Here is a 57,671-nt window from a genome sequence, read left to right as displayed (position 1 = left end):
TTGATATCAGGCCGTCCCTTGCCACTGCAAAGTATTTTAGTCGCGTTGTCCGCCAAAAGCGATATGAATACCTCACGCTGGATGCCGTGCTTCAATAGGTCACCTTTGAAACCCAGCGCTTTCAGCGCGCTGCGCAACGTTCTGATTCTCCAATTCGGCCCTTGTCCGAAAGCATGCATATCCGGTGACGCATCACCGGAATGGCGCAGGTAGTCGCGCATATCGGCAAAAAGGGAGTCCGGAACGTGGAAATGCCCCCAACCACCGCTGAAACCGACGCTCTGAAAGTACGTTACGCCGTCCAGCTTCAGGCGGTTGTATATCGAGGAGCGCCCCATAGACGACGACGTTGTCACTGCGAGGAGGCGGGCGCCCTTCTGTTCGCCAGAAATGATGCCTTTTGCATTTCCGTAATTGTTTTGAAAGTCGCTATAGACGTCTGTGCTGCGGATGAGGCAGGCAATCATCTTGCCGCCAAGCAACATGTTATATGGCGGCACGGCGCCGAGGACGTATGCGTCCATCAAATTGACGAGCCTCGCGGCCCGGTCATCTCCCGACCACCCGATGCAGTTGTCCCGGACAGATAGGTTGAAGACCGGGTCTCCAATCGCGAAGATACCTATTAGCTTGTCATTCGAGTCGTCCCAAACGAGATAGCGCAGGCGGCGCCCAAATCCGTTTGACACCGGCACTGACCACGTCAGGGTCGCGAGTCTGAATAGGTCGCCCTGCCACGTGCGGCTATCTACGCGTTCAATCCTTACGCGAATTCCCGCGGGGTCAACTTGAGTGCCGGACGCGAAGTGCTGCTGTAACGACGGCATCTTTAAGGAGATAAATTCGCGCTGAGAATTCAAGATGGCCGCGCGCTGAGGCGCATGGAGCTGCCTAACGGTCTCTTTCCCGACATCCTGCAAGACGAGATTGCCGTTCTGCGAGCGCGTGTATCCGAGAGATGACAGGTGTCGGCGCAACCTGCGTTTGAGTTGTGCCTCTCTTAAATTCAACTCGAGCAATTTAGTCATTGTGCTGTCGGCAGGAATCTATCAGCGGTTTTCGTGGGCGAGCTGACCGGCGCTAACACATTGGCATCTGGCAATGCGCGCGCCCGGTGCCCTTGCCTCCAGGCGAAGGCCGAGAAATCTCGCTATTGTAATAGTCGGCGCCAACGAACAACCCACGCACCGTCAAAAGAAGCCAAGGCGGGGCAGCAGCTCATCGAGGTCGTCTCAAACCAGAAGTGCGCGTTTTGACGGGGGCGGGGACACCGGACACCGGTCGAACCGCCGGCAAATCCGAAGGCAGCACTACCTTGTCGCTAGATGTTTCAGCAAGGCAAGGGTTCGAATCCTAGCACCCGGAAGAAACGTGTGCCAAAGCCCTTCGACGTCATTGTCGGCTTCATTTAGCACCGACAGCTCGCGCGCAACCAGGACGGCATTCTGAAAGTCGGCCAGATTAACCTTGCCGGCAAGCGTGGCTTGAATCTGCACGCAACGGGGCTCGTCCGGCGTATTTGCCGACTCTACAATGATATCATGCATTTGGCCCCAAATCGGCTCTGCCGATTTTGCTCTCTCGATTCTGATTTTGCTGCCGACCACCCAGATTCAAACGGCCGAACAGGCCAACAAATCGCCGGCTAGTTGCCGGCTATCCCGGCGGCCCTGATTCTGGTGAGCACACCGCGCGACGGAAATACCGGCCAAATCTTCCCAATATCGGCGTGGGTTCCAGCGGCTCTGCCCTAGACCATCGCGAAGAGCCTGTTCTTAGTCCCACCACTCTTCCGACGGTGCAAGCGTGTGCGGGTTCTACCACTGCAGACGAACCTCCGCCCCGAACGTGGGTGAGCCAACTGCTACGGCCGGAGTTAGCTAGTTTGCGTTTTCCGGTCGCGGTGTCAAAATGCACCGCACTACGTTCGTGCAGTACGGGTTATTAAATATATCTGCGGGGTTGGAATGAGCGGGCAGTCATCGACAGGCAACATCGACAGCGGCAAGGTCATTTTGCGAGAGGTTTTTGAAAAGTTCTGGTTCACCGTCCCGGACTATCAGCGGGCCTATGTTTGGGGCAAAGACGAAGTCGACGAACTGGTCGACGACATTGCATACGCCGCAGACCACAATGAAAGCGGCCAATATTTCCTTGGCTCGATGGTCCTTCAGCGTAAGTCCGAGACGTTCGATTTTCAAGGAACGAAGGTTACGTTCGACAATTCTTACGACCTCCTTGATGGTCAGCAGCGCCTGACCACGCTGTTCCTCCTACTTGCAGTTATCCGAGACAAGACAACCGAAGACGACATTAAGAGCACGTGCCAGAGCATGCTCGCCCAAAAAGAGAGCAAGGCAAGGAAGACTCCAGGACGCACCCGCCTGCTCTACAAGATTCGCGACGACGTCGAGGACTTCATTCGCGACTACGTGGCGGTCCCGAACGGTACGTTAGAGGTCGAGGCATTGCGAGAGCGTTGCAAAAGCGACGTCTTGTCCTTGTCCAGTATGGCCAAGAACCTCGGAACGCTTGACGAAAAATTGTCTACCTGGAGCCACGGACAACTTGACCAGTTCGCAATATATCTAATGAACCAGGTTGTCATGATTTACGTCGCCTCCGACGACCTCGATGATGCGTTCCGGTTGTTCACCATCCTGAATGACCGAGGCATACCTCTAAGCAATAGCGACATCCTGAAGGCACAGAACCTCGGTGCAATTCGAGATGGGAAGGAGAAGGCGAAATATGCACGGTTCTGGGAGCAGACAGAAGGCGAGTTTGGGCGGGATGAATTCGACCGTTTCTTATCTTTCATTCGCACGGTCCTTGTTCAAGACAAGGCGCGAGAGGGGCTGCTCAAGGAGTTTGACGAGCGAATCTACAAGGCCGACCCGCCCCTCCTGACGCGAGGAGTCGAAACAATGGAGCTTGTTCGTGACTACAAGAACGCATACAACTCGTTGATTTTGTTCAATCCGTTGCCGGAGGACTTGGGCATTGAGTTCCGCAACCGCATTACGGTAATGTTGTCCGGTCTTCCGAGCACGGACTGGGTACCGCCTGTTTTACAGTGGTATCGGAAATTCGGGACAAACGGTCTCAATGAGTTCCTGCTCTTGCTTGAGAATAAGTTTTCCGCCGATTGGGTTCTGCAACTGACGCCAACCTTTCGCATTCAGAATATGAGCGAGATACTCAGAGCGACAACGAGTGCGAAATCGGTCGAGGAGGTCTTGCGACATCCGACAATCTTTTCCTATCAGAAGAGCGAGCTTCAACGGCTGGTCCAGGAAGACGTGTATTCACGTCGCTACGCAAAGTACCTGCTACTGCGACTCGAGCTGCTGAAGCACGACCATTCTGCTATCTTCAACGGATTTGACTATATAAGCATCGAGCATGTCTGCCCCCAGAATCCAGGCGTTGGAAGCAAATGGAGAGATATGTTCCCGGGGGACATCCACGCGAATTGGGTCGACAAGCTCGGCAACCTAGTGCTTTTGAGCAGACGGAAGAATTCTTCTCTGAGTAACCTGGAATTCTTGGAGAAGAAGAAGCGCTACTTCGAAGGAAGTCTAGTGTCGTTTCCCAACTCGCTTAGGGTGATGCTGCTGTCCGAATTCGATGTACAAGCGGTGTCGCACCGGCACACAGAGGTCACGTCGGCTCTTCTGGCATCGTACTAACCGTGCCGGAATAGCAACGCGAGCGATGTGGCGCACTTCGGCCACACACAGCCCACCAAACCGGGACACTTCCCGCCGCCCGAAATCTGCGGGAAGCACGCCGATACCCAATTCTATTCGCGAATCAATGAGCCTGAATTTCCACGCAAACGTAATTGCAGACCTGCAAATTGTCGGGCTGTCGGGCGAACGCGGTCTTGGCATCAACTCTCTCAAATTTAGCTGTCTCCTGACCGTGGCCAACAGTGTACAGGGCGAACCGCACATTTACATCGATTCGCTTCGTGCAACCGTTGCAGTACGCATTCCGAATGGCACGATTCGATATGTGGGAACAGCTGAATTCGAATTTCCGCTCATCCTGCGTCGCCTGCCATATGCGGGTCGCACAACATCCCTTCTGCGGCTCGACCTCAGCGAATCTCAGTTACTTGCGCTGGACGAGATACGCGGCGCTGGCGGACTCACGTTTGAGGTAAAGATTGTAGGGGTCGCACACTCGCCGCAAGATAACCACGTAACGCAGGACACAATAGGGTATGCCGTCAACGTAGCTCAATGGACAGACTTGATGAGTCAGCTTGAATTCTCAGACGCGTTTGCCGTTGGAGTTGAGCTCCCGGTGAATGCGTCGAGCTACTTTGCCCCGTCGGTGAACTTGTTGCGAGTTGCTCGGCGCCACCTAGCGGCCGGCGAATACGATAGCGCGGTCAGCGCTTGTCGGCAGGCTTTGGACAGTCTCGGCGCCTCGGTAGAACCTCGCGAGACAGTAGTCTCGTCGCGCGCTGCCAACGTGGGCCGGCCACGAGATAAATCGAAGCTCCAAAGAGCTCTCGCCATCTTCGATTCCGTGCGACATTACACAAACCTTGCTCATCACGTCGACGAACAAGGACGACCGGAAGTGTACAGCCGTCGGGATGCGGCAATGATTTTGACGACGGCGTGTTCCTTGGTAGCATCTGCGATGGAATGGTAACCGTCTGGCATGTTTGCGCTATTTGAACCTCGGAGCAACTTCAGTCTCGTGGAACAGGCGACTTTATCGTAGCAACAGGTTGCCGGCCATCCTTCGCCCAGGAGACTCCGGGTCCGTACGCGTTTCACCCGTTGGGACAGCGTCGCTCAGCGTACGTCGGGACGTTGCTGGAGCAGGAAGGCAAGTCCTACTCAGAGCACAGGCTTGTACGCGTCGAACGCCTGACACCGCTATCAGGCATCGGTGGCTACGTGTCGGGCACCGCCAAGCCCGAGAATCCTCTCAAACCAGACCCGCCCTGTCTGACATGCCGATATCCGAGAGCCTTCAGGCTCTGGACCATCGCCTTCATCGAAGCCGGCTCCGGAATGTCTTGTGGGCGGGAGAGGAGCCAATACTGATGTAATCGGCTGCTTGACGTGAATCTTACGTTTGACTCTTCAAGCGAGCGAACCCAATTGAAAAAATAGTCGCAAGATGCGACGACAATATGCTCAGTATCGCGGGCCGTCGCTGCTGCGCTGGCACCTCTCTCGAATGAAATTTTCGGGCCGGCAACATGTTGAATAGCTGCCACGGCTTCGCCGACATCGCACCGAAAGAACTCTCTCTCCACCTGACACCAAGATAGTCGTCTGTGGACGGTTGTCTCGAAGCGCGTGTGGTCGAACGTCAACGCCTCGTATGCGACATCGAACTTTCCGATTACTCCAGTCGTTGAAAGCTGTGCGGCGCGGACCGCGGGAAGGAGCTGCGTGCGCCCCACTTTTACGACAGCAGGAAAGGCAGGGTTGTGCATCACGTACAGCCACCCTTCATCGTCTCGCAGCATAGCCTCAGGCTTCATCGCGGCGCCCCCTTTCAGATATTGGAACGATAGTGACTGTATGGCGTGCGGAGTATCCGCAATTTCATGCGTTAACAGCGCCGGTCTTTATTGGCATCATGAGATGAGATGCGAGTCGACTGTCAAGGTGTCCTAGGACACCTTGACAGTGGCTGAGGCTGAAATTTTTGGACCGCAGGGGGCGACCTATGGACCACGGCTCTTTGACCCGTACGACCGAACTCGAATCGCCATGGCGCCAAGCTTCAGCGTGGCTATGCAGAGGTTCAGTCGGTTTCCTAGGATGACGGTAAAAAAGGCGTAATATTTCGGCCGAACCTAGCGAATGCACAAAAAAGAGATTTCCACGCAATTCGCATTTGCAAGAAGAGAATAAACTCCTTGCGAAAGAATCAAAGGTAATAGCGCAATCAATATCATGGTTCAACCTGGACGACGTCGCCCACAGTAATGGCGCTTCGGTTGAACCCAGTACGAATAATGAGGAACGGGGTGATGACGCAGGGACAGGCAGACGACGCTGAGGATTTGACGACCGACACCGACGTGAAGCTACCGAGCGTTCAGGTTATTGCCGACCTGACGATAGGGTATGCGGCGATTCAGAACAACGTTCCGGTCATCCGTGAAATTTTGGTCACGAACGATGGGGAGTCGACACTCTCCGATGTCGAACTGCTCGTCAAATGTGTGCCGGCTTTTGCCGAGAGCGCACGTTTCCGTTTCGAGGCACTGGCGCCTGGCGAGAGCCGCCGTCTGGCACCTGTCGACCTGCGTCCTGACCACCAGTATTTCAGCCAGCTCGATGAGTCTGAGCGTGCCGTTATCACGGCATCGTTGCGTATTCAGGAAACTGAACTCGTAACGGCATTGCACAACATTGATGTTCTAGCCTACGACCAGTGGGCCGGCGCGCGGTCTTTACCCGAACTGCTGGCCGCGTTTTGCATGCCGAACTCGCGGGTCGTAGACAAGCTTCTCGCTCGAGCCTCCGGGTTGCTGCGCCAGACGTCGACCGACCTGTCCATGGACGGATATCAGTCCAAGAATCGCGAGAAGGTCTGGAAGCAGGCATCGGCTATCTACAGCACGATAGTTGCCGAGGACATCCAATACTCCAATCCGCCGGCATCGTTCGGAAATGACGGCCAGAAAATCCGGACGCCAGAACGCATCCTGGATGGCAAGCTTGCGACCTGCCTGGACCTCGCCATGCTGTTCGCGTCTTGCCTGGAGCAGGCCGGTCTGCACCCTGTTGTGTTGTTCAAGGAAGGCCATGCCTGGGTTGGCGTTTGGCTGATAGAGACCAGCTTTCCGACTGCATTGGTGGACGATGTTCAGGCAGTTCGTAAGCGGGTGAAATCCGGCGAGTTCATGGTCTTCGAGACCACCGGCGTGGCGGGCGGTCAGAAACCGTCCCTTCGCTGGGCCTGCACTCGTGGCGAGGAACACCTGAACGACGAAGCCGGGTTCGCGTATGCCGTAGATGTCCGGCGCGCACGCGAAGTCCAGATTCGCCCCCTCCCATCCCGTTCGTCGCAGGTCGATGAGCAGAATGTCCCGATTGCCAAGGCCGAAACACCCGTCATCGAGGACGTGCCGCAGCTGCCGCCGCTGGACCCGGTCGTCATACCGCTGCGTGACGATGTAACACCTGAAACACCAGAAGGACGCCTGGCGAAATGGAAGAGCAAGCTGCTCGACTTGACGCTCCGAAACAAGCTCCTGAATTTCAAGCCGACCAAATCCACGCTGCGCGTCATTTGCCCTGACCCGGGTGCGCTGGAAGACCGGCTTGCGGATGGAAACGAATTCCGCGTCCGTGCGAAGCCGAAGATGATGTCCGGCTCGGATGGTCGCGATGCCAATGTGTACGCCGGCCGAAACGGTACGGCGGCAATGGATGACTTGGCGACCGACGCGCTTGGCCGGAACGAAATCGTCACGGACATCGAGGAGGAAGCTCTGGAAGGCAGGCTTCTCGAGATATTCCGAGCGGCCAGCACGGGAATGGAGGAAGGCGGCGCCAATACGCTGTTTCTGGCTTTTGGGATGCTGGAATGGCGGGAGAGCAAGGATGCCGAATCCAGCCATCTGGCTCCGATTCTGCTTATCCCCGTTACGCTGTCCCGCCAGTCCGTCCGGAGTGGTTTCCGCCTGGTTCGTCACGATGACGACGCACTCGTGAACCCGACGCTGCTGCAAAAGCTGCAGCAGGATTTCAGCCTGAAGCCGCCGTCGTTCGACGTTTTGCCAACCGATGACCGTGGCATCGACGTCAACCGGATTCTGCAGACCTTCCGGCTGCATGTCGGCGAGCTGAAGGGATGGGAAGTCAAGGAGCAGGTCCATCTGGGTATCTTCTCGTTCACGAAGTACCTGATGTGGAAGGACCTCCAGGACCGTCAGAAGCAGCTCCAGGAAAACAGTGTCGTTGCCCATCTGATTAACAATCCCGGTAAGGCATTTGCTGACAGCGCGACGGGCTTCGAGCCCAGCACCCTGGACGAGAAGTTCCGGCCTCAAGACCTGTTCACGCCGTTGCTGTCGGACTCGTCACAGTTGCGTGCCGTATGCGTCGCCGCTGAAGGCAAGAATCTTGTCATCGAAGGCCCACCTGGGACGGGTAAGAGCCAGACTATCTCGAACCTGATTGCCCATATGTTGGCCACCGGGAAGACAGTGTTATTCGTCTCGGAGAAGATGGCTGCGCTGGAGGTGGTGCATCGCCGGCTTAGCAGTCTTGGCCTGGGGCCATTTTGTCTCGAGCTGCATTCGTCCAAGGCAAAGAAAGCGGATGTCCTGAAACAGCTAGGCGTAGCACTTGATGCCGCCGGTGCACGCACGGTGAAGGACTGGGAGAGAGAGTCCGAACGACTCCTGACGCTCCGCACTGACCTCAATGGGGTCGCGCGTGCGCTGCATCGCACCTATCCAAATGACCTGACCGTTTACGAGGCCATCGGAACCAGCCTGCAGCATGCGGAAATGCGGCCTGGCGCGATGCCGTGGGCCGATGCAGATGTACATAACCGCGCCCAGCTCGAGGCACTGCGTGAGACCTCCCGCCAGATGGGCGCTCTGGCCGGCCAGTTAACCGGTTTGCAGAACCATCCTCTGGCAGTCGTCCACAAAACCGAATGGATGCCGTCCTGGCAGCAAGAGTTTCTCGACGCGGTTTCGGCGTTTGAAGCCCAAATCAAAAAGCTGGATGAGGCTGCATCGAACCTGCTAAACCAGCTGGGCCTTCCCAAAGTTGCTTTCTCCCTGAATGGGCTGGGCAAATTCGATGTACTAGCCGACGTGCTTTCCGCCGCGCCCACCGTTCCGGTCGAGGTTGCCCGGTCGGCGCATGACGAGTCCGCTCGCAACCGACTTGCCAACCTTCGGCAGCATGGTCTTGCGCGCAATCAGGCATGGGAGCCGCTGAGCAAACACTACGTGGACGACGTCGCGACCCTGAATGCGTCTGAGCTGAAGCTACAGTGGGCGGCGGCAACCGATACCTGGTGGCCGAAGAGCCTGTTTGCTCAACGCGCGGTTACCGGACGATTGCGTCTGTATCGACAGGACCAGCGTCGCCCACAAGGTGGGGATGTTCCGGCCGTCATTACGGCATTGACCGCCGTCAATGCCGAGGACAAGGTCATCGAGTCTATGTCTCATGATGCGTCGCAACTGCTGCATGAAGCGTTCGCTGCGTCGAAGACGGACTGGAGCACCGTCGAGTCGGTCGAGCGGTGGGCGACTTCGTTCGCGGACGCGGTAACGGCAATTGCGGGCAACGACATCGAGTTGGCCCAGACGCTCCGCGCAAAGCTGCAGCCATTTGTTTCCGACAATCGGAGGATGCTGAAGGCTGACATGCCTCTTGGCTCCAGTTTGTTGTCGTACCGCGATTGCTATCGGGACGTCATGAATCAACTCCGCCGGGTCATTGAGCTTGGACACTGTCAAGCTGACCTCGGACTTGACCCGACTGCCGCCAGCGTGATTCCTCGGCTGTTGAGCTTGCTTCAAGGATGGCAATCTGCTTCGCGACAGCTGCAGCCGTGGTGCCTGTGGCGGAAATCCCGAGCCAATGCAATCAGCAGCGGGTTGCAGGGTATTGTGGATGCACTGGAGGTCGGCGAGGCGCCATTGTCCACTGTGGCGACCTTCTTTGAATACAGCTACCAGAGCTGGTGGCTGCGGAAGGCGATTGACCGGGAGCCGGTGCTCTGCAACTTCTCGAGTGCCGAGCATGACCGCAAGATTGCTGAGTTCAAGGAGGCCGACGAGCGTTTTCAGAAGCTGACCCAGCAATATATTGCGGCCAAACTGGCGGGCCAGATTCCGGCGAGCGTCGAGGTTGTGCCTGGTGCTGATTCTGAACTGGGGAAGCTGCGGCGCGAATTGCAGAAGCAGCGCAAGCACATGCCGATTCGGCAGTTGGTGCAAAGCCTGCCGAGCCTAATGACCCGGCTGAAGCCATGCCTGCTGATGTCACCTTTGTCGGTCGCCCAGTATCTGGACGCGTCGCACGCCCAGTTCGATGTGGTCATCTTCGACGAGGCTTCCCAGATTCCGGTGTGGGACGCCGTGGGCGCCATCGCTCGCGGCAAGCAACTTATCTGCGTCGGCGACCCGAAGCAACTGCCGCCGACCAGCTTCTTCTCTCGGTCGGATGACTCGGAAGATGGAGTGGATAGCGACGACGTTCAGGACCTGGAGAGTATCCTGGACGAATGTCTCAGTATCGGCCTGCCTGAACTGCGCTTGAACTGGCACTACCGAAGCAAGCATGAAGGGCTGATTACCTTCAGCAATGTCACGTACTACGACAACGCATTGGTCACGTTCCCGTCGCCGGTGACAGACGACCAGAGCGTGCGTTTTGAACGCGTACAGGGTGTCTACGACCGCGGCGGCTCGCGTACCAATCGGGCGGAAGCCGATGCCATCGTCAAGGCGATTGAGCGGCACTATCTGGACTCGGCGAAGCGGAATCTGACGCTCGGTGTAGTGACCTTCAATCAGGCGCAGCAAAGCCTGATTGAGCGGATGCTGGATGAACGCCGCCGGGTATCTCAGCAGCTGGACCAGGCTATTGCGCAGGCGGCGCAGGAGCCGCTGTTCATCAAGAACCTGGAAAACGTCCAGGGGGATGAGCGGGACATCATCTTCTTCTCCATAACATATGGCCCGGATGCATCGGGCAAGGTCAGTCTCAACTTCGGGCCGTTGAACCTGGAAGGTGGCCATCGGCGTCTCAACGTGGCCGTATCGCGTGCCCGTGTCGGCGTCGTGATTTTTAGCACGCTGTTGCCCGAGCAGATTGACCTGTCGCGTGTCAGGGCAGCCGGCGTGCGAGACCTCAAGAATTATCTGGAGTTTGCTATTCGCGGTCCGCGGGCCTTGGTTGAGCAAAGCATGCCGACTGGGCGGGAGCCCGATAGCCCGTTCGAGCGGCAGGTGATTTCAGCCCTTCGTGAGAAAGGTTGGACGGTTCACCCTCAGGTCGGCGTGTCCGGGTACCGGATTGATGTTGGCGTGGTCGACCCACGTGCGCCGGGCCGCTATCTGCTCGGCGTCGAATGCGATGGTGCCATGTATCACTCCGGCGCGACGGCGCGCGACCGTGACCGACTCCGTCAGCATGTCCTCGAAGGGCTGGGCTGGGAGCTGTATCGCATCTGGTCCACTGACTGGTGGCTGAATCCAGAAGAGCCAATGCGAAAGCTTGTCGCGCGGCTGGAGAAATTGGTAGAGACGGTGCCAACGGAGGATGAGCCGGTTGTTGAGTTGCCAGAAGAGACTGCACACGAGGAAGAGTCGCATGCCTTGTATGCTGAAGCCGAATCGGTCGTCGAGTCGATTGCGCCTGCCATTCAGTTGCCCGAATACCAACTGACCAGCTTGGACAAAGGCAACCCAGACCTCTTCTACGAGAGCCGCTCAATGTCGACTTTGGCCGGTCAGTTGCTCAAGGTAATCGAAACGGAAGGACCGGTATCGCAGGCGATAACGCTCAAGCGCGTGACGCGGGCTTGGGGGTTGTCCAGAGTTGGTAGTCGCATCGAGGCTCATTTGAGTGCATTGTTGCCCCGGCAGGCGACCCGTACGACGGACAACGACATCACTTTTTATTGGCCAGAGCATGCAAACCCGAGCACTTGGGAAGGTACACGGGTGCCAGGAAGTGACCCCGAAACGCGCCGCAGTATCGACGAGATTAGCCTCGAAGAATTAGGCAATGCGGCCGTGTACATCCTGATGCAACAAGGTGGCACGTCGCAAGATGGACTGACAAAAGCGGTTTGCCGACTACTCGGTGTGGCTAGGACAACTGCGGAAGCCGGCATACGGATTTCTCGGGCGCTGACCCACGGACGAGTCCAAGCGACAGTGGCTGTAGAGGACGGTTCAGTTCGTTTGCGGAAATGAGCTAGCGCAGGTTCATGGAACCAAAAATCCAAGAATGCTTTGCATGTTCTGCAATGTGGCTGCCAAGACGACCGCTCTGGCACTTGGGTCGCAGCGATTTCAAGATGGCATCAAGGTGTGTCGCTCGGGCCGGTGCAGCTATATGAGGCGCGACGTGAGCGACATAGCGTGCGGGGCAGCCACTATCCCGATGGTGGCCGCAACTTAGCCGAATTAGCGATACGTATGGATATACGAGTTAATGTCACCCCAATTTTCGTGGCGGATGGATAATAGCGCCTAACGCTGGTGCACGCGTACACGCGGCGTCGGTTCCCTCGCGGGCATCGACCATGGCCATCCCCGCTTGGGGAGCGACCGTCAACGCCATCTGGTGTCACCAGCTTCGCATCGTCACCAGGCTATCCAAGAGCTTGCAAACAACCCCGAAATAACTGCGCTCTGATGACATTCCAGCAGCCCAAGCTACTTCCTGACGAACCAGCGGTTGCAGATTCGTTCGGTGCACACGAAAGAATTGCCAATGCACTCGCCACGCTGATTGATACCTCCGAAGGAGGCAAAAGTATTCGCCTTGACGGCGACTGGGGAGCCGGAAAGTCGACGGTCATACAAATTCTTAGGAAGCGTTTATCCGGCAGTCAGCAACCACAGCGCGAGAAGAATCCTAGCACTCGGACGTTTGTCTACGACGCATGGGTTCACTCCGGTGATGGCTTGCGGCGTGCATTCTTCGAGAGCCTCGTGAAGGACCTCCGCGCGTGCGAATGGATTTCCCCGAAGTCCGACGCCGATAAAATGTGGGACAAGAAGCTCTCCACTATGGCCGGCAAGAGGAAACACGTGGAGAAGTTGGTTAGGCCAGAATTTTCACAGCGCACTCGGGTGGCAATAGCGCTCAGCATTGCTGGAGCCCTATGTTACCCCGCTGTTCATGCCTTAATATCAAAAGCCGTTCAACACTTGCCAGCTTGGCTATTGTGGGTATGGACCGCATGTGCCGCAGTCATCGTTTTCGGTTTTGCGCTAGAAATTAGTGCGCTGGACCTTCGCGTTCTACTGACTAAATCCACATCGGATGAGACGACAGAGACGTTGACAGACCCGGAGCCAACGTCTATCGAATTTCAGGAAGAGTTTGAACGTCTGATGGAGGACGTTCTGAATCCCCGCTACTACCCAACGCGCAAGCTTGTCATCGTTATCGACAATCTTGACCGCATAGGGTTTGATGAAGCCAAGCAGGTTTGGACGTTGCTTCGGTCCTTTCTTGACAATCCGGCCTTTCGTGAGAGCGAGTGGTTTAACCGGCTATGGCTACTCGTTCCCATTGCGAGTGAGAGCCGCCTCTCAAACGACACTGACCTTTCCCACAGCAACGGAAACACTCTCGAAAAAGTCTTCCAGGTTCGCATGTCTTTGCCGCTCCCGATGCTGCGCCCTTGGAAGGACTTTCTCGCCAAGAAGCTCGAACACTGCTTCGGCCCTGACGCAGATGGAAGCTACGAGGTCATAGCACGCTTGCTGCAAGCCACCACCGCAGGTGCAGCACCAACGCCTAGACAGATTGTCGTCTTCTTAAACGAGCTCGTCGCGCTCTATACAGAGCGGCAAGGCGATATGCAATTGTCGACGCTTGCCGCGTATATTCTATCCCGGGATAGGGCGAGAGCACAGCCGTGGCAGGTCCCGTTCGAAATATCCAAGGTTCTCTACTCCTCGACCATGGAGCAGGATTTTGCGACTCTCTACCTCCATGCAGCGAAGTCACCGGAGTCACTTTACCTATTGATTTTACCGAATCTGCAAAGGGCATTGGAGATGGGCGAACCCAATGAACTTTACAAGATTCTTGGTAGCAGCTCTGCTGCCCTAGATATCTTGGACAATCATCTAATCGAAAGCTTCTCCCGAATGTCTGCGTCTGCTGCAGAAGCACAGAAGGAGCAGGCCCTCTTCTTTGCCTTCCTGCGCGCATTGGTCATGTTCGCCGACCAGACGCTCGCTGGCCAATTTTCGACAGGCTTCTTGGCACATATTCGCCCGAGAATTGACCAGGTAATGAGGCTCACGAGTTCTCTCGAGCTATCTAACCCGAACGTCACAGACGGAGTCGATGCCTATCTCAAGCTAACCTTCGACCACGCATTCGCCGGAGCAAAGGTAAGTAATCTTCTGCACGCGATTTCTGGAATTCCTGAGACGAACAGTCCCATCGCTCCTGGTGCTTGGGACAATTGGACAAGGTCCTTGATTGAACTACTCTCCAATGAAAAGGTACGGACCGCTGCAAATATTTCAGCCGGTCAACGTATTTCCCTGCCCGTCCCAATCGAGCGATGGGCAAGTATCTGTGCAGAACTAGAGGCAGAGACGGACCCAAATCGACGTTTCGTCTTAGAGACGCTTGATATCTCGGCAGACAGCGAGAAAGTCGCGGACTGGATTGTGACCGAACTACTGCCGATGAACGTGGACAACCGCGCAGCGAGGGTTCTCCTCCAGGGATTGCGTGCAAGAGGGTCAGAATTTTTCAATCTTGTCACTGACAAGATTGTGCAAGTCTTTCGCGCACGTCCAGACCTGCCCCGTTCTGAAATACTAGCGTGCCTGACTTGCCTCGTGGAAGTATCGAACCAACACGCGAAACCCTTCCTGAAGCAGTTGGCGGGCGAAGGTTGGTTCCTTGTCTGGGCTAGAAGCAGTCCAAATTCATTTACGCTTGATGAACCTTTCATTCGCTTTGCGACATTCCGCATCTGGGCACAAGACGGTCTCGCGGACAAACCCACTGACCACGCTGCTGTGGCATTAATCAGCAGTATTCGAAACGCATTCGGAGCGGCAATCTCAAGTTCTAACCTCGTTGCAACGGTTAGTACTGGACTCATTTTGCGAACGAAAATTTACGATGTACTACCAATCATCGCATCGATTGCTGCGGGGAAAAACGGTATCCTTAAACAAATTCTAGTCGCGCTATGCAACGACGCAGAGTTTCTTGACGTTGCACGAAACGAGTTACGCGAAGACTGGGACGCATCAGAAGGCCGATTACTGGTCGGGCAAAGCTCAGACGTTGTTCGCAATTTGCTTATTGAAGTTATGAACGACGTCGCGAAATCTCCGGCACTGTCCGCCGAGCAAGATGTAGTCCCGACTTCTGTAGGATAGGCAGAGCAAGCATTTGCAAAGCACCTCGCTCCACACTGGACGCGACGCTCAACCTTGCGTAGCGCGGCTGCGTTATAGTCGTAAGCAACAAATGCCGAGTATGCCCTTTGCTCGCCGATGGCGAGGGTGCGTATGAGACCGCCCTAAGAGCACATCGAGACAATCCGGCAGAGGCCCAAATCAGCATGCAGCGATTGTACGGCATGCACGCCGTACAATCGCTACGCCGTTCGCAATAAAATCGTCCAACCCATCTCTTTCTGACAACAACGTGGAACTTTATCAAGTCGACATCCCGCCTCCTCGAGACTGGCAGGAACTCCAACGCATTGCGACGGATTTCTACATCCACAAATATCCTGATTGCATCGTCACATCCTATGGCAGACCGGGGCAGAAGCAGTACGGCGTGGACACGTATATTTACACTGATAGCATTCACATTGGCGTTCAATGCAAACGCGTCGTCGAATTCAGCGTCGATGACCTAGAAGATGAAGTGGAGAAAACGAAGGCCTTTCCACAAAATCTTGATAGGTATGTTGTTATTCCCACGGTTCCGAATGATACACATCTCATAAATGCCGCCGCACGGCTTAGCAAGGAACGGGGATTTCTAATCGAGGTTTATTTTTGGGACGAGTTCTCTCAGGCTGTGGCTGCGGTGGAGGAGCTCGCCGCCAAGCACTTCAAGTTTGCGTACAAGGTATTCGTTGAAGCAGACGCATCCTCAGCGCTAATCGAACTAAATAGCCGGTTCAGTTGTGTCAGGTTCGTCGTAACTAAGATGGTGGCGCTAGACAAACGCGGCGACAACAAAAACTTGCTGCTCGTTACCAGTCTGCAGGCAGCAATGAAAGCAACGTTCCACACGCTTGGCGGTGGCTCTTGGACCGACTTCAACGGCGTGACGGGTGCCGGGGCTATCGATGCCTACGCGACTTGGCGATGGATTTCCAAGTTCAAGTCATTCGAATCAATAATGTGCGCGTCGGGAGAAAAATCAGAAATCTTTATCTCCGAGGAAGAGCGAGACGAATTCTTGGAAAGCTTGGGTAGCGACTACTGGACCTAGCCATAGACGTTCGTTCATGGGAACGCCCGTCGAATCGAGCACAAGCGGCACGATAGGCGTTCTACAAATCGTTGCATCAACTGAGTTCATGGCTTCAGCACCCCCCAAGAGGTCCCGAGCGCACCGCGCCCATACCGAGGAGCCTCGCTTATCTCCACTCTGCGAGTGCAGCATGTCTCTAGGCAACTCCGAAATGGACGTCATGAACTACGTCGGAATCATAGGCCCGTTTGACCCTGTCGACCGTCGTCGTGTTTCTGCGCATTCACTCGAAGCACTTGGTCCAGAGACTGCCCGATGTAGCTGAGCCCCAAGCCGTCGGGGGTATGCGGTGACTGGACGAACGCAATCGGCCGGTTGCCTGCAGCGCTAAGCGCTGGGCGTAACAGTCGGAGTTCGCCAACACCGGCCTGCTGGACAAGAAGGTCAACCAGCGCTCCGACAGGCCAGCCGCCACCGGGCACTTCCGCCGATAGTGCTGGATACCCAGTCTCGACAACCCTTCCACGGCTACGGGCGAGCTGCGACGCCCGTAGCCGTGGAAGGGTGTATCTCCTCAACAGTGACAGTAGCAGTGGACATTGGCGGTGGAAAAACCTGTATATTTATACAGTATCGTACACGCAAATCGACCACAGCGAACTGACACTTTTTAACGAATGCCGAACCACTCGCGTGTTCGGCAGCAGCCCGTCCGATGTCAGAGGTGCTTTCACGTCCTGCGTGGTGCCGGAGCCAAACGACCGTTCACCAACCCCAACTATTCGCGCATCTTCTGCGTCTACCCCCAACTCGTGGCGAGCTGTCAGATGGCATGTCGGCGAGCACGGTTTACTGCGAGGGGAAACGTCTCAAAGTATCTCTAAGCACCGATTGCTCCACAGTTCTTGAAAAGAGCTTCCGGCATGGCAGAGACACTTCGCCTTCGTAGCCGCTTTTTTGATTAACCGAGCGCTTTGCGGGCGACTCGGCACGCTGCCAGGTCCCATGCCGCGCATCCGACACTCTTGAAGAAAACCGGTGCATCCACGCTCAGTTGACCTTGAATCGCTTGCGCCAAAGAGCCAGCCCTGCTCCACTCGAAGTTGGCCTGGATAAGGTCGCCTGCTTCATGCTTCGCGCCAACCGGGTCGTCGACGACCACGAAACTGCCATCAACGACCAGCTTGCTGATTTCAGCAGCGTCCGGAGTAAATGCACCTACGCCAATAACTAGGCGACCAACGCGCGCCGCTTCGTCGTAAACAGGCTTCCTGCTCGTCGTCACGGTAACGACCACGTCGACGGATTCGGGAATCTCGCCTTGCAATGCTTCGAGGTTCGGAGCGACCGCCTTCTGGCGTTCGACAAAGCTTCGCGTGTCGTCATCGGAGATGCCCTTCGACAGGATGCGCGCATCGGGGAAGAGTGTGGCGAACGCTTCGACGTGGTTGGATGCCTGCTTGCCAGTACCGATGACCAGAATTTTCTTGAGCAAACCATTCGAAAGCGTCATTGCGCCCAGCGCCGAGACAGCGGCAGTCCGTCGGCCAGTCACAGTCGGGCCGTCCAGAATGAACATCATCTCGCCAGTAATCGAGTCACACGCGATGACTTGCCCGTTGATGGTCGGCAGATTTCGCGCGATGTTGCCGGGGCAGACGTTCACGAGCTTGTGGATTGCAATGTCTTCAGCACTCGACGGCATGGAGAGCATCAGGCCGCCTTGCTGCAACGGAATGGCAAGGCGCTCGGGGCTCGCGATGCGTCCGGCTCCATACTCGACAATCGTCTCCCGCAGGACGTTCACGAGCGTGGCGTATTCGAGAAGCGAAGCTGTCGTCTTGGCATCAAAGGTGGTCTTGTCTGTGTTCATGCTTTTCTCACGCAGAGGTTGAAAATTCACGGTGAACGCGCAGAGTTCGCACCGAAAATCTATGGACCGAATTTGGGGTCGGCGTTGGCGTTTTCATTTATTCCGAATAGAGTCTCAAAACGCGGGAATCTTGGGACTGGCGCATCCCCTCCACACGTCGTCACCTGATTGGAGCGGTCGACCGGTTCATCCGTAGTGGCTCGACGAGACGCCGACCTTCAAGCACACGGCCAAGTCCAACACGCCGCTGCACGAATTGATTCGCGAGTACCCTCATCTGACAGAGTCGTGACGCCGACACTCCTATTTGGGTTCATCGGGAGCGAGAGCTCAAACCTCGAACATGCTCCCGATTGACCTGGTTAGAACTTATGACGGATAGCGACTCGCGCGACCACCTGATTTTGGGTGGAGGAGACGTTATCGGCACCTGGCACGAAGGCAAAGTCGAGGACGGTACCTGTACGGTCGCCACCTACGTGCTGGTAAGCGCCTTGTAGGTAGACGTCAGTGCGTTTTGAGAGGTTGTAGTCGGCCATCAACCCAACCATCTGATAGCTTGGATTGAGCTTCCCCTCGGTACTGTTGAAGTCGGTACGGGTGTATGTGTACATTGCACCCACATAGAACGCCGGCGTGAACTGGTACTTGCCGTTAATCTCAAAGTTCTGGAATCGTAGGTTCGACAGCGTACCTGTGGGCAGCGTGATGTCTCCGACGTATCCGGAAGTGGTCGGGTTTGCGACGTACGTATTCGTGTATGAGACGCCCACGTTCGCCGACCCGAACGTATAGCTAGCTCCCGCGCCGAAAATTCGCAGCTTGCTTCCCACGAAATTCTCGTCACCTCCGTTATTGATAGCGCCGCCTGCTGTCGCCGATGGATTATTGGCCTGCAGGTACGCCGCTGCGAGAAGCAGGCCACCGTTGGAGTACTGCGCGCCAGCGCTGTACTGGCGATTGTTGGCGAAGTTAGTGTCGTTACTGAAGCTATACGTTCCGCCAAACTGCAGCCCGGCAATTTCGGGACTCGTGTACTTCACCGTGTTATTGACGCGGAACGAGTTGTCCGTGTTGTCGTTGTCATACGGGTGGGAAAACAGATAGCCCGCCCAGTTGCCGTTTGCCGTGGTCTGCGCCAGATAGTCTACGACGGAGTCGTACTGTCGACCCAACGTAACCGAGCCCCACTGGCTTGACGAGATACCAACGTACGCCTGACGGCCAAACATGAGGCCACCCTGCCCAAGTTTTCCATTGTTGACATTGAAGCCATTCTCCAACTGGAACACGGCTTTCAGGCCACCACCAAGGTCCTCGGCCCCTTTAAGGCCAAATCGGCTACCTTGGGCGAAGCCACTCTGGAGTTCATACACCTTGCCGCCTGCGACGTTATTGGTGTAATCAAAGCCTTCGTCAATCAACCCGTAAAGCGTCACGCTGTTTTGGGCGAAAGCGGGGGCCGTAAAAGTGGAAATAATAAGTCCCGCAAGAATGCTCTTTTTCATAAGTTCTCCAAACTACTTTATTTTAAATAACTACTTGCAACCTTTTTATTTGTCTGCGTGGGTAAAGCGGGTAAGACTGGTCCACCAGGAATGCTTGCAGTCACGCTACGAACACCAGCCAGCAAAAAGTGTGTCCAAGGGTCGGCCGCAAAACGTACTTCGAGATTACGGCCGTTTTAGCGGCGAAGTTTGTCTATTTCGCTGATAGCTTGTACCTGCCATCGGCAATTCCAGAGTCCGTCCATCACTGCATGCATTTGACACGTCTATTCTGCGAGGAGAGTCTCACGCGTTAGAGCGAGGAGTCATCCGTCTCTTTGGCAACGTTCAGCAAATCGAAGATTGCGTCCGCGCCGGATATCGAGGCAAGTGGCACCGCGACGACTGCCGCCTGAGTCGCGTCTGCCCCACCCAACGCGCGAGGTGGTGCTGCTCATCACTCTGCAACGTGCGCGGCTTACTTGAGACTGCCAGACAGAAACTGCTTCAATCGGTCGCTACGCGGGGTGCTCAGCACTTCGTCTGGCAAGCCTTCTTCTTCAGTGCGCCCTTGGTGCAAGAACATCACACGATTGGACACATTGCGCGCGAAACCCATCTCGTGCGTGACCACAATCATCGTCCGACCTTCTTCGGCAAGCTTTTGCATCACTCTCAGAACTTCGCCAACCAGCTCAGGGTCGAGCGCTGAAGTAGGTTCATCGAAAAGCATGACGTCGGGATTCATCGCGAGGGCGCGCGCTATTGCCACCCGCTGCTGTTGACCACCCGACAAATGCGACGGGTACTGCTTCTCAACGCGCGCAGGGAGACCAACTTTCTCGAGGAATGCGCGCGCGCGTTCCTCCGCTTCGCTACGCGACAGTCCAAGAACATGAATCGGTGCCTCGATAACGTTCTCGAGCACGTTCATGTGCGCCCACAGGTTGAAGTGCTGGAACACCATTGCGAGCTTGGTTCGCATGCGTTGCAGCTGCTTGCGGTCCGCGACATCGAGGTTCCCAATCTTGTCGACCTCAGTCTTTACCTCCACGCCGTCGACAACAATTCGGCCAGCGTTCGGCCTTTCGAGGAAGTTTATACAGCGCAAGAAGGTGCTTTTACCCGAGCCACTCGCGCCGATGATGCTGATGACGTCGCCTTTGTTGGCGTTGAGGGATATGCCTTTCAGCACTTCGTTGTCACCGAAGCGTTTGTGGATGTCGTGAACCGCCAGCTTGCGGGCTTCGCTTTGAGTCGTATGGGGCAACATGGTGTTCCTTTGACAATACTTTTAAATCTCCAGATGGTGTGGGCTCCATCCGGTGCAATATCATGAAGTTCGCTCAACACGAGCGTACTTGAACCCGTGCCACACATTGCCCTTGAGGCGCGCGACTGGCGGGAAGGGTAATGGCAGATACGGCGCAGAATTAGTGTCCGGCAATGAAGCGTCCGCGGTGCCGTGAGAAGGCAACGCCTACATGCGCGGACGCTGTGACCACTTGAGGGCAGGAGACTAATTCAAACGGTCAGCTTCAAACCCTCTGAAGTGGTCAAACGGCGCCTGCTAACCAATTGATGCACCCTTGATTCGACCTTTTGTTTCCCGGGAGTCGTCTGACCTGCGCCGCAAATGAGGAGTCAGCCGTCTCTCGAAGTATTGCAGCATTCGCGTCACGATAAAATTTATGAGCAAGTAAATGCCGCCAGCACAGACAAACACCGGTACAGCGTTGTAGGTCTCCGAAATTATCTTGTAAGCGATGCCAGTGACCTCCATCAGCGTGATAACGCTCGCTAACGAAGTCGACTTAACCATTAAAATAATCTCGTTACTGTAGGCGGGGAGAGCCTGTCGCAATGCGACGGGAAAAATTATCCGTCGAAAGGTTTTAAATCCCGACATGCCGCATGCCCAAGCAGCTTCAACTTGACCGTACGGAACAGACAAGATACCGCCGCGAATGATTTCAGCTCCGTAAGCTGCAGTGTTGAGGGCCAGTGCGAGCACTGCACACCAGAAAGGCTCTCGCAAGTACACCCACAAGAAGCTGTGTCGAACGGCCGAAAGTTGGCCTAAGCCGTAATAAATCAGGAATATCTGCACCAAAAGCGGTGTTCCACGAAACGCGAAGACATAGCCCCTTACTAGCGTCCTGACTGGCCACGGCCCATAGAGCCGTAAGCAAGCCAGGATGACTGCCAGGACCGCGCCTACTGATATCGAAATAGCGGCAAGCTGCAGTGTCTTTGGAACTCCGGAGAGCAAGCTGAGAACAGTGTCAGCGACAAATTGAAAGTCCATCATGCCCTCCGCACTCCGCGGAACGCGCGCGCCTCGACGCGTCTGAATCCCCAGCCCGTCACAGACGATATCGCGAGGAAGAGCAACGTCGCTGTCACATAGAAATAAAAGGGTTGATGCGTTGAGCCGCTTCCGATGGCCGACTGACGCATCAACTCAACCAACCCAATGACGGAGATGAGTGCCGACTCCTTAAGCACCAACTGCCACACATTTTCCATTCCTGGTAACGCGTACCGCACGAGTTGCGGAACGATAATTCGGCGCAAGAGCAGCATTGTTTTCATGCCGTAGGCCCTGCCTGCTTCGAGCTGACCAGTTTGAATTGACAGAAATGCACCTCGGAGCACTTCCGATTGGTACGCCCCCGATACACAGCCAATGGCGAGAGCACCCGTCGCGAAGGTAGGTGCTGAAACGAACCCGCTGCTGCCAAACAACGCTGCAACGCGGCCCAAAAGAGCGCTTCCTCCAAAATACAAGAGGTAGATGACCAAGAGGTCAGGAACACCGCGTAAAACGGTGGCGTAGGCGTCGGCCAAGGAGCGAGCTGTCGCACTCTGTGAGAGACGCGCCCAGCATACGAGAGAGCCAAAAACCATTCCGATGAGAAATCCGCTGCCGGCGACGGCAACGCTCATCAACGCCGCTCTGAGCATTAGCCCACCCCAGCCTTCCGGGCCGAAGCCCATCACGCTAAAAAAGTCAGTTCCAGACACGGCCGTCTCTCCATCCAATCTCAGCAGTTGACGCAGCCATCCTTCTCTGAATCAATGCGTTGGTATCCATGCAACACACCGGCGCCAAAAGACGCGGAGTGAGCGATGAGTTCATTCTCATGTCAATCATGCAACTTCTCACCCTAGTGCAAATTTCCGACTGCCGCGACGGTCTCGGACGAAAACCGAGTGGGACTAAACGCCTCTAACGAGAAGTCAGATTTTCCGTCGACAATCAAATCGGCGAGCACAGAACCGACAATCGGAGCGAGTTGAAATCCATGTCCGGAGAAGCCGAACGCGTGCCAGATACCCGATGCTCCTTCGCTGGGCCCAATTATTGGAATAATGTCCGGGGTGAGGGCTTCAAGGCCTCCCCAAGTCCGCACGACAGGTGCGTTGCGCAGATACGGAAAGAAATCGAGCACTGTGCTCGCGCTTTCCACCATGCGGTCCGCGACCGTCTCGGATGTCTCGTTAGCCATATCAACGATAGCTGGAACCCCGCCACCAATCACAACAGTCCCTGACTCGGTTTGCTTGAACGAGAGCGTCCGGTCAATTCCGACTACAACCGTATCGATAAATCTCGGCAGGCGCGCCGTCACCATTAACGTGTATCCAACGGTTTCGCACGGAATCTCGTCACCCGCCAGGCGTGCGAATTGCGCAGCCCAAGCACCACCACAGTTCACAACGACCTGTGCGCTTCGTGTGCCCGCCGATGTCTCGACCACCCAGCGATTACCCGATTGCTGCAGCCCTGTCACCCGGACGCCCTCCTCGAATACGGCCCCGAACTGTTCAGCGCGCAAGCGAAAAGCCTGCGTCGAACGCGCCGGATTCGCATGACCGTCGCGACGCGACATGATTCCGCCAACTGCCTGGTCCGATACGTTCGGCAAAAGCGTTCTAAGCTGCTCGCGGTCTAACAACTCTTCAAACTCGTAGCCACGGCTGCGCATTTCGCGGACGCGTTTTTCGCACCATGCCATTTCTCCAGAATCGCCAGCGACGCCTATCTGACCGACGTTTCCAATGAAGTGACAGGTGGGCGCGAGCTCCGGCCCGAGAAGAGACTCAAGGTGAAACCATTGCTCCATCGCCGCCATGGACAGCGGGATTTCAGCGAAATCGCGAAGGAGTTGCCGTACACCGCCGGCGTTGACTCCTGACGCGTGACGACCGACCGTATTTTTCTCGATGACCAGTACTGAAAGGCCCCTCTTTGCGAGATGCAGAGCAGTGCTACAGCCGTGGATACCACCGCCAACGACAATCGCGTCGTACGAAGCGCCGGACTTATGATTCTGTATGCTGGAATTCATAGTTACAGTTCACGTCGGGAAGGTTCGCCGGTATGTTGGGCTGCCGGGTCCTTAACAGCGTTACGCAGGGCCGCCCATGCTCCGAGCGTTACAGGCTTGACGGGTATGCGCGGGCGGTACAGGCCTACGTGCTCCACCGATTTCCCGAGTTCCTCGGCAATAATCCGACCGACTGTCGTCCCACACATACGTCCTTGGCACGGACCCATGCCGCAGCGAGTCAGCGACTTAATCTGATTCGTGTCCGTCAGCCCATCGCGAATGGTCTCTCGGAGAAATGAGGCAGAAATCTCCTCGCATCGGCAGACGATGGTGTTACCCGTAGGAAGCGGCTTGACCAACGAGGGAGGAAAAGCACGGTCGAGAAAGGGGCGAATCCGCATTAGTCGTTTCAGAAGCTTGCGATGCTCTTCCGCGCGAGCGTCGCGCTCCTCGACGCTAATCCGACCGAGGCGGCACGCTGCATCAAGCGCGGCCAGCCGTCCAAGGGGCTCCGCCGCTTTTGCGCCGAGTATGCGCTGCCCGTCTCCAGCGATGGAGATGCGCTCCTGGCTTGTCGCACCCCATTTATCAACCATGGGTCGCCAAGTGAGCTGGGCTTCGTCCCAAACGTGGCGGCAGCCTGCCGACCGGCTCAGTTGAACGTTCGGCACCACTCCATCATGCAAAAGAAGGACCGACGCCGGGATGCTCATGGAGTTACCCGAGGCAGTAAACGATACGAGCTCTAGCTTGACCGCCCCTTCGGCCACCACGTCAGAGACACCGTGATAGATAGCGACTCCAGCAGCACGCAAACGACGCATCCAAGACAGCCCTTTACGAATCTCGTTGAATTGCGTCAGCGCCCAAGGAAGCTGGTACAGGGCCTGAGCAGGCAACATCCTTGGAGTCGTTATGAGGACAGCCTTGAGGGGAACACCAGCCTCGAGCAACTGAGCAGCCACCAGCAAAGGCAACGGGCCACATCCGGCAATAACCGTGGCTTCTGATGGGACAATCCCCGAAGACTTCAGCAGCGTTTGTGCGGCGCCGGCGCCCATGACGCCAGGCAACGTCCACCCAGACACAGGGACTGGGCGCTCCATCGCACCGGTAGCGAGGATGACATGACGGCTGCGAAGCAACGATGCTTCGCCCTGTTGTGTAATTCCGACTGCGCCGTCTGGCGTGACCTGCCACACAGCTGAGCCAGGCGCATACGTCGCCCCACTTCGACGGAATGCTTTAACCAAATCCCATCCCGAGCGAAAGTCGGGACCAAGCAGCGGAGCTACGCGGTCACCGTGACTCGAACGACGTTCGACGGCTCGATAAATCTGGCCCCCCGGAGCCTCCTGCTCGTCCAGAATGACGGTGTCAATATTGAGTTCTGCCGCGAGTGTCGCAGCAGCCAAACCGGCAGGTCCTCCACCGACAACTACCAGCTCGCATTCAGCGCGGTCGGCAATTTTCATAGCAGCTCCATTTCGCCCGGGCCGTCCTGATGCGTCACGTTCATTCTCGGCTTTGCAGTAACTAAACATGCCTGGCAATTGGCCACGCCATCAATCTCGACCATGCAATCGAAACAGTTGCCAATCATGCAATGAGGTTGGCGCGGAGCGCCGGTGACAGGAGTAGTACGGAAACGTTCGACTCCATGGGCCAGAAGCGCGGCAGCGACCGTGTCTCCTTCAGCGGCGTTGACGAGTTCTCCATCGAACGTGAACTGAATTACTTTTGTTGGAGGCTCAAGCCTGGTGAACATTGCCATTTGAAATTCGAACCCGCAAAACTTTCGGTAAGACAGCGACGACTACAAGAGCCGTCGCTTCCCGTAAACGCAAAGCAATCAGTTCTGCGGCGACAAGTCCAGCCCGAACCACTTCTGCATCAACCGGCGATTCGTACCGTCGTCGTTCACCGATTTAATCGCCTGGTCAAACATCACTTTCAAATCAGCGTCATCTTTTCGCAAAGCGACATTCGTCGTGCCAACCCCAATTACGCCCCCGAGGAATCGAGGGCCTACTAGAGCTGCGTCTTTCATGTCTGGCTGGCTAGCTGCCTTGTTAAGGACGGTGATATTCGCCATGACCAAATCGACGCGACCAGCCTGAAGGTCGAGATTATGCTGTTCGATGGTCTTATACTCCCGAACCTCCATGAAGTCTTTCAGATATTTGTCGGCAAAATTGGCGGCCGTACTTGCGCTTTGAACACCCAGTATTTTCCCGGAAAGCAGAGGACGGAGCTTAGCGATTTCTTTTTTTGCAGCGCCTTCGTCCTTACTCAGGTTGAAAACTTTATTCAAATCAGGCATCACCGCCAATGGACTTGACTTCAACGTCATAAATCCATTCGGCGCTTGAGTGTATGGTATTGAAAATGCGACGACTTTTTCGCGCGCCGGGGTAACACCCATGGATGCCACGATTGCGTCGTATTTCCCCGCGTTCAGCCCAGGAATAATCCCATCCCAGTCCTGAGCGACGATATCGCATTTAACCTTCATGCGATTACACAGCTCGTGCGTCAAGTCAATTTCGTAGCCGCCCAATTTTCCGTCGGGACCCATGAAATTCCACGGAGCGTATGCGCCCTCAGTGGCGACTGTTATCTTCTCGTAGGTTTTTGGGGCCGCCAAGGCAGGCTGCACGAGCGCAATGCTGGTTAGCAGGACTGCAAGAATAGACAATCGCATGGCAATCGAACTCCGAAAAGGTGGGGCGACTTAAGCCCTTGATATTGACGGTAGAATACATATACCGAGCCTAATAAAGGCAGCGGTTAATTTGTTTAGCCAAAACTAAAAACAGCGCTTAAAAAGCAGACGCCCGAGCAGAGGCCGAAGACTGCTGCAAGTCGTTGCAGCTTAAACCCTCTGTTTAACAGGTTGAAAAGCGGTACGACGCGGATTGCGAGAGAATCGTTTTCTTGCTGTCCCCATGACTGAATGTTCTAAAACCAAATTTCTTGCGTCCAATACTTTGTTTTGTCCCGCCTATAGGATTCGACTATACTCAGGAAGTGCTACATACTGCTGGAGCATTCGTTGAACTATCGTCAGCTTGAGGCGTTCCGGGCTTTGATGGAGACCGGGACGGTTACTGCAGCAAGTCAGTTGCTATCCATTTCGCAGCCCTCGTTAAGTACGCACATCGCCAATCTCGAACACGAGTTGCAACTATCGCTTTTTCATCGGCGGGGAGGACGGCTCGTGCCCACCGCGGAAAGCCAACTGTTGCTGGCGGAGGTGGACCACGTGGTAAAAGGCATGGCGCGTTTACGCCGTCTGGCGACGGATGTCCGGAGTTTGCAATCGGGCCGTGTGTCGATAGCCGCATATCCAGCCGTAGCGGCCATGTTGCCAGGGTTCGCTGTGGAATTTGCAGCGCGACATGACCGCGCACTCCTCGACCTTCAGGTTCACGATTCGCTCCGGAACGCGGAGCTGGCAGCCACGAGGCAGGTAGACGTGGCACTCACTGCAATGCCAATAGGCGACTCAGCCGTCGTTTGCGAACTGCTGAGTCGCGTTAGTTCAGTGTGTATCTTGCCGAAGGGACACAGACTCGCCTCGGCCAATATCGTCACACCTCAGGACCTGCGTGATGAGCCTTTTATCGCGCTTGGTCGCGAAGATGGTTCTCGCCAAGCCGTTGAGCGAGTTCTTGGACAACACGGCATTGACCTCGACGTGCGTTTTGAAACAACTCGTTCCGAGACTGCATGCGGCCTTGTCGCGGCCGGTGGCGGTATCGCAATTATCGACCCTTTTTGCGCGAGCGCATGGGCAGACCGTGTTGATGTTCGTCCTTTCGAAGCAAACGTTCCTAGCGACGTTTACATAGTACGAAGCCGCCAAGAAGAACCGTCACTGCTATTGCAAGCTTTTGTCGAAGACCTCCGAGTCAGGCTTACATCGACTTAAGGAAAACGACGATTCTTGCCGACGCCGGGACAACAAGACCAATACGTCAGCGCGCCTAAGGGGCGAACACTTAGCATGATTGCTTGTGCTCCCGCACTTTTGAGGGAGCACCTATATCGGACGGCGACGGATGCTGACAAGTGCTCGCTCGAAGACATGCTCGCAAAGGGTACTGACAGCAACGCCGGCGGGGATGCGGTGCATGAGGCGATTGACTGGCTGCTTATGCTGTTGCGGAGCGTACGGGATGAACTGCGAGCCGGTGGCGAACTCGAACCTACAGTCGAGCAGTGCTGCGAGGCGATGGCTCGCAAAAGCGCGAGCTACAACGATGCCTTCGGTTGCCACATGCTGGTACGGGACAACGGACGTCGCCTGACCAACTGGGGTTACCAGATAACTACACAGTCGGGCTACTTTATTGAATACGTCGAGACAGACCTGACGTCGCTGCTCGAAGCGGTGGCGTCTGCGGACGGCGCACCAGACTGGTGGGATGACAGCTGGACGTGCTACGAATATCGGGGCAATTGCGGACAGACCTTGTGCTGGTGGACCTGAGAGCCCCCCTACTTTTTTAAATGAGAGACCCATGCTCTACCTCGTAAGAACGGATGTACACCTGCCAGACGATATGCCGGTGGCTCAGGCTGACGAAATCAAGGCCCGCGAGAAGGCCTACTCGCAGGAGGTTCAACGTCAGGGCAAATGGCAGCAACTGCATCGCGTTGTCGGTGATTACGCGAACTACAGCATTTTCGACGTCGATTCGAACGACGAACCGCACACCGTTCTTTCCGGTCTGCCACTCTTTCCGTATATGAGGGTGCAGGTAACGGCGCTCGGACGTCGCCCATCTTCCATCCACTAAATCCCTCCGGATGCCATGAATCGCGACAACGAAGGTACGCTAGTGTCCGCCGCTCCGATTGGGCGCTGGTCCGTGTCGGCAGTAACCGCGGGGCTGCTCGCTGTCATCATCTCTTATGCCGGGCCACTAGCGATATTTTTTCAGGCTGCACGTACCGCACATGTTGGCAACGACGTCGTCGCGTCTTGGGTCTGGTCGATTTCGATGGGCGCCGCGGTCTCCGGAATTGCTTTGAGCTGGTGGCTGAAGCAACCAATCATAACGGCTTGGTCTGCGCCCGGGAGTGCCTTGCTGGTGACGCTTTTTCCAGGGATGCAGGTGAGTGATGCAATCGGCGCATACATCGCCGCCGGTGCGTGCATTTTCCTGCTTGGCGTATCCGGGTTGTTTGACCAGATAGTGAAGCGCATACCGAAAGGGATAGCCTGCGCCATGATGGCAGGCATTCTCTTTCAGTTCGGGACCAATGTGTTCAAGTCGGTTGCAATCACGCCTTGGCTTGCGCTGGGAATGCTGGCGAGTTACATCGTTTTCCGTCGATGGGCCGCGCGCTACTGCCTTATCCTGGTTCTAGCGTTCGGTTGTGCTCTCGCCGTGGCACTCGGTTTGACGAATCTTCAGTCGGTAAGTCTCGACGTTACCCGTCCCGTGTTCACAATGCCAACCTGGTCCTGGAAGTCAACCGTGAGCCTGGCGGTGCCTCTCGTAATTGTCAGCTTGACCGGTCAATTCCTGCCTGGCTTCGCCATATTGCGGGCCTCTGGTTACCAGACGCCGAGTCGTCCGGTTCTGGTTGGAACTAGCCTGGCATCGATTCTTGTTGCTTTCTCCGGCGGCATAACGATTGTCATCGCAGCAATCACCGCCGCATTGTGTACGGGGCCCGACTCTCACCGTGACCCGGAGCGCCGCTACGTCGCGGGAATCGCAAATGGACTGTTCTATCTGGTAGGAGGCACCTTCGCCGGAACGGTCGTCATGCTGTTCGCTGCGCTCCCCAATACCTTCGTTGCAGTGCTGGCAGGTCTTGCATTGCTCGGTGCGATTGCCACGAACATCGTGGGGTTGGTCCACGACGAGTCCCATCGAGAGGCGTCGTTCATCACATTCATTGCAACAGCCTCAAACATGACTTTTCTGGGCCTCGGTTCTGCGTTTTGGGGTATTGTCATTGGAACGCTGACTCACCTCGCGCTCACAATTGGCAGGCGTGCTCGATAGGCGCGTCTGTGGCGCAATGCAAAGAATAGCCCGAGCACGGCGATGCCTACATTGACGCAGCCTTCGGCCACCTCTGGTTTTTCTTGTCGACACGCGAAGCGGCGGGCATCACGCCGTGTTTGCGCAGAGTGCGATGCAGGCTCATAAAGTGCACCTCGAAACCCCCAGAATCATGGCCACGTAGCGGCAGATGCCTGACATGGATGGAAATGCGTATGCCAGCGGCCGTACGTAGCCATTCCTCAACGATTGGTACCTTCACCCCGTGTTGCCGGGTAAATGGTCTGATGCAGTCAGTGTCTATCGTCAAAACCAACGAGTTGTCGCGTCAGAGCGAACGCGCACGCCCCCGGCTGAAGAGGCGCAGGATTGCAAGCAGGATGACAGCACCAATCAAGGCGGTAATCAGTGAGCCGATGATGTCGCTTCCTAGACGCAAACCAAGAACGCCCCCAAGCCATCCGCCGATGAAGGCGCCGACAATCCTCTAGCGGTCATTGTCAGCAAGCGCTGTCACGGGCACCGTCGCAAGCAGCGTTCCCGTGGCGACTCTCAGTCCCCAATGTGTTGCAAGGACAGCCCTCATCAGCTAAAGAACGGGCAGCGTTTGCCGTAATTGCCCTCAGCGAGTCGTGCGGCTCGCAGAAGTCAAACGACAAATTCAAGGAAACAGATGGCAGTAGTCAACGCATACGTATCGCAACCGTCCCCCTGATGTTCGAAACCGAAGGCGGACAAAAGGTGGCCGCCGCTTGCGTCGAGTTCGGAGGCTGGAATCACCGGCGCGGAGTGCAACCGTGTGATTGAAGTAGTTGATGCGCGCAGAGCAGCCATTTTTCGACTGCTCCTTCTCGTCTTAAGCGGTCCGCATAAAATTGTTTGCATTCAACCAGCCCGCCAGGCTTGAGCAAAGCTCTTCGCCGACCGCTAGTGCGCGCATGAGGAGGGGAGCGTACAAATGGGTTAGAGTTCTGCCAGAGGATGTCGTGCTAGCTCGGCAGAGACGAATTCGTGGCAGCTTCCATAGAGCCGTATGCGGCGAGGTCGGAGATGGTGGAATACGCAAACTGGCGACAATATCAAGAACAGACAGCAGCCGCGTTTCGCCGGCTTGGGTTCACTGCGGAAGTCGACTACACGGCAGAAGGCGTCAGGGCCCGCCATGATATCGACGTATATGTCACCTTCACGCAGCAGAGCATCCCATGCACTTGGGTCGTAGAATGTAAACTATGGGCCACACGAGTACCAAAGGAAAAGATTCTGGCGCTGAAAAGCATCGTGGATGACCTCGGCGCTGACCGTGGAATCATCGTCAGCGAAGCTGGGTTTCAACCCGGGGCGCAAGATGCGGCTCGCGGAACGAACATTACGTTAGTGACGTCGCTCGAAGAATTCGAACGTACAGCTCGTGCCAGTGCGTCAGTTGCATTGACATACGTTGAAGCGGAAGGCGAAGCACCAATCTATCAGTTTCCGACCTTGTCGGAACCCCAGCAGCTACTTGTCTACAGAGACCAGCTCATCACCGCAAACTGGCGCTCAGGCACCATCAGCTTCATCGACCCGTGGACGAAGGCGATTGTAGAGACGATTGAGCTTGACAGATATGAGGTCCGCAGCGAGGAGACGAGCCGCAAAATTTTGAATTACCCACCGGGAAGTATGGCGATAGCTGATGGGCGGCTGTTTGTCGGCCAAGTTTTTTCAGAGTTCGTCCTGGTAATCGACATTGCAACACAAGCCATCGTCAAGCGACTCATCCTGCCGGGTGGCGGTGAGGGAGAGCTTGCGGCGTCGCACGATGAGCGAACCGTCTACTTCGCCAGCAACCGGGTTCCCAACTTCTATGTGATTGACAGTGCCACATATTCGTTTGACGAAGTGCCCTATCCGGGTTCAGGCCGCGGTTGCATGGCACTCGCGAAGCATCCTGTCAGTGACATTTTGTACTTGGGCCTTCAAAGAGGCGGCGCTCTCGATGGTCAGCAATATCCAGGCGGGAATTGCTTCCTGACAGCCTACGACTTCACGTCACGCTCGTATGTGGCTCAGGTATATCTTGCTGACGTGGTCGATGACCGTAGCGATGACGCTACCCCCGCTTGTATTAGTTTCGACGAACGGTCCAATCAGCTTTATGTCGGCATGTTCCAATCGATGCTCGGCATCCGAGTGATAGATGCGGCCACCTACCGCCTCGTCCGAGATATCTTCGTTCCCCGTAACGGGCACAACGAAACGTTGCCGTGGGCAGACCCAATGTCTCAGGCCATTTCCGAAGACCTTGTCCTCTCCGTGAATCGCAACAACTGCGAACTGGCCATTCTCGATAGGGTCGACGACCGCACTCTAAACAAGATATTTTTAGGTGTCGCACCGAATGGTCCGCGCGCAGTGGTCCTTTGGAACGAACACGCCATCGTGAGTTATCCCGGTCGCAACGGGCTAATATTCCTTGACCTGTCGGAAGTTCGCCGGGGCGATGTAGCCCCCCCAATGTCGGAAGAGTAATTCCCGGTGCGGGTCCGTGTTGACGAGCGAGCTGCCAGACTACTTGGCGCTTTCATCTGCGAGCCACGGCGCGCGTCCGGCATCCAAAAACGTGCAAATCCAACTTCCGCCCTCCGACTTGACGATTTCGTATGGAAAACGTCGACTTCCAGCGGTAGGAATTGCTAGCTCCAGTTTCTCAAGGTATCGCGCCGTCGAATCGGCTTGAGTCATCGTCGCAAACGAGATGTTTTCGATAGATGGACCGCGCAGAAGGTTACCACCCAAGCAAGACCCGCAGCCGCTCCATAAGCCAATCCGTTTCAACACGCTCCGTCCATTGTTTGCCTTCAAGTGCTCTCCTCATCCGCCTTAGTGTCACGTTACGCGAGTTTGACGGAAACTTTGCTGCGTCCTTTAGGGTCTTTGCAACCAGTTGCTGGGCCAGGTCTTCACACATATCCCACCGGCCCCATCTCTCTTCCGCCGTCAGGCCGACGACAAACCTGCCGTCAATCATTCTGCCGGCGAGTTTCGGCTGCGTTCCTGACAGCGATGCGGGCGTCGTGTCCCACGGAAAGTCGTTAGGTACCTGATGAAGCGTCATCGTCATTCTCGTAAACTTGTGAGGACTTTGCGCACAATAGTCGCGACGTCGTCATCGCTGTTCACAGCGACTGGCTCCGTGTCAACACGCGGAGCGTCTTTGCTAACAATGCTTGCGCTGGCGAGTCCATCACGAACAGTCACGGCTAGCCGCGCCAGCGGAGCGACGGCATCTCCGGTCTTGCGACCAATGAACACCGTGAGGTAGCTGCCGGAGGGACTGGGCGTGCTGCATTTGTCGGCATACATCTCCAGCACCTTTTGCGCTTCTTCCAGTGTATTGAACGGCGTGCGATTGTCGGGCACCACACAGCCTTCAATGTTGCAAGTGTGCGTAAAAAAGCTGATGTTGTTGCACTCACCGTCGTAAATCGATATTGCAAGCATGTGTCAGTCTCCTCAGCGTCAGCCCGGTCGACCAGTGCCTGTGGTTGCCCGCAATTTGCCGTCCGCAATGAGCCGCAGTACATATCCCAGTGCGCGGCCAGGGCCATGCGATGGACACAGCTCTACGGTAATTTTGCGCACTATCTCGCTCCGCTCAAAAAGGCTTCCCAATCCCATGCATAGACGCAGCCCATCGGCTCGGAGTCTTCCTCAATGTAAGGGCATGTCGAGCCGAACATGTTTTTGGCGAACAACGTGCGTGCAGGCTCCGGGATTTCGCGCATGCGCACATATGGCGTTGTGCCGCTTTTGTGCACAGGGACGTCGGGGAGGATGGGCCGAGGCGGTAGCTCTTCGCCACCCGCAAGAGCGGTCGCAATGGCACGCGCCGCAAGGTCCAGCACACTGCCAGCAAACCGGGGGTACTGCGTCAGCGTTGCAGTGCCAATGTCGCCAAGAACGTCGTCGTGCAGCCGAACCTCGTAGTCAGCGAGTTGCCCATTTTTTACGCGAACAATGTCCGCAGTTGCAATCACGAGGCGACCCGACTCGCGACCGCCTGGCCACAACTCAACAGTAACTTTCAGCATTTGTTTCCCCTTATTCAACGCATCCAATAAGCATGCGTCTCTGTTTCCAAGGTAAGCAACACTCTTCCGCAAGAAATCCGTTTATCGCATGCAGGGCTTCGTCGGCTGCAGTGATGTAGCCACTCTGATTCCAAAGACAAACTCCATAGCGCACATTGGCGAGGATTCAGCGCTTGCAGAAGTGCGCGATAACCTTTTTTGCGACATCTACTACGGTCTTGCTCTTGGCAGGCAAAGTTGCCTGAGATTCGGGGACCGTTTCGACGCAATGCCTTACTCGTACACGAATAAAATCATCGCTTGCTGACACTTGTATGCAGGCTTCCGGGGTCGGCGTCGAATCCCCCACTGCTTGCCGCTCAACGAAGAGGGTAAATGTCCGAGCCTCCGGATACGGACCCAGTGGCCATTCATACCCATGAACGTGGAGCGCTTCTGAGGCGCGTTCCCACAATGGTCTCCTTGGGTCGACCTCAGCTATTGCTGTGTAAAGCGGGTCGGCCCCGCCGGGCTCGTTATCATGCTCCCCTTCAAAGAGCTTGACGGCAGTGCGCGACCACTCTGCGGCCCATGCCCGCGCCATTCGCCGCAGCTTCTCGTAGTCCGAATCATTGTTCAACATGTCGGTGGGTCTAACGCCGCCCAAACTCCCACGCCTTGACGACAGATAGTCAAAGCGCGCATCCGGCGGTGCTGGTATGAGAATTCTGCAGATTGCCTGTAGTCGTTTGCGGTCAGCTACTGGGTCTGCGAGCAGCGCTGGATAGTATTCCACGTTGTCGACCAGCATCGTGAAAACGCTGCCGTCTGTCAGCAGTTTGCTGAGACGCCGTGGAGTGACGCCGAGACGTTCACGGAACGAGTCTTCGGGAACCAGCTCGCCATTTGCAACCATGTCGCGCCGGGAAATTAAGGCTTGCTGCCAAAGGTCCTCACGCAGAATTTCTTCGCCAACGTCTTCGCCGGCCTCAAGGTAAGCCTCGACCACGATATGCTCGATGCGAGCGATTACATCGTCCGGCAGCCTTTCGAACTTGCCGCGGTCCGCAGCAGGCAGACGAAATCCACTTGCGGCGATTTTGTGAACAAGCGAGGAAGCGACAAATTGCGGGATGTCATACTCCGCGTCGATGTTGCTCATCGCAATGTCCCAGCCACTGTCAGTCATATTGAGCTCCAGAAGTTGAGCGACAAATCGGTCTCCGTCCTATCACGTTTCCGTCCTCTTTCGACGGTTCGCGCTTCGACGCTCGTATATCACGCTTCTCCTGCCAACCTGGCTTTCCGGGTGATGCGACGCTTGCCGGTACTTACAACTGCAAGCATGGGCACCTGAGTTGTCTTGCCCTCGTTGTAGTCACGCGTCAACTCGCCGGGCTCGACATCGATTTTTAGCTTATGGAAAATTTCTGCTGCGATTGCTTCGAAAGTCGCGGTAGCGCGAGCTGTCCGGTGAGCCGGCTCACGCGCGTTTTCACGTAAATTCCCAAGCCGACGCGAACAAGCTTACGCGCCTTGACGAATTTAAATAGAACGCGCCCCAACTGTGCTGGACTTCCAAGGCCTGTCAGTTCGGAGCGGAGAACTACAACCCCTTCCAGTCCAGCAATGAAAGCCATGACTGGGTCCTCAACTTTCATCCCGAGTCCTTCTGCTCGAGAGCACCACGACGTTTTCTTCTCTGCATGAGTCTCTTAAGGGATTCCAGCCGACTGAAAGTCCGCCTTCCGTCGAATGATGAACTTCTACGAAGCGACCATCTGATAGGACGTGGCGTTCGCAAGTCCAACGCTCATTCGGCGCGAGGATTTCGTTGATTTCAACTGCATCGGTCGTGTCTGCGCACTCGTCGAGATACAACACCACAGCGTCTGGGTCCAATCCTGTCAAACTGGATATCAACTCACATACCTTCACACTCGGTCTCCTCTGACACTGGGAATCCTCTCGACGACGGTAGCTACGCCATCATCCATGTCCACCGACGTGGGACCAATGTCTTGGGGCGGATAGGTTCATTGCTTATCTCTTCGTCAAAGCAATTGCGACCGTGCAATCGTGAAATTCTTCAGCTAAATCGCACGCATCATCCGTCAGACAGGGCCCTGGTAATAGCGGCTGTTGATATGCTGCCCAATGGAGCATCTCTAGAACATGACGTCGCTCGTCCTCCGTCAACGCGATTGCTCGCAATGCGTTGTCAACAATGTCGGCGTCCGGATGGTCCAGGCCGTCCAGTTGACGACCTTGGAGGGCGGCGACTTCACAGCAGCAAAAATAAATCGACTCCCACGTGCATCGCAGGCGGGTCGATGACGACAACCCCATACGTCGAGCATCGCGCAGATAGTCTCGGCTAATTGCTAGCCGCGGGTAGTCCGACAGTTTCATAGAATCTCTCTCTCCAGAGTCTGCATTGCCGGTGCGCCTTCAAAGAAGACGGGAAGGCCCCGCCAGCTGCACTGCGTCTGCCTTATCCGCCGCAGCGGCAGCTCGCAGCGAGCCACCGTCGTAACTGTTTGCGTGCTTCCGGCGCGCCTAGCGCCGTTTCCGAGTCTGTGTGCAAAAAATGCTGTTCGAACCCGGGAGGCACGCCACACGCTTCGTCATCTAGCGCCAGCCACTTTGTGAGGCCACGCTTCTTTGAATGGCGAATGACGGTCATGGTCTTTGCGGTGCCGTCTTTGATTTCGTCGAAACGGGGTGATGCATGAAGCGTCGTGCCCATGACTCTGCGGCGCAATTCGTCGGGTAGCAGCGCGATGGTCTTCTCATCGCCGAGGCTTCTCAGCCACGAGGTGGTAAGAATGATTTGTACTTGCGGCCAAGGCGTGAGGACGTCCACAAGATAGGGTGCATACTCGAACGGCGGCCGACCTGAATCCAAGGTGACGACGCCGTTATCGTCCACCAGGCCGTGACCGACATTCAACACGCCGCCGAAGCTGAGAAAGAGTGTTGGGGTATCGGAAACCGAACTGTCATGCTGCTCACCCACCATCATCGCCTCCTATGTTTGCGAGTGCGGCGCAGTTCCCTCGGGACACCGGACACATTGAGAGACGAAGGCACGTCCGCGGCGGCGAGCACAAACGAAAGAGCGCTCCGCTGCTTTGCAGCCTTCACCGGGTTGCTGCGCGGCTTAAGCATCGCTCTCGAAAATGCTCGGCACAAAAGCCGAAAGACATCACTTTGCGACATATCGACTTCCCCTCGACGCGTGAGAGGTTTCCGGCGCCGCGTGAGATGTCGCGCTACCAGACGTGCTAGTTCTTTTGCCACTCCGCCCAGCGCGTAACCAATAACCCGGGACGTTTCACGGCCGGTGGTTGCGCGACGCCTTTGCCGCCTTGACTTCACGCCGAGCACTCCGCAATCGAAGAGTCCCCGGACGAACGAGAATCCGGTTGTCCGAACATCAACTCGAGGCGGCTAGCAAACAACCGCTGTACGTCCTTGTCCCCAAGTCCTCCTCCCTGCTGGCATCGCACCAAATGCCTCTCAACGCCTTCGAATCCGGCTCGCAGGTCGTCAAGCGCCAACCAGTTCTTGATTCCAACTTTTTCACATGGCGGCTGACCTGATGTCGCCGAGTTTTTACTTCGCCACGTAGCCACAGAGTCTTCTTCGGGATTGAAGGTCGAGCCAACTACTCGGGTCCACAGTGAGGCAAGTGGCAGGCTATCGCGGGCCGCACTGAAACCGATTACTCGCACCCAGCTTGTTGACAACACGATTTGCAATGGCGGATATGGAGCGAGCAGGCTCTCGAGTACTCCAGCGAACTCAAAAAATGTTGCCGACGGGTTGCTGGGCACAATGCCGTCAGCGGTCTTGAACGCATCGCAAACGTGCAGGCAGTTGTCGTAGTCGAGGTAGAGCGAAGGAGCGTTGGCCAGCAACGTTAAACGGCACGGTTCCTCGAATTTTCCCAATGTCACTTATATCCTCTCATTGGCATTTGCCACCAACGCGGATAGTTTTCGCAAGTGAGCGCAATATCGTCCACGCACGGGTAATGCCGAAGCAAAGTTTGCGCATCCATACGCACTGCATCAGGTACGAAACCATCTGCAGAACGTGCAAGACGTATCAGGAATTCGCGCGTTCGCATGACTGCGGCTGCTCTTTCGTCGGGCGTGGTCACGTGTCGGTACGCTCATTCTGGCTGGCGTAACCAACTGTCGGAGACTGATGAGAGGTCCGAGGCCTCTTCGGTCCACGTGGCCACATCAAATGGCTGGCTCCGCACGATTTCTCTGTGCCGCTCCCTGAGCATTTCCCATTCGTGCTTGATAAGGGCTCCAAAGTAAGGTGCGCCATTTCCAAGGTCACGGATGCTGGATTCAGTGAGGTCACTAACTGTTTTCAGTGCGCTTTCGGCGACGGCCTGTGCCTCAAGCCTGTGCAGGCCCGTATCGAGCATCAGCGACTTCTCGACCTCCAGCAAGCGTGGTATCCAGTCGTCCTTCGGTATCGACGCTAAGTAGTGGAATGTCTTTCGAACGAGCCATCTCATAACTTCGATACGCCACTCGATTTCCCCCTCTAGTTCATTCGGCGACACCGGAAAGGACTTGCCGTCAATTTCCATTGTCAGGTAGTGGCCGAGCCGGGCCATGGTCCTCCGATTTGTAGCCGGGACATAGCTAAGACGAACTGTTTCCATGGTTCCTTTGATGCTGTCAGTCAGAGAGCGCGCTGCTCAAAACAAATGTCCCCACGAATGGGGCGAATCGCGCGACTGTTGGGCCGAGGCAGGTGATGGACGAAGTTTAGGCGCAAAAATATGTAGTGTAAAGACTGCCAGTTTACAAACTGGCAATTTTTAAACTGTAGATTACTGCGCTGCGATGTAAGATGCTCCTGCCCCATATGGCAGCGCACACTTCCGAACGTCAGAACGCAGCCCGCAAGCGGCTGGCGAAAAATTTGAAATTATTCAGAGGCAACCAGAGCATGTCCCAGGAAGCGCTTGCGGACCGTGCGGGAATGCATCGCACGCAGCTCAGTCAAATAGAACGTGGACTTGCAAACGCAAGCATTGACAGCCTTGTCGCACTGGCCGAGGCCCTAGGCGTAGAGGAAGCTGTGTTGCTTATGGAGCAGGCCGAAGAGCCCACGCCGCTAAAGGTTGGACGCAAAAAAACGCAGGCCCTGACTCCCGCAAAAAAAGCCCCACGAAAGACCGGCTAAAATTTAGACGACGTCCGCCAAACCTCGACGACGTCTTGCCGCCAACGGAGCAGTTCTCGGTCATAAAGCTCGGCTCGCGGTGGCAGCAGCCAGGGGCGATGTTTTGCTCGCAAGGTGATTGTGCGCAACGACAGGCCGAGGAGTTCGGCAAGGTCATTGCCGTCGAGGTAGTGAAACTCAGCAGTCGGGCTAATCGATGTCATACAACGTGTAGCCCAACAGCTTAAACAGGTTCTGAGGTGCAAATTTCACCGGGTCCGTGCGACTGCACTATGTCGCGAACTTGAGCTCGGACTCGTCCCCTCTCGCGGCGTCAATTTGCAGCGTCCAGCGTCACACCGAGCGCGCGACAGGCACGAAGTGCGTTTCTACGCGGCGCGTCTGAGCCGGTCCTAGCGCGTATGGACCATAGTTCCATCAACCAAAATTGAATCGATTCGTTCTCTGCCGCCTAAACCCGGTCGTTCGCCAAGACAAGGGCGCGCCAGGTTTCGCATCGGTATAAACCGGTTCGTTAAACGGAGCACCACTAACCTGACCTTCGTGGCTGCCCAGGACATAACGAACGGCTGACCTCCGTCTTGGTAAGGAAGTGGATGGAGGCATCATGAGGAAATCACATAAAATCATAGAGTTACCAATCTTTCGTTATCATGCAATCTTTTGTCGTAACGAACAGGGCGACGATTCTTGGCAGCTTTCTGAGGGTCCAAACGAGCACCATATGGACCTTTATTACCGAGAACTGGTTGTACTCATGCAGACCCAGGTAACGTCTCAAGGCGCGACGGATGCCGCTGCTCTATCTGACCAGGCCCTCAAAAACCGTCTCTCAACGCTTCATTCCTTCCTCGCGTTCCACGGCAAGACGGTCGAATCCGCTGTGGGAAAGGAGCTTTTATCGCGATTCGATGAGAGCTTAAAAGCTTATTCGGAATCGCTCACCGTTAGCAGCCACTCCAAGAGCGACCGGAGAAGCCACTTGCGCGCGTGGCGCAAAGCCGCAGATTCTGTGCTTCATGAAAACCGACGCATCAAGCCAGTAGAAAAACGCAACTCGGAAGTCTCGCCTTTTCATCTCGCTCTACGGGCCGCGCTAGCAACAACGGGAGATGCTCCCAAAACCATCGCTAAGCGGGCGGGCGCATCCACCACGGCTCTCGCACGTTGGCTCAAAGGCGCTTTTCCCAACCGACGGGCTTTTCCCTCCGTCAGACGGCTTGAGCGAGAGCTGAAGCTCGAAGCCGGCGCCTTGGAATCCCTGATTCCCGCAGTTAAAAAAGCGCTCGTGGACGCCGCTTCGGTTGCGGGGACCGGTCAAATCGACTATCGCATCAGGCTTGCGCGCAACATCAAGGATATTTACTACATCCAGGAAGACGCACTGTCCGCCGACTTCTTGGTTGAATGGAAGGCATTTTTTGCCTATAAGACCGACAAACGAACAACTTTGGCGAGACATTCCGGTGGCACGTGGCGACTGCAATCGGGCGAAAAGCAAGCCAGACTACCGTCGGTGCAGGCATGGCGTAACGGACTGTGCTGTACGACTGCCCAAAAAAATTTAGACAAATTCCGCTCCTTCTTTGGTTTCCTTGCCCGACCGCGCGAGGAAGGCGGGTATGGCGTTTCGACTGATGCAGCGCAGAGCCTCGCGTGGTTCGCATCTCGCGATGCCGTCAATGCTTACCTCGAATTCATGCGAGGACGGTCCGGTGGTCTCGTTCATGGAGGTCATGCAGCATTCGCAGCGCTCACCGCCAGTCTCGTCAATACGACTACGGGCTTTGTGACACAGCAGCCAAACCTCATCGCGCGGCTTCCGCCGGGAACGTTGAACACCGACTGGTCCAACGCGTGCCACGAAACGTGGCAACTCGCCAAAGAATGGCTAACTGACGCGACCGACGTGTCGCGACGGCCAGAAGACCCCATTCAGTCATTGTTAGACATGTCCGAACCATTGGCTCCTCTATTCAGAGCAGTCGAGTTGCTGGACAGGGAAGCAGCTTGCGCAGCTCCAGGGAGTCCGCTGGAGGCCACCCTAAAGCGCGATGCGCTAGCGCTATCGATTGTGCTCGCAAACCCTCTTCGCCTCCGAAATCTTGTCACCATGACTTGGCGCCCGAACAACTCCGGCTCACTGTACCGTCGCGAAGACGGACAGTGGCGAATCCGGTTTAGCCCCCAAGACTTCAAAAACGACCGCAAAGCAATCAAAGGAGTGTATGACGCGCCGCTACCGCGCTCTCTTGGGCACCGAATCGAAGAATACCTCGATGAGTTCCGGCCCCGCCTCCTCCGCGCTGATACAAAAGCAGACTGGCTCTTCCCAAATGACAAGTCAGGCAAGTGGACAAGCCTGAATAAGCAGTTTTTCAGGCTGACTCGACGACTCATTCCGCAGACCTTGGGATTCGGTCCCCATGCTATACGGCATCTCGTAGCAACCGACTACCTACGAAAAAACCCGAATGATTTTCTTACAGTAAGCCAACTTCTACACGACAAGCTAGAAACGGTGCTTTCCGATTACGCACATCTGAGACAGGACGATGCTTTCGCGAAATATGAAGTCCATCTTCGCGGTGTCATGGCGAGCTAAGCGGTTATGGCAGCCGGGGGCTAGGCGATTCGGCTTGGCTGGGAACTATCCCGACTGCGAAAGCGAGCAGAAGGTTAGGCACTTGCTCATTGGGAGTCGCAGCGGCCGGTCGCGATGCGAACCCAATTTCGTCCATACGGACGCTGCAGCGGCGTCCACGTCATGCGTTTAGCAGGTCAAGGTCTGTCGCGTTCCTGAAGGCCATCCTTGCTATCGCCGGTCGTGGCGTCGGTTTCCTCTGAGCCGACGGCAGCCGCATCTTTCGGCCATGCGCGCGCGACGCCGGAGTTTTTTCAGTATCCAGTCTATTTTCGGCCACCTGCACTGGAGCAGGTGGCCGCGGTTGCTCGTGCTGCAGCGAATACTTTTCCCGAATGAAGGCCTCGAACTTCGCCAAGTACCAGTAACGCCGGTTGTTGATACCCAGGTCCGGCGGCGGCAGGGTGCCGTCCTTGACCCAGTTCTCGACGGTTCTCAACGAAATTCTGAGTTTTCGTGCAATGTCTGCCTTCGTCAGCAGGTTCTCGCTGTCATCCATGGCCTTTCGCAATGTGGTGGTCATGCGCTGTGTAGCGACCAGCCAACGCGAACGAAGACGCAAAGATTTTAGGACGCCATCGTCCGGCGTCTCCGGGACGCTATACGGGAAGTAGCTGCGCCAAATCTGCGCCACCGATTATCTGCGCGTAGCTGCGCTCAGCTGCGCGCACCTTCGCCTAACCTTTTGATTTTTATGAATTCATCTATACTGGAAGAGCTACATGAAGCGACGGCTTAAGGGCGGACTTGGCGTTCGGGACGTAGAGGCCGGAGGTTCGAATCCTCTCACCCCGACCAGATTTGCCTTGTTAGTTCAAGGCTCGAAAAACCGCCCAGCTTGCTCGGCGGTTTTTTGTTTTTTGTGTCATGCACGTCGGTGTTAATCCCCCAGCCGCGCCATGCGCCGCTGCCGCCGCCCGCCCTGTCTTTTGCCGCCAGGCCCAGCGGCGCGCGCAAGCCCCTCTGCTATATTCTCTTCATCCTTTCCCCTATCCTTCACGACGCGTGGAACAACTTCCCTTATGGGCGCAGATTGGCGCCGTCTTTCTGCTGCTTGTCTGCTCGAGCTTTTTTTCGATTTCCGAAACGGCGATGATGGCGATCAACCGCCATCGCCTGAAACATCTTGCCAACCAGAACGCACTCGGCGCGAAGACCACGCAGGGCCTGCTGGCGCACACCGATCAACTGCTGAGCGTCGTACTGATTGGCAACAATCTGTTCAACACGATCATTCCGGTGCTCACCACCTCGATCGCGCTACACACGTTCGGCCGTAACAACCTGGTGCTGTCGATCGCGACCGGTATCGTCGCGTTCCTGATCATTGTGTTCGCGGAGATCACGCCGAAGATCGTCGGCGCGACGTTCCCGGAAAAGATCGCGCTGCCGGCGAGCCTGCTGATCGCGCCGATGATGCGCGTCGCCAAACCGCTCGTCTGGTTCGTCAATCTGTTCGCGAACGGCATTCTGCGCGTGCTGCACATCAATACGAAAGGCGCGCACGATCAGCGACTTTCGACCGAAGAGCTGCGCACCATCGTGCTCGAGTCCGGCAGCTTCATGCCGACCAAACACCGCAGCATTCTGCTGAATCTGTTCGACCTCGAAAACATTTCCGTCGACGACGTGATGATCCCGCGCCGCCGCATCGAGGCGCTCGATTTCGACGCGCCGTTCGAACAGATCCTGCATCAACTCGAAACCTGCTATCACAACAAGCTGATCGTCTATCAAGGCGACATCGACCGGGTGCTCGGCGTGCTGCACGTACGCAAGACGCTGGCCGCGCTGCACAACCAGGAACTCGAACGTGAGACGCTGCGCGAGCTGCTGGCCGAGCCGTACTTCGTGCCAAGCGGCACGCCCGTGTTCCAGCAACTGCAATTCTTCCAGGAGAGCCGTCATCGCACGGCGCTGGTCGTCAACGAATATGGCGAGTTGCAGGGCCTCGTCACGCCGGAAGACATCATCGAAGAGCTGATCGGCGAATTCACCACGTCGATTCCGCGTGGCGCCAATTCGCGCGGCGGCTGGAACGAGCACGGCGAATGCATCGTGGCCGGCAGCATGCCGCTGCGCGAGTTGAACCGCTGGCTGCATCTCACGCTGCCGACTGACGGGCCGAAAACGCTCAACGGCCTGATCCTCGAAATTCTCGAAGATATTCCCGACGGCGACGTGTGCGTGCAGATCGGCGAAGTCAAACTCGAAGTGATGCGCAGCGACGATCAGGCGATTCGCACTGTCAAGCTGTTCAGACCGCCGACGCGTGCGAAAGCCAGCAAGGTACTGCGCGGCTAGGCTATTCGACGCGACTGCGGACGCGGCCGAACACCACCGGCAAGCACGACATGCAGCAGCATCGCACACAGCCGCAGCGCGCGCCATTAGCCGAATGGCTGAATAGCGGCGCCCGCCGTCGTACTGGAAGATGAAGCCGTCGTGTTCTACAGGCGGCTCATCACCGGTCTCTCATGCAAGCTTCTTTCCAACCCGCGGCAACATCGCCGCGTCCCATTGCTCACGGCCACGAAAGCGGTATCAAAGCCAGGCCGAAAGCATTCGCCCCCGACCTCAGCGCGGCAAGCCTCACCGATCCCGACAACGCTCCCGCCGTGCGTCTGCTGACCGACACGTTGCAGGAAGCGACCCGCCGCAACGCGTCGGACCTTCACATCGAGCCAGCGGAACACGGCTGGCGCGTGCGCTTGCGAATCGACGGCGTGCTGCACGAAATCCCGCCGCCGCCCGCGCATCTGCGTGATGCGTTCATTACTCGCGTGAAGGTGCTGGCTCGCATGGATATCGCGGAGCGTCGCGTGCCGCAAGACGGCCGGCTGCGTATTTCGACTTCACCCGGCCGCGTTGAAGACTATCGCGTCAACTCGCTGCCGACGCTATTCGGCGAAAAGCTCGTACTGCGCAGACTCGACGCGCTGCCCGCCGATCTCTCGCTCGACTCGCTCGGCCTCGATTCGCGTCAACGCGAAACAGTGGATGCCGCGATCCGCGCGCCGCACGGCCTCATGCTCGTCACCGGGCCCACCGGGAGCGGCAAGACTTTGTCGCTGTACTGTTTTCTGAATCTGCTCAACGGCGAGGCGCGCAATCTGTGTTCGGTGGAAGATCCCGCGGAGATCCAGTTGGCCGGCATCAATCAGGTCAGCGTGCGCGAAAAAGCCGGGCTCACTTTCGCGGTCGCGTTGCGCGCATTTCTCCGTCAGGATCCCGACGTGATCATGGTCGGTGAAATCCGCGACGAAGAGACCGCCGACGTCGCCGTGAAAGCCGCGCAAACCGGCCACCTCGTCCTGTCGACCCTGCATACGAACGACGCGCCGGCGGCTATCGCGCGTCTGATCGATATCGGCGTGGAACCGTATAACCTCGCGGCCGCGCTGCGGATGGTGACCGCACAACGGCTGGTGCGGCGGCTCTGCGTCTCGTGCCGTGCGCCTGCACCGCAGTCGGTAGCGGCGCTTCGAGCGGCAGGTTTCAGCGAGCATCAACTTGACGGCTGGCAGCCCTACGCCGCGGCCGGATGCGCGGCGTGCCATGGGATCGGCTATCGGGGCCGCGTCGGCGTTCATCAAGTGATGCCCGTGTCCGACGCGATGCGCGAGCTGATCGTGTCGAGCGCCGGCACGCACGAGCTTGCGCGGCTCGCGCAAACCGAACACGTAGGCACCTTGCGAGACGCGGCATTGGCTCGCGTGCGCGACGGCACCACCAGTCTCGCCGAAGCGCTCGCCGCCACCGAGGTCGCATGAACACAGCCGCCACCCAGCGACCCCTGTCCGCCGACACGCGTTTCAAATGGCGCGGTGTCGATACCGACGGCGTGCGGAAAAACGGCGCGCTCATCGCGCCGGACTCGGCCACCGCACGCTCGCTGCTCAAGCGCGACAATCTGTTCATCGTCGAACTCACGGCGCATGGACCGGCGCCGCGTCCGACCGCACGCGCCGCCGACATCACGCTATTCACCCGGCAACTCGCCAGCCTGCTGCGCGCCGGCCTGCCGCTCGCGCCCGCGCTCGACCTGCTCGCCCAAGCGCAGGCTTCACGCCGCCAGGGCATGCCGCGGATCGTCGGCGCCCTCGCGCGCGACATCACCGGCGGCCTGCGTTTCTCGGCTGCATTACAGCGGCATCCCGCGCAATTCAACGCGCTGTATTGTCAGCTCGTCGAAGTCGGCGAGGCGGCCGGCGCACTCGCCGCCGTGCTAGCCCGCATCGCCGATGATCGCGAACGCGCCGCCGCGCAGCGCGCCAAAGTGCGCGCGGCGCTGACCTATCCGGTCGCGATCCTCGTGCTGGCGATGGCGATCACCGCAGCATTGCTCGTGTGGGTCGTGCCGACCTTCAAACAGATCTTCGACGGCTTCGGCGCGAGACTGCCCGCGCCGACGCAATTCGTGCTGGCTTTGTCCTCCGGCGTGGCACGTTGGAGCGTTCCGGCATTCGCCGCGATGTTCGCGGCGGGTTCGGGAGCGACATTTCTGCTGCGACGTTCCGAAGCCGCACGCATCCGCTTTGCGCGAGTATCGCTGACAATACCGGTCGCCGGTCCGCTGCTGCGCACGTTGTGCGCGGCGCGTTGGAGCCGCGCGCTCGGCACCTTGCTGTCGGCCGGCACGCCGTTAGCCGACGCGTTCGATTCGCTGACTCACGCCACCGGCAACGCCTTCTTCGACCGCGCCACCGTGGAAATCGCCGCGCGTCTGCGGCGCGGCGAACGGCTCGCCGCGGCGATGCGCGCGGCGCACTGCTTTCCGCCCGAGGTCGTGCAGCCGATCGCGGTTGCCGAGGAGTCCGGTGCGCTCGACAGCATGCTGATCGACGTGGCGTCGCTCGCCGATCGTCAGGTAGACGAAAAGATCGGCACGCTGTCGAGCCTGTGCGAGCCGCTCGTCATCATCGTGCTCGGCGCGCTGGTCGGCGGCCTCGTGATCGCGATGTATCTTCCCATTATTCAACTCGGCAACGTGGTGTAGGATCGCAGCCGAATCCATCCTTAATCTATGCGGGCCACACTTCCACTCGTGCCAGACACTTCTTCCAGCCTGCTGTCGGGCTTGCTGCCCGGCCATTTCGCGACCGGTCTCGGTCAGGCGTTCGGTAGTTTGCCCGCGGCCCTGCAGATGACGTTCGCCATTGTGTTCGGCCTCGTGATCGGCAGTTTCCTGAACGTGGTCGTGCATCGGCTGCCTATCATGCTCGAGCGCGCATGGCGCGCGGAAGTCAGCGAAACCACGGACGAACCGCTGGAAGAAGACGGCCTGCCGGCACGCTACAACCTGTGGGTGCCGCGCAGCGCGTGTCCTCACTGTGGCCACGTGTTGAGCGCGTGGGAGAATCTGCCGGTGTTGAGCTACGTGCTACTGCGCGGACGCTGCTCCGCATGCAAGGCGCGTGTGAGCCTGCGCTATCCGCTGCTCGAGATCGCCAGCGCGGCGTTCGCGGCCGGCTCGCTGGCGCTGTTCGGCCCGACTCTCACTGCGCTCGCCGCCTTCGGGCTGTGCGCCGCATTGCTGGCAATGAGCGCGATCGACATCGACACGCATCTGCTGCCCGACTCCATGACGCTGCCGTTGCTATGGGCGGGCATCATCGTCAACTTCAACGGCATGTTCACGAGTCTGCATGACGCGGTGCTCGGCGCGATTTTCGGCTATCTGGTGTTGTGGGTCGTACATTGGTTATTTCTCCTCGTACGCGGCGTCGAAGGCATGGGCTACGGCGATTTCAAACTGCTGGCGGCGCTCGGCGCGTGGCTCGGCTGGGCGGCGCTGCCGCAGATCGTGCTGATCGCCGCGGTGGCCGGCGCGCTCATCGGCCTGCTGGCAACGTGGCGTGGCCGTATGCGTTTTGAAGAGCCGCTGCCCTTCGGGCCATTTCTCGCGGCAGGCGGCGCATTGACGCTGTTTCTCGGCACACCGCTCTATCTGGCTCTGGGAGGCTGAAGCATGTTTGCTGTGGGATTGACCGGCGGCATCGGCAGCGGCAAATCGACTGTCGCCGACCTATTTGCCGCGCATGGCGTACCGCTCGTCGACACCGACCTGATCGCGCACCGCATCACGGCGCCGAATGGTATTGCCATGCCGAAGATCGCGGCCGAGTTCGGCGAAGCGTTCGTCGCCCCCGACGGCTCGCTCGACCGCGCGCGCATGCGCACGCTCGTATTCAGCGACGACGGCGCGCGCAAACGTCTCGAAGGCATCACACATCCGCTGATTCGTTCGGAGACCGAACGCGAAGAGCGTGAGGCACGAGGGCCTTACGTGATCGTGGTGGTGCCGCTGCTGGTCGAGTCCGGCAGGTGGAAGACCCGCGTGAATCGCGTGCTGACAGTCGACTGCAGCGTCGAAACGCAGATCTCGCGCGTGATGAGCCGCAACAATTTCAGCCGCGAACAGGTGCTGGCGATCATCGCCCGTCAGGCTACGCGCGAAGCGCGCCTCGCCGCGGCCGACGACGTAATCGACAACGACAACGCGCCACTCGACGCACTGAAAGCACAAGTCGACGCGCAGCATCGCGCGTACCTGTCGCTCGCCGGCGCATGACGCCGACGTGCCACCTCGGGAATCCCTGTTGAACTTCGCGGCGATGCGCATGCCAAAAGCGCGTCGAAAACCGCCCGAAACATGTGAAAAAAGTTGCGAGTGCGCGCTGAAAAAGTGTGTGATTGCTAGGGTAGTCTCACGGCATTAGAATGTTCTGCATTCCCGTCACCGACCACGCCCGAGGCGAGCCCGCTTGATCCTTTACGAGTATCCCTTCAACGAGCGAATCCGGACGCTATTGCGCCTCGAAGATCTGTTCGAGCGCTTCACGTTCTTTCTGACTCAGGAAGACGCCAGGGAACATCACGTCGCACTGACAACGTTGTTCGAAATCTCAGAGGTTGCGGGCCGCGCGGATCTGAAGTCGGATCTGATGAAGGAACTCGAGCGCCAACGGCAAACGCTGGCGCCGTTTCGCGGCAATCCGGGAATCGAACAGAACGCGCTTGAGGCTGTGCTCGGCGAGATCGAGCAAACTCTCGCTGGGCTTTCGCAGATGCAGGGCAAGACCGGCCAGCATCTTGCAGACAACGAGTGGCTCGCCAGCATCCGCAGTCGCGCGATCATTCCGGGCGGCACCTGCAAGTTCGATTTGCCGTCCTACTACGCCTGGCAGCAGATTCATCCCGATCAGCGCCGCCAGGACATCGCCAAGTGGGTCACACCGCTGCTGCCTCTGCGCGACGCGGCCATCATCGTGCTGCGGCTTGCGCGCGAATCCGGCCAGGCGTCCAAGGTCATGGCCATGCAGGGCAGCTATCAGCAAATGCTGTCCGGCCGTTCGTATCAATTGATGCAGGTGCGCGTGGCACCGGAATTGCGCGTGATCCCCGAGGCTAGCGCCAACAAGTACATGCTGTGGGTGCGCTTCACGGTGCAGGACGGCGATCTTCGTCCGCGTGCGGTCGATGTCGACGTACCCTTCCAGCTCACGCTTTGCAGCCTGTAAGTCACGTTCGCAAAGCTGTCACCTTCACCTGGTAAATCCGGATCGACGGGGCACGCCTTTAAAGCGGCGAGAAATGCCCCTATATTCGTTACTTGTTCCGTTTGCGATTGATTGCCTGACCGTATGCCTACCGTCGTCAAATGCCCCACTTGCGGAAAGGACGTCCGCTGGACACCTGAAAACCGCTTCCGCCCCTTCTGCTCAGATCGCTGCAAGCAGATCGATCTCGGCGCCTGGGCCGCTGAGAAATACAAGATCGGCGGGTCCGAGCAGGAAGCCTCGTCGGACGAGACGCCAGGCGGGGATTACACGCCGCACTGAGCGGCGGCCCAACTGTCGAGCCACGCCGATCGGCGCTGCGCTAGCGCAGCGCCCGGTGTCGCGCGCCCTTCTCTTTCCGCTTCAGTTCTTCTCGGCTGCGAGCCATTCCAGCACGGGAATGGTCGCCGGCAACAGCGGCTCGACGTCCGCGGGCAGCGTCTGCCAGACAAAAGCCTGGCCTTCGCGGCCGTGCGGCTCGCCGGACCATTGCGTCACCTTGCAGAAAAAGAGCCGCACGTAGGCGTGCGGGTAATCGTGCTCGAGCGTATGCCAGAGATGGCTCGCCTCGACGTCGATACCCAGCTCCTCGTGCAACTCACGGGCGAGCGCGGCCTCGACCGACTCGCCCGCTTCCAGCTTGCCGCCCGGAAACTCCCAGTACCCCTCGTACGGCTTGCCTGCCGGGCGCTGCGCCAGCAGATAGCGGCCATCGGGCTGAACCAGCACGCCGACGGCAACTTCCGTCACCTTGCGGCCAGTGGCGTTCTTCTGGGCGTCGTTCATGCCGAGGCTCACGCTGAGGTTTTGCGGCCGGACCAGTCGCGCGCGAACTGCCACGCAACCCGCCCCGAACGCGAGCCGCGCTCCAGCGCCCACACCAGCGCATCGCCGCGCGCCGCTTCGACTTCGGCGTCTTCGCAGCCGAAATGCCGCAGCCAGTGGCCGATGATCGACAGGTAGTCGTCCTGCTTGAACGGATAGAAGCTGACCCACAGCCCGAAACGCTCGGACAGCGAGATCTTTTCTTCGACCAGTTCGCCGGGATGAATCTCGCCGTCGGACGTGTGCTTGTACGTCTCGTTGTCGCTCATGTATTCGGGCAACAGATGGCGTCGGTTCGACGTCGCGTAAATCAGCACGTTGTCGGATTGCGCGGCGATGGAGCCGTCGAGCGCGACCTTCAGCGCCTTGTAGCCCGATTCGCCGTCTTCGAATGACAGGTCGTCGCAGAACACCACGAAGCGCTCCGGCCGCTGCGCGATCAGGTCGACGATATCGCCGAGGTCGTGCAGATCGTCCTTATCCACTTCGATCAGACGCAGGCCGTCTTTCGCATACGCGTTCAGGCACGCCTTGATCAGCGACGATTTGCCGGTGCCCCGCGCGCCCGTCAGCAACACGTTGTTGGCCGGCTGCTTGTGCACGAATTGACGCGTGTTCTGCTCGATCAAGCCTTTCTGGCGATCGATGTTTTGCAGATCGTCGAGCGTGATCGCCGAGATGGCCGGCACCGGCTGCAGGTAGCCGCGCCCCTGGCGCTTGCGCCAGCGGAAGGCGACCGCCGCCGACCAGTCGATATGCGGTGTGGCGGGCGGAAGCATCGCTTCGAGGCGGACGAGCACGGCTTCGGCCCGGGTCAGAAACTGTTCGAGTTTGTCCATGGCTGGAAAGTAAGCGGCCCGCGGGCCGCGTAATAAACCTGGTTACGAACGATAGTCGGCGTTGATGCTCACGTAGTCGTGCGACAGATCGCAAGTCCAGATCGTGGCTTGCGCATCGCCGCGGCCGAGTACGACACGAATGCCGATCTCGCTCTTTTTCATGACGCGCTGGCCGTCTTCTTCACGGTAGGCCGGATTGCGGCCGCCGGCAGTCGCAACCAGCACGTCGTCGAGATACAGATCGATCTTGCTGACGTCGAGATCGTCCACGCCGGCATAACCGATGGCCGCCAGAATGCGGCCGAGGTTCGGGTCCGATGCATAGAAAGCGGTCTTCACGAGCGGCGAGTGGCCAATCGCATAGGCGATCTGGCGGCATTCGCCGACGCTCGAGCCGCCTTCGACTTGCACGGTCATGAATTTGGTCGCGCCTTCGCCGTCGCGCACGATCAGCTGCGCGAGGGTCTGGGCGACTTCGGTCACCGCGTCGCGCAGCGCTGCATAAGCGGGCGAGTCAGTGGACGTGATCGCAGGCAGGCTCGATTTGCCCGACGCGATCAGGATGAACGAATCGTTGGTCGACGTATCGCCATCGATCGTGATGCAGTTGAACGAGCGGTCCGCCACGTGCTTGACCAGCGCGTCGAGCACCGGCTGGGCGACGGCGGCGTCGAACGCGAGGAAGCCGAGCATGGTCGCCATGTTCGGCTTGATCATGCCCGCGCCCTTGCTGATGCCGGTCAGCGTGACCGTATGGCCGTCGATCGTGACCTGGCGCGACGTGGCCTTCGGCAACGTGTCCGTGGTCATGATCGCCTGCGCGGCGTCGTACCAGTTCGCTTCCTTGCGGTTCACCAGCGCGGCCGGCAAACCCGCCTTCAGACGATCGACCGGCAGCGGCTCCAGAATCACGCCCGTTGAGAACGGCAGCACCTGTTCCGGCGTGATCTCGGCGAGACGCGCGAGTTCGGCGCAGGTTTCGCGCGCCGCCGCGAGGCCCGGCTCGCCCGTGCCCGCGTTCGCGTTGCCGGTGTTGATCACCAGCGCGCGAATCGGCTTGCCGCCGGCGCGCACGCGTTCCAGATTCTCACGGCACACCGTGACGGGCGCCGCGCAAAAGCGGTTCTGCGTGAACACGCCGCCCACCGTGGCGCCTTCGCCCACGGAAATGACGAGCACGTCCTTGCGGTTCGGCTTGCGGATATTCGCCTCCGCCCAGCCGAGCGAAACGCCGGGGACGGGGTGGAGTTGAGCGGGATCGATCGAGGGGAAATTGACAGCCATGGTCGCGACCTGTCGAAGAAAATGCCGGCAGGCGCCGGCATCGAGGGAAACGGAAACTGATGGTCCGGGCGTGCTGCCGGACCACCGCAAAATCAAGGCAAAGTACCGCGTAAAACGACGCGGCGCGCCTCACAGCGCGCCGCCTTCGGCATTACACGATCTTGCCGTGGCACTGCTTGTACTTCTTGCCGCTGCCGCATGGGCACGGGTCGTTACGGCCGACCTTCGGCACGTTGTCCGCGTGCATATTCGCTGCAGACGCCTGCGACGAGCCGTGGCTCATTGCGTCGCCGATCATGGCGGCGGTGGCCGCTTCCGCGGCAACAGGTGCTGCTGCGGCGGCTTCGGCGAATTCGGCGTGCCGGAACTCGACGTTTTCAAGGTGGCCGCCCTGCTCTTCGAGCTGTTCAGCAGCCTGCTCCAACTGTTCCGGCGACTGGATCTGCACGTTCATCACCACGCGGGTGACTTCGAGCTTCACGGCGTCGAGCATGGCGGCGAACAGTTCGAACGCCTCGCGCTTGTATTCCTGCTTCGGATTCTTCTGCGCATAGCCGCGCAGATGGATGCCCTGGCGCAGATGATCGAGCGCGGCCAGATGTTCGCGCCAGCTACGGTCCAGCGTTTGCAGCATGATCGAGCGTTCGAACGCGCTGAACGATTCGCGGCCAACCAGCTCGACCTTGGCTTCGTAGGCTTCGTCAGCCGCGGCCTCGACCGCTTCGAGAATCTCGTCCGCGCTGATCGAGTTCGACTCGTTGATCATTTCCTGGATCGCGAGGTCGAGCTGCCACTCGTTGCGCAGCACTTCTTCCAGCTCGGGCACGTCCCACTGCTCTTCAATGCTGCCGGCCGGCACGAACTGGTGAACGATATCGGCGATCACGCTCTGGCGCATCGCGCCGATCGTTTCCGTGATGTCGTTCGCTTCGAGCAATTCATTGCGCTGCTGGTAGATCACCTTGCGCTGATCGTTCGACACATCGTCGTATTCAAGCAATTGCTTGCGGACGTCGAAGTTGCGCGCTTCCACCTTGCGCTGCGCGGATTCGATGGAGCGCGAGACGATGCCTGCTTCGATCGCTTCGCCTTCGGGCATCTTCAGGCGGTCCATGATCGCGCGCACGCGATCGCCGGCGAAAATGCGCAGCAGCGGGTCTTCCAGCGACAGATAGAAGCGTGACGAGCCCGGATCGCCCTGACGGCCGGCGCGGCCGCGCAACTGGTTGTCGATCCGGCGCGATTCGTGGCGCTCGGTACCGATGATGTGCAGGCCGCCCGCGGCCTTCACCTGATCGTGCAGCGCCTGCCATTCGTCGTGCAGCTTCTGGATACGGCGCTGTTTGTCGTCCTCAGCCAGCGTTTCGTCCAGTTCGAGGAACGACGCCTGCTTTTCCGCGTTGCCGCCGAGCACGATGTCCGTACCGCGACCGGCCATGTTGGTGGCGATCGTGATGCGCTTCGGACGGCCGGCTTCGGCGACGATCTCGGCTTCACGCGCGTGCTGCTTGGCGTTCAGCACTTCGTGCGGCAAACCGGTCTGCTTCAGCAGATGCGACAGCAACTCGGAGTTTTCGATCGAGGTCGTGCCGACCAGCACCGGCTGACCGCGCTCGTAGCAATCGCGGATGTCGCGGATCACCGCGTCGTAGCGTTCCTTGGCGGTCTTGTAGATCTGATCCTGCTTGTCGATCCGCTTGGGCGGACGGTTGGTCGGGATCACGACCGTTTCGAGACCGTAGATCTCGTTGAATTCGTACGCTTCCGTGTCCGCCGTGCCGGTCATGCCGGACAGCTTCGCGTACATGCGGAAGTAGTTCTGGAACGTGATCGACGCGAGCGTCTGGTTCTCGCTCTGGATCTTGACGTGTTCCTTCGCCTCGACGGCCTGGTGCAGGCCATCCGACCAGCGGCGGCCCGACATCAGACGGCCGGTGAATTCGTCGACGATCACCACCTCGCCGTTCTGCACCACGTAATGCTGGTCCTTGAAGAACAGCGTGTGCGCGCGCAGGGCGGCGTACACGTGGTGCATCAGCGTGATGTTCTGCGGCGCATACAGGCTTTCGCCCTCGCCGATCAGGCCCCACTCGGCGAGCAGGCGCTCGGCCTTTTCGTGGCCCGATTCCGTCAGGAACACCTGGCGGCCTTTTTCGTCCAGCGTGTAGTCGCCCGGCTTTTCGACGCCGGTGCCGTCCGCCTTCTCTTCGCCGATCTGGCGTTCGAGCAGCGGCGGCAGCGCATTCATGCGCACGTAGAGTTCGGTGTGATCTTCGGCCTGGCCGGAGATGATCAGCGGCGTACGGGCTTCGTCGATCAGGATCGAGTCGACCTCGTCGACCACCGCGAAATTCAGGGCTCGTTGCACGCGCGCGTCGGTCTCGTAGACCATGTTGTCGCGCAGGTAGTCGAAACCGAATTCGTTGTTGGTGCCGTACGTGATGTCAGCGGCGTAAGCTTCCTGCTTCGCGCCGTGGTCCATCTGGGACAAATTGATGCCGACCGACAGACCGAGGAAGTTGTACAAACGCGCCATCCATTCGGCGTCGCGCTGGGCGAGGTAGTCGTTGACCGTGACCACGTGCACGCCGCGGCCCGACAGCGCGTTCAGATATACCGGCAGCGTGGCGACGAGCGTCTTGCCCTCGCCGGTGCGCATTTCGCCGATCTTGCCGTAATGCAAAACCATGCCGCCGATCAGCTGCACGTCGAAGTGGCGCATTTTCAGCGTCCGCTTGCTGGCCTCGCGGCACACCGCGAAGGCTTCCGGCAGGAGCTTGTCGAGCGATTCGCCGCTCGCGACGCGCTGGCGGAATTCACCCGTTTTGGCGCGCAGTTGATCGTCCGTCAATTGCTCGATCTGCGGCTCGAGCGCATTGATCGCCGTGACGGTCTTTTGATATTGCTTGACTAGCCGCTGGTTGCGGCTGCCAAAAATCTTCTGTAGAAAACCGGTGGTCATCGGATCGGTGTCTGCGTCGCGGCTTCGGCTGGGTGGCGGCGTGCGTGTCGTGCACGTGCGCTCCAAGGGTCGGAAGGGCCTCGGCGGCTTAGTCCAAGAGTGAATTGTCGGGTAGCCCGACCTTCTTACGAAGATCGGGCCCCCCGAGAACCGTACGTGCGAGTTTCCCCGCATACGGCTCAAATCTACGAACGAAGTTCTGTCTACGACAGAACCGGCTTAGTTACTACCAGTTTACCAACGTGTACCTGCTGGTGACAGTGCGGGTGAAGCAAAACCCGGTTGGACAACTTGTCTGACCCGCCATGCATCCGATATTCCAGATGATGGTCGTGCCAGCCTGTTTCGCCCGTCAAGGCACAGCCACAGTGCGCACACAACCCGCTCTGCGCCATATACAGCTTTGCCCACTGTTTCCGATAGCGCATCGAATCCCACAGACGCGTCTGTCGCAGTTGCTCGCCATATTGCTCCCACTTCGGATCAAAGGGATTGAATTCACCTGGGATCTTCTTGTGTCGCCTGATCGTCGTACCGCTGAGTTGATACAAATCCATCAGGCCCCAACTGCCATCGTCTCGAACCGTCCGGACCGCGAACACCCACTGGCGAGCGTCGATTGAGTGGAAGTACTTCTGTTTCACCCAACTGCTGCTCTTTCGCGGATGTCGCCGCTTGGACCACCACCAGAGCCTCCGAAACACCAGATGCTCCATGCGGGTGTACGCCTTTTTGGCCGTAACCGGATGGTGGTACTGCGCCCATCCGCGCAACATTGGGTTTAGCAATCGGATCAGCTCCTCCTGCTTCGCCGTCTTGTTGCTGCTGATCGTTTCCGCCACCTTGCTGTAGAACGCTTTCGCGTTCTTTTTGCTCGGTTTGATGAGCATCTTTCCCGAGTACTTCCGGAAATTCCACCCAAGGAAATCGAAGCCGTCGTCAATGTGAGTGATCCGCGTTTTCTCCTCCGATAGCTGCAACCCTCGAACCGCAAGGAATGCCTCCACCCAAGGTCGGACCTCCTGTTCCAGTATCTCTTTCGAGTCACCGGTTATCACGAAGTCGTCCGCGTACCGCACCACATTCACTTTCAGCCTTCGGGCTTTCATGATCCCCAGCTTCGCACCGAGATGCACCGCCAGTTCTCGTTCCAGCCCGTTCAGCGTTACGTTAGCCAACGTCGGGGAGATAATTCCTCCCTGCGGCGTACCGGCCTCAGTCGCCCGTAGCTGACCTTGATAAATCAGGCCAGCCTTCAACCATTTCCGGAGGACGCCTCTGTCCATCGGGACATTGGTTTCCAGCCAGTCATGACTGATGTGGTCGAAGCACCCCTTGATATCCGCTTCTAGGACCCACTTGGCCGAGGCCTCTTGGGACATACAGACGCGGATTTGGGACATCGCGTCGGCTGTCGAACGATTCAACCTGAACCCGTAAGAGTTCAGATCGCTCGTCGATTCCGACACTGGCTCCAAGGCCAGCAGATACAGAGCTTGCATCGCCCTGTCTCGCATGGTCGGAATGCCCAGAGGACGCTCCTTCCCATTTGCCTTGGGGATAAAGACTCTCCGTAATGGCAGAGGCTTGTATCCGCGCCGCTTCAGCCTGCCGATGGCTTCCCATCGGCTTTCAGGCGAATCCCATAGCTCGCGATCGACTCCAGCCGTTCGCGCACCCTGGTTTTGCGTAACACGTCGTACCGCATACAGCTTTGCAGACAACGTGCGAGTCAGCATCCGTTGCAGGGCTTTCACCCTGCGCCAGTCACCTTCCCGCGTCGCCTTCGCAATTCGAATCTGCATCCCTCTCACGTTCCGCTCAACTCGTCGCCAATCTACGGCGTACCAATTGTCCGGCGCGTGGGAAAGCGCAGATCCGGTCGTTCGACCAAATACTTTCATGCTGCTCTCCTACCTGGAAAAGTCCCCAGACAGAAGGCGCATCTCCCCCAGCGGGGCAGATACACCCCGCTGGGGAACAACAAAACTCAACACAGGCGCATGCGCCTGCATCTAACCAAGTCTACAGAGGGTAGTCAGCCGTCTTGCGACGGTAGACCAGACGGAAGTCTGCCCGCTTTCGCGTGAGGTGATGTCTCAACCCCTATCCGGTCCATTACAGCCCGGCCTTCGCTTTTTCCGTCCTCCCATACCTGCACAATCAACAGCGTCCCTTGCGGTTCGCCTGCCAGCCCTACTGCGCTGGCAACCATACAGGCTTACCACGTTCCCGGCATGCCACACGACTGACTTAGGTTCTGCCTATTCCCCGGCGGTATCACTAACGACGTAGCCCGAGATTCGAGCGGGCTATCCAACCGCATACCTGTTGGTCAGTGCCTATCAGCAGCTTTGGCACACAATGCTAACGAGGTTTATCAGC

Annotated in this window: 47 protein-coding genes and 1 pseudogene (1 of these 48 running past the window's edge); 19 read left to right on the top strand and 29 right to left on the bottom strand. The window is 57.7% G+C overall.

Translation table 11 applies throughout. From position 1 onward, the window contains the following. Positions 1-1,028, bottom strand: partial view of a Druantia anti-phage system protein DruA gene (locus tag RI103_RS02410; protein WP_310813848.1) — the 5' portion only. The gene continues 169 nt to the left of window position 1, outside the view; only the first 1,028 of its 1,197 coding nucleotides appear in the window; its start codon is at positions 1,026-1,028; its stop codon lies off the left edge, out of view. A gap of 282 nt (positions 1,029-1,310) precedes the next feature. Further along, positions 1,311-1,547 (bottom strand): hypothetical protein, encoded by a 237-nt coding sequence (locus RI103_RS02405; RefSeq protein ID WP_310813847.1) that lies wholly within the window; start codon positions 1,545-1,547, stop codon positions 1,311-1,313. 420 nt (positions 1,548-1,967) lie between these two features. Here RI103_RS02405 and RI103_RS02400 point away from each other — a divergent pair, with 420 nt between their 5' ends. Together RI103_RS02400 and RI103_RS02395 are read left to right on the top strand one after the other, a co-directional pair. Then, positions 1,968-3,692: a DUF262 domain-containing HNH endonuclease family protein gene (locus RI103_RS02400; protein ID WP_310813846.1), complete on the top strand. Its 1,725-nt coding sequence runs from the start codon at positions 1,968-1,970 to the stop codon at positions 3,690-3,692. A gap of 127 nt (positions 3,693-3,819) precedes the next feature. Then, positions 3,820-4,671, top strand: a complete 852-nt coding sequence (locus RI103_RS02395) for a hypothetical protein (protein ID WP_310813845.1) — start codon at positions 3,820-3,822, stop codon at positions 4,669-4,671. A 247-nt stretch (positions 4,672-4,918) separates the two neighbouring features. Here the strand turns inward: RI103_RS02395 and RI103_RS02390 are convergent, their stop codons facing one another. Then, entirely contained in the window at positions 4,919-5,503 is a 585-nt protein-coding gene (locus tag RI103_RS02390; protein WP_310813844.1) for a GIY-YIG nuclease family protein, read from the bottom strand. A 510-nt stretch (positions 5,504-6,013) separates the two neighbouring features. Between RI103_RS02390 and RI103_RS02385 the strand changes: the two genes are divergently transcribed. The 3 genes from RI103_RS02385 (at position 6,014) to RI103_RS02375 (ending at position 16,193) form a co-directional block, all read left to right on the top strand. Next, a complete protein-coding gene (locus tag RI103_RS02385; protein ID WP_310813843.1) occupies positions 6,014-11,944 on the top strand; it encodes a DUF3320 domain-containing protein in 5,931 nt (1,976 codons plus the stop codon). A 444-nt stretch (positions 11,945-12,388) separates the two neighbouring features. Further along, the gene (locus tag RI103_RS02380; RefSeq protein WP_310813842.1) at positions 12,389-15,118 is read left to right on the top strand and encodes a P-loop NTPase fold protein; all 2,730 of its coding nucleotides are present in this window, start codon (positions 12,389-12,391) and stop codon (positions 15,116-15,118) included. Between the two features lie 271 nt (positions 15,119-15,389). After that, positions 15,390-16,193 (top strand): hypothetical protein, encoded by an 804-nt coding sequence (locus RI103_RS02375; RefSeq protein WP_310813841.1) that lies wholly within the window; start codon positions 15,390-15,392, stop codon positions 16,191-16,193. Positions 16,194-17,136: 943 nt separating this feature from the next. Here the strand turns inward: RI103_RS02375 and lhpI are convergent. The 9 genes from lhpI to RI103_RS02330 all read right to left on the bottom strand — a co-directional run bounded on the left by lhpI (position 17,137) and on the right by RI103_RS02330 (position 26,576). Continuing rightward, positions 17,137-18,048: a bifunctional Delta(1)-pyrroline-2-carboxylate/Delta(1)-piperideine-2-carboxylate reductase gene (gene lhpI, locus RI103_RS02370; protein WP_310813840.1), complete on the bottom strand. Its 912-nt coding sequence runs from the start codon at positions 18,046-18,048 to the stop codon at positions 17,137-17,139. A gap of 362 nt (positions 18,049-18,410) precedes the next feature. Next, a complete protein-coding gene (locus tag RI103_RS02365) occupies positions 18,411-19,556 on the bottom strand; it encodes a porin (protein WP_310813839.1) in 1,146 nt (381 codons plus the stop codon). Between the two features lie 457 nt (positions 19,557-20,013). Further along, positions 20,014-20,805, bottom strand: a complete 792-nt coding sequence (locus RI103_RS02360) for an ATP-binding cassette domain-containing protein (protein WP_310815155.1) — start codon at positions 20,803-20,805, stop codon at positions 20,014-20,016. A 300-nt stretch (positions 20,806-21,105) separates the two neighbouring features. Beyond that, a complete protein-coding gene (locus RI103_RS02355) occupies positions 21,106-21,846 on the bottom strand; it encodes an ABC transporter permease (RefSeq protein WP_310813838.1) in 741 nt (246 codons plus the stop codon). Next, the gene (locus RI103_RS02350; RefSeq protein WP_409076972.1) at positions 21,843-22,535 is read right to left on the bottom strand and encodes an ABC transporter permease; all 693 of its coding nucleotides are present in this window, start codon (positions 22,533-22,535) and stop codon (positions 21,843-21,845) included. The genes RI103_RS02355 and RI103_RS02350 overlap by 4 nt, the downstream gene beginning before the upstream one ends. 170 nt (positions 22,536-22,705) lie before the next feature. Next, on the bottom strand, positions 22,706-23,890 hold the full coding sequence (locus tag RI103_RS02345) for an FAD-binding oxidoreductase (protein WP_310813836.1): 1,185 nt from the start codon (positions 23,888-23,890) through the stop codon (positions 22,706-22,708). Between the two features lie 2 nt (positions 23,891-23,892). Further along, positions 23,893-25,347 (bottom strand): NAD(P)/FAD-dependent oxidoreductase, encoded by a 1,455-nt coding sequence (locus RI103_RS02340; protein ID WP_310813835.1) that lies wholly within the window; start codon positions 25,345-25,347, stop codon positions 23,893-23,895. Continuing rightward, positions 25,344-25,646, bottom strand: a complete 303-nt coding sequence (locus tag RI103_RS02335; RefSeq protein WP_201788146.1) for a (2Fe-2S)-binding protein — start codon at positions 25,644-25,646, stop codon at positions 25,344-25,346. Before RI103_RS02335 ends, RI103_RS02340 begins: the two co-directional genes overlap by 4 nt. Positions 25,647-25,724: 78 nt before the next feature. Beyond that, positions 25,725-26,576, bottom strand: a complete 852-nt coding sequence (locus RI103_RS02330) for a transporter substrate-binding domain-containing protein (RefSeq protein ID WP_310813834.1) — start codon at positions 26,574-26,576, stop codon at positions 25,725-25,727. A gap of 351 nt (positions 26,577-26,927) precedes the next feature. Here RI103_RS02330 and RI103_RS02325 point away from each other — a divergent pair, with 351 nt between their 5' ends. From RI103_RS02325 to RI103_RS02310, 4 genes are all read left to right on the top strand, one after another. Continuing rightward, on the top strand, positions 26,928-27,806 hold the full coding sequence (locus RI103_RS02325) for a LysR substrate-binding domain-containing protein (protein WP_310813833.1): 879 nt from the start codon (positions 26,928-26,930) through the stop codon (positions 27,804-27,806). 156 nt (positions 27,807-27,962) lie between these two features. Continuing rightward, positions 27,963-28,367 (top strand): hypothetical protein, encoded by a 405-nt coding sequence (locus RI103_RS02320; protein WP_310813832.1) that lies wholly within the window; start codon positions 27,963-27,965, stop codon positions 28,365-28,367. A gap of 31 nt (positions 28,368-28,398) precedes the next feature. Beyond that, a complete protein-coding gene (catC, locus tag RI103_RS02315) occupies positions 28,399-28,677 on the top strand; it encodes a muconolactone Delta-isomerase (RefSeq protein ID WP_310813831.1) in 279 nt (92 codons plus the stop codon). 15 nt (positions 28,678-28,692) lie between these two features. Further along, positions 28,693-29,898, top strand: a complete 1,206-nt coding sequence (locus RI103_RS02310) for a benzoate/H(+) symporter BenE family transporter (RefSeq protein WP_310813830.1) — start codon at positions 28,693-28,695, stop codon at positions 29,896-29,898. A gap of 328 nt (positions 29,899-30,226) precedes the next feature. On the opposite strand, the pseudogene RI103_RS02305 reads toward RI103_RS02310, so the two are convergent. Then, positions 30,227-30,382: pseudogene (locus tag RI103_RS02305) on the bottom strand (GlsB/YeaQ/YmgE family stress response membrane protein); the annotation flags it as partial. A gap of 566 nt (positions 30,383-30,948) precedes the next feature. On the opposite strand from RI103_RS02305, the gene RI103_RS02300 reads away from it, so the two are divergent. After that, positions 30,949-32,412, top strand: a complete 1,464-nt coding sequence (locus tag RI103_RS02300; RefSeq protein ID WP_310813829.1) for a restriction endonuclease — start codon at positions 30,949-30,951, stop codon at positions 32,410-32,412. A gap of 256 nt (positions 32,413-32,668) precedes the next feature. On the opposite strand, the gene RI103_RS02295 is transcribed toward RI103_RS02300, so the two are convergent. The 9 genes from RI103_RS02295 to RI103_RS02255 all read right to left on the bottom strand — a co-directional run bounded on the left by RI103_RS02295 (position 32,669) and on the right by RI103_RS02255 (position 38,595). Further along, positions 32,669-32,998, bottom strand: a complete 330-nt coding sequence (locus RI103_RS02295; RefSeq protein WP_310813828.1) for a hypothetical protein — start codon at positions 32,996-32,998, stop codon at positions 32,669-32,671. 2 nt (positions 32,999-33,000) lie between these two features. Then, a complete protein-coding gene (locus RI103_RS02290) occupies positions 33,001-33,384 on the bottom strand; it encodes a hypothetical protein (RefSeq protein ID WP_310813827.1) in 384 nt (127 codons plus the stop codon). 140 nt (positions 33,385-33,524) lie between these two features. Further along, positions 33,525-33,974, bottom strand: coding sequence for a hypothetical protein (locus tag RI103_RS02285; RefSeq protein WP_310813826.1), 450 nt, complete (start codon positions 33,972-33,974; stop codon positions 33,525-33,527). 166 nt (positions 33,975-34,140) lie between these two features. After that, the gene (locus tag RI103_RS02280) at positions 34,141-35,142 is read right to left on the bottom strand and encodes a hypothetical protein (protein WP_310813825.1); all 1,002 of its coding nucleotides are present in this window, start codon (positions 35,140-35,142) and stop codon (positions 34,141-34,143) included. 223 nt (positions 35,143-35,365) lie between these two features. After that, positions 35,366-35,614, bottom strand: coding sequence for a hypothetical protein (locus RI103_RS02275; RefSeq protein ID WP_310813824.1), 249 nt, complete (start codon positions 35,612-35,614; stop codon positions 35,366-35,368). An 833-nt stretch (positions 35,615-36,447) separates the two neighbouring features. Beyond that, complete coding sequence (locus RI103_RS02270; RefSeq protein WP_310813823.1) at positions 36,448-36,978, bottom strand: HAD domain-containing protein; 531 nt, start codon at positions 36,976-36,978, stop codon at positions 36,448-36,450. Between the two features lie 352 nt (positions 36,979-37,330). Continuing rightward, positions 37,331-37,915, bottom strand: coding sequence for an HAD domain-containing protein (locus RI103_RS02265; protein WP_310813822.1), 585 nt, complete (start codon positions 37,913-37,915; stop codon positions 37,331-37,333). Continuing rightward, entirely contained in the window at positions 37,912-38,088 is a 177-nt protein-coding gene (locus RI103_RS02260; RefSeq protein ID WP_310815154.1) for a BPSL0761 family protein, read from the bottom strand. Before RI103_RS02260 ends, RI103_RS02265 begins: the two co-directional genes overlap by 4 nt. Positions 38,089-38,133: 45 nt before the next feature. Then, on the bottom strand, positions 38,134-38,595 hold the full coding sequence (locus tag RI103_RS02255; protein WP_310813821.1) for a hypothetical protein: 462 nt from the start codon (positions 38,593-38,595) through the stop codon (positions 38,134-38,136). Between the two features lie 239 nt (positions 38,596-38,834). Here RI103_RS02255 and RI103_RS02250 point away from each other — a divergent pair, with 239 nt between their 5' ends. Together RI103_RS02250 and RI103_RS02245 are read left to right on the top strand one after the other, a co-directional pair. After that, on the top strand, positions 38,835-39,170 hold the full coding sequence (locus RI103_RS02250; protein ID WP_310813820.1) for a helix-turn-helix transcriptional regulator: 336 nt from the start codon (positions 38,835-38,837) through the stop codon (positions 39,168-39,170). Positions 39,171-39,894: 724 nt separating this feature from the next. Then, a complete protein-coding gene (locus RI103_RS02245; RefSeq protein ID WP_310813819.1) occupies positions 39,895-41,775 on the top strand; it encodes a tyrosine-type recombinase/integrase in 1,881 nt (626 codons plus the stop codon). Between the two features lie 160 nt (positions 41,776-41,935). Here RI103_RS02245 and RI103_RS02240 read toward each other — a convergent pair whose 3' ends face one another. Then, a complete protein-coding gene (locus tag RI103_RS02240; RefSeq protein WP_310813818.1) occupies positions 41,936-42,337 on the bottom strand; it encodes a helix-turn-helix domain-containing protein in 402 nt (133 codons plus the stop codon). A gap of 263 nt (positions 42,338-42,600) precedes the next feature. After that, the gene (locus RI103_RS02235; RefSeq protein ID WP_310813817.1) at positions 42,601-42,771 is read right to left on the bottom strand and encodes a hypothetical protein; all 171 of its coding nucleotides are present in this window, start codon (positions 42,769-42,771) and stop codon (positions 42,601-42,603) included. 48 nt (positions 42,772-42,819) lie between these two features. Between RI103_RS02235 and RI103_RS02230 the strand changes: the two genes are divergently transcribed. The 7 genes from RI103_RS02230 (at position 42,820) to yacG (ending at position 49,658) form a co-directional block, all read left to right on the top strand. Beyond that, the gene (locus tag RI103_RS02230) at positions 42,820-44,118 is read left to right on the top strand and encodes an HlyC/CorC family transporter (protein ID WP_310813816.1); all 1,299 of its coding nucleotides are present in this window, start codon (positions 42,820-42,822) and stop codon (positions 44,116-44,118) included. A 173-nt stretch (positions 44,119-44,291) separates the two neighbouring features. Next, positions 44,292-45,587 carry an ATPase, T2SS/T4P/T4SS family gene (locus RI103_RS02225; protein ID WP_310813815.1) on the top strand — a complete coding sequence of 432 codons (1,296 nt, stop codon included), beginning with the start codon at positions 44,292-44,294 and terminating at the stop codon, positions 45,585-45,587. Continuing rightward, complete coding sequence (locus RI103_RS02220; RefSeq protein ID WP_310813814.1) at positions 45,584-46,813, top strand: type II secretion system F family protein; 1,230 nt, start codon at positions 45,584-45,586, stop codon at positions 46,811-46,813. The genes RI103_RS02225 and RI103_RS02220 overlap by 4 nt, the downstream gene beginning before the upstream one ends. Positions 46,814-46,840: 27 nt before the next feature. After that, on the top strand, positions 46,841-47,782 hold the full coding sequence (locus tag RI103_RS02215) for an A24 family peptidase (RefSeq protein ID WP_310813813.1): 942 nt from the start codon (positions 46,841-46,843) through the stop codon (positions 47,780-47,782). A 3-nt stretch (positions 47,783-47,785) separates the two neighbouring features. Beyond that, on the top strand, positions 47,786-48,388 hold the full coding sequence (gene coaE / locus RI103_RS02210) for a dephospho-CoA kinase (RefSeq protein WP_310813812.1): 603 nt from the start codon (positions 47,786-47,788) through the stop codon (positions 48,386-48,388). 193 nt (positions 48,389-48,581) lie between these two features. Then, entirely contained in the window at positions 48,582-49,337 is a 756-nt protein-coding gene (gene zapD, locus RI103_RS02205; RefSeq protein ID WP_106285174.1) for a cell division protein ZapD, read from the top strand. 123 nt (positions 49,338-49,460) lie between these two features. After that, the gene (gene yacG, locus RI103_RS02200) at positions 49,461-49,658 is read left to right on the top strand and encodes a DNA gyrase inhibitor YacG (protein WP_106310901.1); all 198 of its coding nucleotides are present in this window, start codon (positions 49,461-49,463) and stop codon (positions 49,656-49,658) included. 81 nt (positions 49,659-49,739) lie between these two features. Here yacG and RI103_RS02195 read toward each other — a convergent pair whose 3' ends face one another. The 5 genes from RI103_RS02195 to ltrA all read right to left on the bottom strand — a co-directional run bounded on the left by RI103_RS02195 (position 49,740) and on the right by ltrA (position 57,190). Continuing rightward, positions 49,740-50,162, bottom strand: coding sequence for an NUDIX domain-containing protein (locus RI103_RS02195; RefSeq protein ID WP_310813811.1), 423 nt, complete (start codon positions 50,160-50,162; stop codon positions 49,740-49,742). Positions 50,163-50,170: 8 nt separating this feature from the next. Beyond that, positions 50,171-51,040, bottom strand: a complete 870-nt coding sequence (locus tag RI103_RS02190) for an ATP-binding protein (RefSeq protein ID WP_310813810.1) — start codon at positions 51,038-51,040, stop codon at positions 50,171-50,173. Between the two features lie 42 nt (positions 51,041-51,082). Beyond that, on the bottom strand, positions 51,083-52,324 hold the full coding sequence (gene argJ, locus RI103_RS02185; protein ID WP_310813809.1) for a bifunctional glutamate N-acetyltransferase/amino-acid acetyltransferase ArgJ: 1,242 nt from the start codon (positions 52,322-52,324) through the stop codon (positions 51,083-51,085). Positions 52,325-52,475: 151 nt separating this feature from the next. Next, complete coding sequence (secA, locus tag RI103_RS02180) at positions 52,476-55,286, bottom strand: preprotein translocase subunit SecA (RefSeq protein ID WP_310813808.1); 2,811 nt, start codon at positions 55,284-55,286, stop codon at positions 52,476-52,478. Between the two features lie 203 nt (positions 55,287-55,489). Further along, a complete protein-coding gene (ltrA, locus tag RI103_RS02175; RefSeq protein ID WP_310813807.1) occupies positions 55,490-57,190 on the bottom strand; it encodes a group II intron reverse transcriptase/maturase in 1,701 nt (566 codons plus the stop codon). Between the last annotated feature and the right edge of the window lie 481 nt (positions 57,191-57,671).

The sequence above is a fragment of the Paraburkholderia sp. FT54 genome (genome assembly GCF_031585635.1).
Lineage (GTDB): Bacteria > Pseudomonadota > Gammaproteobacteria > Burkholderiales > Burkholderiaceae > Paraburkholderia.
The sequence above is the reverse complement of the archived record's forward strand: the minus strand, read 5'-3'. Positions and strand labels throughout refer to the sequence as shown.

Bases quoted from the DNA above. Each gene is read 5' to 3' on its own strand.
- RI103_RS02405 (WP_310813847.1), bottom strand. From the start codon at position 1,547: ATGCATGATATCATTGTAGAGTCGGCAAATACGCCGGACGAGCCCCGT.
- RI103_RS02400 (WP_310813846.1), top strand. From the start codon at position 1,968: ATGAGCGGGCAGTCATCGACAGGCAACATCGACAGCGGCAAGGTCATT.
- RI103_RS02395 (WP_310813845.1), top strand. From the start codon at position 3,820: ATGAGCCTGAATTTCCACGCAAACGTAATTGCAGACCTGCAAATTGTC.
- RI103_RS02390 (WP_310813844.1), bottom strand. From the start codon at position 5,503: ATGCTGCGAGACGATGAAGGGTGGCTGTACGTGATGCACAACCCTGCC.
- RI103_RS02385 (WP_310813843.1), top strand. From the start codon at position 6,014: ATGACGCAGGGACAGGCAGACGACGCTGAGGATTTGACGACCGACACC.
- RI103_RS02380 (WP_310813842.1), top strand. From the start codon at position 12,389: ATGACATTCCAGCAGCCCAAGCTACTTCCTGACGAACCAGCGGTTGCA.
- lhpI (WP_310813840.1), bottom strand. From the start codon at position 18,048: ATGAACACAGACAAGACCACCTTTGATGCCAAGACGACAGCTTCGCTT.
- RI103_RS02365 (WP_310813839.1), bottom strand. From the start codon at position 19,556: ATGAAAAAGAGCATTCTTGCGGGACTTATTATTTCCACTTTTACGGCC.
- RI103_RS02355 (WP_310813838.1), bottom strand. From the start codon at position 21,846: ATGATGGACTTTCAATTTGTCGCTGACACTGTTCTCAGCTTGCTCTCC.
- RI103_RS02350 (WP_409076972.1), bottom strand. From the start codon at position 22,535: ATGGGCTTCGGCCCGGAAGGCTGGGGTGGGCTAATGCTCAGAGCGGCG.
- RI103_RS02345 (WP_310813836.1), bottom strand. From the start codon at position 23,890: ATGAATTCCAGCATACAGAATCATAAGTCCGGCGCTTCGTACGACGCG.
- RI103_RS02340 (WP_310813835.1), bottom strand. From the start codon at position 25,347: ATGAAAATTGCCGACCGCGCTGAATGCGAGCTGGTAGTTGTCGGTGGA.
- RI103_RS02335 (WP_201788146.1), bottom strand. From the start codon at position 25,646: ATGGCAATGTTCACCAGGCTTGAGCCTCCAACAAAAGTAATTCAGTTC.
- RI103_RS02330 (WP_310813834.1), bottom strand. From the start codon at position 26,576: ATGCGATTGTCTATTCTTGCAGTCCTGCTAACCAGCATTGCGCTCGTG.
- RI103_RS02320 (WP_310813832.1), top strand. From the start codon at position 27,963: ATGCTCGCAAAGGGTACTGACAGCAACGCCGGCGGGGATGCGGTGCAT.
- catC (WP_310813831.1), top strand. From the start codon at position 28,399: ATGCTCTACCTCGTAAGAACGGATGTACACCTGCCAGACGATATGCCG.
- RI103_RS02310 (WP_310813830.1), top strand. From the start codon at position 28,693: ATGAATCGCGACAACGAAGGTACGCTAGTGTCCGCCGCTCCGATTGGG.
- RI103_RS02300 (WP_310813829.1), top strand. From the start codon at position 30,949: ATGGTGGAATACGCAAACTGGCGACAATATCAAGAACAGACAGCAGCC.
- RI103_RS02295 (WP_310813828.1), bottom strand. From the start codon at position 32,998: ATGACGCTTCATCAGGTACCTAACGACTTTCCGTGGGACACGACGCCC.
- RI103_RS02290 (WP_310813827.1), bottom strand. From the start codon at position 33,384: ATGCTTGCAATATCGATTTACGACGGTGAGTGCAACAACATCAGCTTT.
- RI103_RS02285 (WP_310813826.1), bottom strand. From the start codon at position 33,974: ATGCTGAAAGTTACTGTTGAGTTGTGGCCAGGCGGTCGCGAGTCGGGT.
- RI103_RS02280 (WP_310813825.1), bottom strand. From the start codon at position 35,142: ATGACTGACAGTGGCTGGGACATTGCGATGAGCAACATCGACGCGGAG.
- RI103_RS02275 (WP_310813824.1), bottom strand. From the start codon at position 35,614: ATGAAAGTTGAGGACCCAGTCATGGCTTTCATTGCTGGACTGGAAGGG.
- RI103_RS02270 (WP_310813823.1), bottom strand. From the start codon at position 36,978: ATGATGGTGGGTGAGCAGCATGACAGTTCGGTTTCCGATACCCCAACA.
- RI103_RS02260 (WP_310815154.1), bottom strand. From the start codon at position 38,088: ATGCGAACGCGCGAATTCCTGATACGTCTTGCACGTTCTGCAGATGGT.
- RI103_RS02255 (WP_310813821.1), bottom strand. From the start codon at position 38,595: ATGGCCCGGCTCGGCCACTACCTGACAATGGAAATTGACGGCAAGTCC.
- RI103_RS02250 (WP_310813820.1), top strand. From the start codon at position 38,835: ATGCTCCTGCCCCATATGGCAGCGCACACTTCCGAACGTCAGAACGCA.
- RI103_RS02245 (WP_310813819.1), top strand. From the start codon at position 39,895: ATGGACCTTTATTACCGAGAACTGGTTGTACTCATGCAGACCCAGGTA.
- RI103_RS02240 (WP_310813818.1), bottom strand. From the start codon at position 42,337: ATGACCACCACATTGCGAAAGGCCATGGATGACAGCGAGAACCTGCTG.
- RI103_RS02225 (WP_310813815.1), top strand. From the start codon at position 44,292: ATGCAAGCTTCTTTCCAACCCGCGGCAACATCGCCGCGTCCCATTGCT.
- RI103_RS02220 (WP_310813814.1), top strand. From the start codon at position 45,584: ATGAACACAGCCGCCACCCAGCGACCCCTGTCCGCCGACACGCGTTTC.
- RI103_RS02215 (WP_310813813.1), top strand. From the start codon at position 46,841: ATGCGGGCCACACTTCCACTCGTGCCAGACACTTCTTCCAGCCTGCTG.
- coaE (WP_310813812.1), top strand. From the start codon at position 47,786: ATGTTTGCTGTGGGATTGACCGGCGGCATCGGCAGCGGCAAATCGACT.
- yacG (WP_106310901.1), top strand. From the start codon at position 49,461: ATGCCTACCGTCGTCAAATGCCCCACTTGCGGAAAGGACGTCCGCTGG.
- RI103_RS02195 (WP_310813811.1), bottom strand. From the start codon at position 50,162: ATGAACGACGCCCAGAAGAACGCCACTGGCCGCAAGGTGACGGAAGTT.
- RI103_RS02190 (WP_310813810.1), bottom strand. From the start codon at position 51,040: ATGGACAAACTCGAACAGTTTCTGACCCGGGCCGAAGCCGTGCTCGTC.
- argJ (WP_310813809.1), bottom strand. From the start codon at position 52,324: ATGGCTGTCAATTTCCCCTCGATCGATCCCGCTCAACTCCACCCCGTC.
- secA (WP_310813808.1), bottom strand. From the start codon at position 55,286: ATGACCACCGGTTTTCTACAGAAGATTTTTGGCAGCCGCAACCAGCGG.
- ltrA (WP_310813807.1), bottom strand. From the start codon at position 57,190: ATGAAAGTATTTGGTCGAACGACCGGATCTGCGCTTTCCCACGCGCCG.